This is a genomic window from Bradyrhizobium diversitatis (assembly GCF_016031635.1).
Classification (GTDB): Bacteria; Pseudomonadota; Alphaproteobacteria; order Rhizobiales; family Xanthobacteraceae; genus Bradyrhizobium; species Bradyrhizobium diversitatis.
Window position 1 is genome coordinate 1 of record NZ_JACEGD010000030.1, and the last position, 57,671, is coordinate 57,671.

General features: G+C 64.8%; 47 protein-coding genes and 3 pseudogenes (1 of these 50 running past the window's edge). 17 read left to right on the plus strand and 33 right to left on the minus strand.

What is annotated here, in order from left to right; translation table 11 throughout:
- The 5 genes from H1B27_RS28265 to H1B27_RS28285 all read right to left on the minus strand — a co-directional run.
- A partial coding sequence (locus tag H1B27_RS28265) for an ABC transporter ATP-binding protein (RefSeq protein ID WP_197968339.1) occupies positions 1 to 760 on the minus strand: 760 nt, incomplete at its 3' end.
- Positions 757 to 1,629: an ABC transporter permease gene (locus H1B27_RS28270; protein ID WP_197968340.1), complete on the minus strand. Its 873-nt coding sequence runs from the start codon at positions 1,627 to 1,629 to the stop codon at positions 757 to 759. The genes H1B27_RS28270 and H1B27_RS28265, both read right to left, overlap by 4 nt.
- Entirely contained in the window at positions 1,616 to 2,566 is a 951-nt protein-coding gene (locus tag H1B27_RS28275; RefSeq protein ID WP_197968341.1) for an ABC transporter permease, read from the minus strand. Before H1B27_RS28275 ends, H1B27_RS28270 begins: the two co-directional genes overlap by 14 nt.
- 7 nt (positions 2,567 to 2,573) lie before the next feature.
- On the minus strand, positions 2,574 to 4,109 hold the full coding sequence (locus H1B27_RS28280; RefSeq protein WP_197968342.1) for an ABC transporter substrate-binding protein: 1,536 nt from the start codon (positions 4,107 to 4,109) through the stop codon (positions 2,574 to 2,576).
- A gap of 131 nt (positions 4,110 to 4,240) precedes the next feature.
- Complete coding sequence (locus H1B27_RS28285) at positions 4,241 to 5,437, minus strand: CaiB/BaiF CoA transferase family protein (protein WP_197968343.1); 1,197 nt, start codon at positions 5,435 to 5,437, stop codon at positions 4,241 to 4,243.
- 192 nt (positions 5,438 to 5,629) lie between these two features.
- Between H1B27_RS28285 and glgA the strand changes: the two genes are divergently transcribed.
- Positions 5,630 to 7,045, plus strand: a complete 1,416-nt coding sequence (gene glgA, locus H1B27_RS28290; RefSeq protein ID WP_061878261.1) for a glycogen synthase GlgA — start codon at positions 5,630 to 5,632, stop codon at positions 7,043 to 7,045.
- Between the two features lie 152 nt (positions 7,046 to 7,197).
- Here glgA and H1B27_RS28295 read toward each other — a convergent pair whose 3' ends face one another.
- The 3 genes and pseudogenes from H1B27_RS28295 to H1B27_RS28305 all read right to left on the minus strand — a co-directional run bounded on the left by H1B27_RS28295 (position 7,198) and on the right by H1B27_RS28305 (position 10,274).
- Positions 7,198 to 8,145, minus strand: coding sequence for an oxygenase MpaB family protein (locus tag H1B27_RS28295; RefSeq protein WP_197968432.1), 948 nt, complete (start codon positions 8,143 to 8,145; stop codon positions 7,198 to 7,200).
- A 90-nt stretch (positions 8,146 to 8,235) separates the two neighbouring features.
- On the minus strand, positions 8,236 to 9,378 hold the full coding sequence (locus tag H1B27_RS28300; RefSeq protein ID WP_061878262.1) for a patatin-like phospholipase family protein: 1,143 nt from the start codon (positions 9,376 to 9,378) through the stop codon (positions 8,236 to 8,238).
- A gap of 70 nt (positions 9,379 to 9,448) precedes the next feature.
- Positions 9,449 to 10,274, minus strand: a pseudogene (locus H1B27_RS28305) (3-hydroxybutyrate dehydrogenase).
- Between the two features lie 177 nt (positions 10,275 to 10,451).
- Here H1B27_RS28305 and H1B27_RS28310 point away from each other — a divergent pair.
- Positions 10,452 to 11,339 (plus strand): LysR family transcriptional regulator, encoded by an 888-nt coding sequence (locus H1B27_RS28310; RefSeq protein ID WP_061878668.1) that lies wholly within the window; start codon positions 10,452 to 10,454, stop codon positions 11,337 to 11,339.
- Between the two features lie 387 nt (positions 11,340 to 11,726).
- Here H1B27_RS28310 and H1B27_RS28315 read toward each other — a convergent pair whose 3' ends face one another.
- Both H1B27_RS28315 and H1B27_RS28320 read right to left on the minus strand, forming a co-directional pair.
- Positions 11,727 to 12,443: a peroxiredoxin-like family protein gene (locus tag H1B27_RS28315; RefSeq protein ID WP_197968344.1), complete on the minus strand. Its 717-nt coding sequence runs from the start codon at positions 12,441 to 12,443 to the stop codon at positions 11,727 to 11,729.
- 85 nt (positions 12,444 to 12,528) lie between these two features.
- Positions 12,529 to 12,813 (minus strand): hypothetical protein, encoded by a 285-nt coding sequence (locus H1B27_RS28320; protein ID WP_197968345.1) that lies wholly within the window; start codon positions 12,811 to 12,813, stop codon positions 12,529 to 12,531.
- A gap of 238 nt (positions 12,814 to 13,051) precedes the next feature.
- Between H1B27_RS28320 and H1B27_RS28325 the strand changes: the two genes are divergently transcribed.
- On the plus strand, positions 13,052 to 13,534 hold the full coding sequence (locus H1B27_RS28325) for a cupin domain-containing protein (RefSeq protein ID WP_197968346.1): 483 nt from the start codon (positions 13,052 to 13,054) through the stop codon (positions 13,532 to 13,534).
- Positions 13,535 to 13,634: 100 nt separating this feature from the next.
- Positions 13,635 to 14,837 (plus strand): MFS transporter, encoded by a 1,203-nt coding sequence (locus H1B27_RS28330; protein WP_197968347.1) that lies wholly within the window; start codon positions 13,635 to 13,637, stop codon positions 14,835 to 14,837.
- Between the two features lie 92 nt (positions 14,838 to 14,929).
- Here the strand turns inward: H1B27_RS28330 and ccoS are convergent, their stop codons facing one another.
- The 10 genes from ccoS to H1B27_RS28380 all read right to left on the minus strand — a co-directional run bounded on the left by ccoS (position 14,930) and on the right by H1B27_RS28380 (position 24,440).
- On the minus strand, positions 14,930 to 15,097 hold the full coding sequence (ccoS, locus tag H1B27_RS28335; protein WP_061878267.1) for a cbb3-type cytochrome oxidase assembly protein CcoS: 168 nt from the start codon (positions 15,095 to 15,097) through the stop codon (positions 14,930 to 14,932).
- Positions 15,097 to 17,286 carry a cation-translocating P-type ATPase gene (locus H1B27_RS28340; RefSeq protein WP_061878268.1) on the minus strand — a complete coding sequence of 730 codons (2,190 nt, stop codon included), beginning with the start codon at positions 17,284 to 17,286 and terminating at the stop codon, positions 15,097 to 15,099. The genes ccoS and H1B27_RS28340 overlap by 1 nt, the downstream gene beginning before the upstream one ends.
- An 11-nt stretch (positions 17,287 to 17,297) precedes the next feature.
- Positions 17,298 to 17,783 carry a FixH family protein gene (locus tag H1B27_RS28345; protein ID WP_197968348.1) on the minus strand — a complete coding sequence of 162 codons (486 nt, stop codon included), beginning with the start codon at positions 17,781 to 17,783 and terminating at the stop codon, positions 17,298 to 17,300.
- 16 nt (positions 17,784 to 17,799) lie between these two features.
- A complete protein-coding gene (gene ccoG / locus H1B27_RS28350; protein WP_061878270.1) occupies positions 17,800 to 19,266 on the minus strand; it encodes a cytochrome c oxidase accessory protein CcoG in 1,467 nt (488 codons plus the stop codon).
- Between the two features lie 118 nt (positions 19,267 to 19,384).
- Positions 19,385 to 20,260, minus strand: coding sequence for a cytochrome-c oxidase, cbb3-type subunit III (gene ccoP / locus H1B27_RS28355; protein WP_061878271.1), 876 nt, complete (start codon positions 20,258 to 20,260; stop codon positions 19,385 to 19,387).
- Between the two features lie 6 nt (positions 20,261 to 20,266).
- The gene (locus H1B27_RS28360; RefSeq protein WP_028179361.1) at positions 20,267 to 20,431 is read right to left on the minus strand and encodes a cbb3-type cytochrome oxidase subunit 3; all 165 of its coding nucleotides are present in this window, start codon (positions 20,429 to 20,431) and stop codon (positions 20,267 to 20,269) included.
- Positions 20,432 to 20,444: 13 nt separating this feature from the next.
- Positions 20,445 to 21,179, minus strand: a complete 735-nt coding sequence (gene ccoO / locus H1B27_RS28365; RefSeq protein WP_061878272.1) for a cytochrome-c oxidase, cbb3-type subunit II — start codon at positions 21,177 to 21,179, stop codon at positions 20,445 to 20,447.
- A 12-nt stretch (positions 21,180 to 21,191) separates the two neighbouring features.
- Positions 21,192 to 22,841 carry a cytochrome-c oxidase, cbb3-type subunit I gene (ccoN, locus tag H1B27_RS28370; protein WP_061878273.1) on the minus strand — a complete coding sequence of 550 codons (1,650 nt, stop codon included), beginning with the start codon at positions 22,839 to 22,841 and terminating at the stop codon, positions 21,192 to 21,194.
- Positions 22,842 to 23,142: 301 nt separating this feature from the next.
- Positions 23,143 to 23,568 carry a CBS domain-containing protein gene (locus tag H1B27_RS28375; RefSeq protein ID WP_028179364.1) on the minus strand — a complete coding sequence of 142 codons (426 nt, stop codon included), beginning with the start codon at positions 23,566 to 23,568 and terminating at the stop codon, positions 23,143 to 23,145.
- Positions 23,569 to 23,606: 38 nt separating this feature from the next.
- Entirely contained in the window at positions 23,607 to 24,440 is an 834-nt protein-coding gene (locus H1B27_RS28380) for a universal stress protein (RefSeq protein ID WP_061878274.1), read from the minus strand.
- Positions 24,441 to 24,656: 216 nt separating this feature from the next.
- On the opposite strand from H1B27_RS28380, the gene fixL reads away from it, so the two are divergent.
- The 4 genes from fixL to H1B27_RS28400 all read left to right on the plus strand — a co-directional run bounded on the left by fixL (position 24,657) and on the right by H1B27_RS28400 (position 28,157).
- The gene (gene fixL, locus H1B27_RS28385) at positions 24,657 to 26,174 is read left to right on the plus strand and encodes a sensor protein FixL (RefSeq protein WP_082821969.1); all 1,518 of its coding nucleotides are present in this window, start codon (positions 24,657 to 24,659) and stop codon (positions 26,172 to 26,174) included.
- Positions 26,175 to 26,177: 3 nt separating this feature from the next.
- A complete protein-coding gene (gene fixJ / locus H1B27_RS28390) occupies positions 26,178 to 26,795 on the plus strand; it encodes a response regulator FixJ (RefSeq protein ID WP_197968349.1) in 618 nt (205 codons plus the stop codon).
- Positions 26,796 to 26,838: 43 nt separating this feature from the next.
- A complete protein-coding gene (locus H1B27_RS28395) occupies positions 26,839 to 27,255 on the plus strand; it encodes a response regulator transcription factor (protein ID WP_061878276.1) in 417 nt (138 codons plus the stop codon).
- Positions 27,256 to 27,458: 203 nt separating this feature from the next.
- On the plus strand, positions 27,459 to 28,157 hold the full coding sequence (locus H1B27_RS28400) for a helix-turn-helix domain-containing protein (protein WP_061878671.1): 699 nt from the start codon (positions 27,459 to 27,461) through the stop codon (positions 28,155 to 28,157).
- A 65-nt stretch (positions 28,158 to 28,222) separates the two neighbouring features.
- Here the strand turns inward: H1B27_RS28400 and H1B27_RS28405 are convergent, their stop codons facing one another.
- The 4 genes and pseudogenes from H1B27_RS28405 to H1B27_RS28420 form a co-directional block, all read right to left on the minus strand.
- Complete coding sequence (locus tag H1B27_RS28405) at positions 28,223 to 29,509, minus strand: MFS transporter (RefSeq protein WP_247803370.1); 1,287 nt, start codon at positions 29,507 to 29,509, stop codon at positions 28,223 to 28,225.
- 23 nt (positions 29,510 to 29,532) lie between these two features.
- Entirely contained in the window at positions 29,533 to 30,054 is a 522-nt protein-coding gene (locus tag H1B27_RS28410; protein ID WP_061878277.1) for a PRC-barrel domain-containing protein, read from the minus strand.
- 23 nt (positions 30,055 to 30,077) lie between these two features.
- Positions 30,078 to 32,282: an amylo-alpha-1,6-glucosidase gene (locus H1B27_RS28415; RefSeq protein WP_197968351.1), complete on the minus strand. Its 2,205-nt coding sequence runs from the start codon at positions 32,280 to 32,282 to the stop codon at positions 30,078 to 30,080.
- Between the two features lie 59 nt (positions 32,283 to 32,341).
- A pseudogene (locus H1B27_RS28420) lies at positions 32,342 to 33,978 on the minus strand (ABC transporter ATP-binding protein).
- A 274-nt stretch (positions 33,979 to 34,252) separates the two neighbouring features.
- Between H1B27_RS28420 and H1B27_RS28425 the strand changes: the two are divergent.
- Positions 34,253 to 35,323 (plus strand): glycosyltransferase family 4 protein, encoded by a 1,071-nt coding sequence (locus H1B27_RS28425; RefSeq protein ID WP_061878280.1) that lies wholly within the window; start codon positions 34,253 to 34,255, stop codon positions 35,321 to 35,323.
- 183 nt (positions 35,324 to 35,506) lie between these two features.
- Here H1B27_RS28425 and H1B27_RS28430 read toward each other — a convergent pair whose 3' ends face one another.
- The 5 genes and pseudogenes from H1B27_RS28430 to H1B27_RS28445 all read right to left on the minus strand — a co-directional run bounded on the left by H1B27_RS28430 (position 35,507) and on the right by H1B27_RS28445 (position 41,743).
- Positions 35,507 to 37,435 (minus strand): alkyl/aryl-sulfatase, encoded by a 1,929-nt coding sequence (locus tag H1B27_RS28430; protein ID WP_197968352.1) that lies wholly within the window; start codon positions 37,433 to 37,435, stop codon positions 35,507 to 35,509.
- 209 nt (positions 37,436 to 37,644) lie between these two features.
- Positions 37,645 to 38,925 carry a TRAP transporter large permease gene (locus tag H1B27_RS41095; protein WP_245311984.1) on the minus strand — a complete coding sequence of 427 codons (1,281 nt, stop codon included), beginning with the start codon at positions 38,923 to 38,925 and terminating at the stop codon, positions 37,645 to 37,647.
- A gap of 216 nt (positions 38,926 to 39,141) precedes the next feature.
- Positions 39,142 to 39,702, minus strand: a pseudogene (locus H1B27_RS41100) (TRAP transporter small permease); the annotation flags it as partial.
- A gap of 68 nt (positions 39,703 to 39,770) precedes the next feature.
- Complete coding sequence (locus H1B27_RS28440) at positions 39,771 to 40,772, minus strand: DctP family TRAP transporter solute-binding subunit (RefSeq protein ID WP_061878282.1); 1,002 nt, start codon at positions 40,770 to 40,772, stop codon at positions 39,771 to 39,773.
- Positions 40,773 to 40,972: 200 nt separating this feature from the next.
- Complete coding sequence (locus tag H1B27_RS28445; RefSeq protein ID WP_197968433.1) at positions 40,973 to 41,743, minus strand: methyltransferase domain-containing protein; 771 nt, start codon at positions 41,741 to 41,743, stop codon at positions 40,973 to 40,975.
- Between the two features lie 141 nt (positions 41,744 to 41,884).
- Here H1B27_RS28445 and H1B27_RS28450 point away from each other — a divergent pair, with 141 nt between their 5' ends.
- The 6 genes from H1B27_RS28450 (at position 41,885) to H1B27_RS28475 (ending at position 48,821) form a co-directional block, all read left to right on the plus strand.
- Complete coding sequence (locus H1B27_RS28450; RefSeq protein ID WP_197968353.1) at positions 41,885 to 42,628, plus strand: SDR family NAD(P)-dependent oxidoreductase; 744 nt, start codon at positions 41,885 to 41,887, stop codon at positions 42,626 to 42,628.
- 238 nt (positions 42,629 to 42,866) lie between these two features.
- Positions 42,867 to 43,469: a TetR/AcrR family transcriptional regulator gene (locus H1B27_RS28455; RefSeq protein ID WP_061878284.1), complete on the plus strand. Its 603-nt coding sequence runs from the start codon at positions 42,867 to 42,869 to the stop codon at positions 43,467 to 43,469.
- A 240-nt stretch (positions 43,470 to 43,709) separates the two neighbouring features.
- Positions 43,710 to 45,296, plus strand: a complete 1,587-nt coding sequence (locus H1B27_RS28460) for an ABC transporter substrate-binding protein (protein ID WP_197968354.1) — start codon at positions 43,710 to 43,712, stop codon at positions 45,294 to 45,296.
- A 64-nt stretch (positions 45,297 to 45,360) separates the two neighbouring features.
- Positions 45,361 to 46,785, plus strand: coding sequence for an amidase (locus tag H1B27_RS28465; RefSeq protein WP_246515765.1), 1,425 nt, complete (start codon positions 45,361 to 45,363; stop codon positions 46,783 to 46,785).
- A gap of 30 nt (positions 46,786 to 46,815) precedes the next feature.
- Entirely contained in the window at positions 46,816 to 48,090 is a 1,275-nt protein-coding gene (locus H1B27_RS28470; protein WP_197968356.1) for an aminotransferase class III-fold pyridoxal phosphate-dependent enzyme, read from the plus strand.
- A 356-nt stretch (positions 48,091 to 48,446) separates the two neighbouring features.
- The gene (locus H1B27_RS28475) at positions 48,447 to 48,821 is read left to right on the plus strand and encodes a hypothetical protein (RefSeq protein WP_246515767.1); all 375 of its coding nucleotides are present in this window, start codon (positions 48,447 to 48,449) and stop codon (positions 48,819 to 48,821) included.
- Positions 48,822 to 48,914: 93 nt separating this feature from the next.
- Here the strand turns inward: H1B27_RS28475 and cax are convergent, their stop codons facing one another.
- Positions 48,915 to 50,015, minus strand: coding sequence for a calcium/proton exchanger (gene cax / locus H1B27_RS28480; RefSeq protein WP_061878288.1), 1,101 nt, complete (start codon positions 50,013 to 50,015; stop codon positions 48,915 to 48,917).
- Between the two features lie 323 nt (positions 50,016 to 50,338).
- Positions 50,339 to 51,400: an isocitrate/isopropylmalate dehydrogenase family protein gene (locus H1B27_RS28485; RefSeq protein WP_197968357.1), complete on the minus strand. Its 1,062-nt coding sequence runs from the start codon at positions 51,398 to 51,400 to the stop codon at positions 50,339 to 50,341.
- A 183-nt stretch (positions 51,401 to 51,583) separates the two neighbouring features.
- On the opposite strand from H1B27_RS28485, the gene H1B27_RS28490 reads away from it, so the two are divergent.
- Positions 51,584 to 52,972 carry an MFS transporter gene (locus H1B27_RS28490; RefSeq protein ID WP_197968358.1) on the plus strand — a complete coding sequence of 463 codons (1,389 nt, stop codon included), beginning with the start codon at positions 51,584 to 51,586 and terminating at the stop codon, positions 52,970 to 52,972.
- A 33-nt stretch (positions 52,973 to 53,005) separates the two neighbouring features.
- Here H1B27_RS28490 and H1B27_RS28495 read toward each other — a convergent pair whose 3' ends face one another.
- The gene (locus tag H1B27_RS28495; protein ID WP_197968359.1) at positions 53,006 to 55,201 is read right to left on the minus strand and encodes a hypothetical protein; all 2,196 of its coding nucleotides are present in this window, start codon (positions 55,199 to 55,201) and stop codon (positions 53,006 to 53,008) included.
- Between the two features lie 204 nt (positions 55,202 to 55,405).
- Positions 55,406 to 57,025, minus strand: a complete 1,620-nt coding sequence (locus H1B27_RS28500) for a B12-binding domain-containing radical SAM protein (protein WP_197968360.1) — start codon at positions 57,023 to 57,025, stop codon at positions 55,406 to 55,408.
- 340 nt (positions 57,026 to 57,365) lie between these two features.
- Here H1B27_RS28500 and H1B27_RS28505 point away from each other — a divergent pair, with 340 nt between their 5' ends.
- Positions 57,366 to 57,671, plus strand: partial view of a (2Fe-2S)-binding protein gene (locus H1B27_RS28505; protein WP_197968361.1) — the 5' portion only. It continues 144 nt past the right edge of the window; the window shows 306 of its 450 coding nt (coding positions 1-306); the start codon lies at positions 57,366 to 57,368; the stop codon falls past the right edge of the window.

The following is a 57,671-nucleotide window of genomic DNA, read 5'->3' on the forward strand; positions in this document are numbered from 1 at the left end:
GCGCCTCGGTGTAGGGCATGTGCATGCGCTTGAACAACGCCGAGGTCGGCGCGCGCTCGACCACCCTGCCCGCATACATCACCGCGACCTCGTCGGCACGGCCGGCGACGACACCGAGATCATGGGTGATGATGATCATCGCCATGTGACGGCGACGCTGCTCGCGCGCGAGCAGATCGAGGATTTGCGCCTGGATGGTGACGTCGAGCGCGGTGGTCGGCTCGTCCGCGATCAAGAGCTTGGGCTCGCAGGACAATGCGATCGCGATCGCGATGCGCTGGCGCATGCCGCCGGAGCATTGATGCGGATATTGCGCGAGCCGCTGCTCCGGCGCGGGAATGCCGACCGCGGCAAGCAGCTCGATGCTTCGCGCTTTCGCGGTGGAAGTGTCGAGCTCGAGATGTTCCTGGATCGTCTCCATCAGTTGCGTGCCGATGGTCAGGACCGGGTTGAGCGAGGTCATGGGGTCCTGGAACACGACCGCGAGATCTCGGCCGCGCAGCTGTCGCAGGCGCTCGGAATCGAGCCGCACCAGGTCCTGGCCGTCGAACATCACGCGCCCCGTCAGCTTCGCTTTCTTCGGCAGCAGCTGAAGCACGGCGCGCGACAGCATGGTCTTGCCGCAGCCGGATTCGCCGACGATGCCGAGCGTGCGACCACCCTCCAGCGAGAGGTCGATATGATCGACCGCGCGCAAGCTGCCGCGCGGGGTCGGCAGCTCGACCGCGACGTCCTCGATGGTCAGCAGCGGCGCGTTCACAGCGCCCCCTGACGCGGATCGGTCAGTGCCCGCAAGGTGTCGCCGACGAGGTTGAACGCCAGCACGGTCACAAACAGGGCTGCGGCCGGCAGGAAGGCGAGCCGCGGCGCGACGTCGAGGCTCTCGCGGCCCTCGCCGATCATGCTGCCCCAGCTCGCCATCGGCGGCGGCACGCCGAGGCCGAGGAAGGACAGCGCACCCTCGACCACGATGGTGACGGCAACGCCGAGCAGGAAAAAGGCGAGCAGTGGCAGCAGCACGTTCGGCAGCAGCTCGCGCAGCAGGATACGCGCATGGCTCGCACCGAGCGCCTCGGCCGCGATCACGAACTCGCGCCGCGCCAGGGTCAGCGTCGCAGCGCGCGCCACGCGCATGAAGGCGGGAATGCCGAGCACGCCGAGGATCAAGGTGAGATTGGGAATGGACTGGCCGAGATACGCCGTCACGGCGAGCGCGAAGATCAGCGGCGGAAAGGCGAGCAGCACGTCCATGCTGCCGACCACCAGCGTTTCGAACCGGCCGCGGAAATAGCCGGCCAGCAGGCCGAGCGCGCCGCCGACGACGAGGCCGATCATCGGCGCGATCAGCCCAACGGTCAGCGACACCCGCGCACCGAAGATCAGCCGGGCAAGCTCGTCGCGGCCGAGCCCGTCGGTGCCGAGCCAGTGCTCGGTCGAGAACGGCGCGCGGCGCTCCAGCATGTCCATGTCGACAGGGTTCTGCAGCGGCAGCAGCGGCGCAAGAATGGCGAGCGACAGGATGATCGCGACCCAGCCGCTCGCGAGCCAGAACAGTAAGCCGAGCTTGCGCCTGCCGCGGACGGGCGTGGAGACCATTTCGTCCTGAACTGACAGCTCAAGCGTGGCCATGGCGGATCCTCGGATCGAGCACGGCATAGAGCATGTCGACGATGAAGTTGACGATGACGAAGCCGCAGGCAACCAGCAGCACCACGCCTTGGAGGATGACGAGGTCGCGGGTGTAGATCGCGCCGACGAGCAGCCGGCCGATGCCGGGCAGCGCGAAGATCGATTCCACGATCAGCGTGCCGCCGAGCAGGCGGCCGATATTGATGCCTGTCACCGTCACCAGGGTCAGCGACGAAGGCTTCAGCGCATGCACGAACAGGATGCGGGATGGCTTGAGGCCTTTTGCTTTGGCGAGCGCGATATAGTCCTCCTGCAGGGTCGCGATCATGTCGGAGCGCAGCACCCGCATGATGCCCGGCCATTCCGCGAGCGCGAGCGTCAGGGCCGGCAGCACGAAGAAGCGCAGATTCGCCAGCGGCTCCTCGGTGAACGGCACATAGCCGGTCGCGGGCAGCCAGTGCAGCTCGACCGCGAACAGATAGATCAGCAGGATCGCGGTGAGAAACGAAGGCATCGACAGCATGGCGAAGGCGCTGCCGGTCATGAAGCGGTCGAAGGCGCCGCCGGCGCGCGCAGCGCAGGCGATCGCAACGGGAACGCCGATCACGAGCCCGATGAATTCGGCCATCAGCATCAGTTGCAGCGAGACCGGGATGCGCTCGGCGACCGCCTGCAACACCGTCTGACCGGTCCGGAACGAACGGCCGAGATCGCCCTGCAACACGTGGCCGAGCCAGCTCAGGTAACGCCACCACAGCGGCTGATCCAGCCCCATGTCACGCCGCAGCGCCGCGACATTCTCCGGCGTCGCCTGATCGCCGAGGATGACGAAGGCGAGATCGCCCGGCAGCAGCGAGGCGATCAGGAAGGTGAGCAGCGAGACGGCCAGCAGAACCGGCAGGATGGCAAGGAGCCGCCGAACGACGAAGTTCAGCATCGCGTGGTCATTCCAGCCAGGTGTTCGAGACGTCGATCACGCCGTTGTAGATCTTCGGAAAGCCCTTCAGCTTGGCGCTCGACAGCGCGTAATAGGTATTCTGGAAGGTCCAGAACCAGATCGCCTCCTTGTTGATCAGGCGGCTGATAGCGCAGTAATCCTCGGTACGCTGGCCGAGGTCGGCGGTGACGCGCGCGTGGTCCAGAAGCTTGTCGAGGTCGGGATTTGAGAAGCCGGAGAGCGCCAGCGGGCTGCCGCTGCGGAAGTTCGCGTACATCTGCGGATCGGGATCGGCGAGATCGACGATGCGCCACGGCGTCAGCTGGAACTGGCGGGTGAAGGCCCGCGAGGGAATGGTGGCCTGGTCGACCTGCTCGATTTCCATGTTGGCGCCGACGCGCTTCCAGAACTGCTGGAGCACCTGGCCGATCATGCGGCCGCGGGGCGTTGCCGTCACCAGCATCTTGAACTCGACCGGCTTGCCGTAATCCTTGATCAGCGCCTTGGCCTTTTCGACGTCGAACGGCAGCGCGCCGTCGTCCTTGCACTTGACCCAGGAGCCGTCGCCATAGGGGTTGGTCGCGGGCCGACTGAGGCCGTTGCTGATCGCCTGCGACATCTTCGGACGATCGATCGCCATCACCAGCGCCTGGCGCACGCGCACGTCGTCGAACGGCGCAACCTTGGTGTTGAAGGCGTAGACCTGCGCGCCCGAGCCCTTGTAGGTGTGCACGGTGAGCTTGGGATCCTTCTGCGCCTTCATGATGTTGTCGGCGTCGTTCTCATCGTCCCAGATGATGTCGGCCTCGCCCGATTGCAGCGAGGCGAAGCGCGACTGTGCGTCGGGCAGCGGCTTCAGGACGATGCGGTCGAGATAGGGGCGGCCCTTGTCCCAATAGTTGGGGTTTTTCTCCAGCACCATGCGGTCGCCGGCGGTCCAGGATTTCAGGATGTAGGGACCGGTGCCGACCGGGTTGCGATTGTAATCGTCGCCCTTGGTCTTCCATGCCGTCGGCGAGTGCACCGCATTGTTCTGGCTCTGGATGGTGATCACCGCCGGCCAGTTCACCGAAGGATCGGTGAGGTTATAGACGAGGGTGTATTCGTCCGGCGCCAGCACCTCCCTGACGTTGGTGATGTAGAAGGCGCAGCGGCACTTGTTGGCAGGGTCCTTCTGCCGGTCGAAATTCTCCTTGACGGCCTGCGCGTTGAACGGCGTGCCGTCGTGGAATTTCACGCCCTGGCGCAGCTTGAAGGTCCAGCTCTTGTAGTCGTCGGAATGGGTCCATGACACCGCCAGTTTCGGTGCGGCCTCGCCCTTGTCGTCGAGCGTGGTTAGCGTATCGAAGATCGCGGCAGCCGCGGTGAAGGTCGAGGTGTCGTAGACGCCGACCTTGAGGGGATCGAAGCCCGGGATATCCAGCTCCTGGCCGACCGTAATGCTGCCTCCCGGCTTCTGCGCCTGGGCGGGCCCGGCCAGTGCCAACGCCGCAACGAGGAGAATCGGCACGTGCTTGCGCACTGCGGCAGCAATGTTCGTCATGGTTCCTCCCGGGATCCCGCGTCCGATGTTTCGGATCGTCGAATGACTTGAGGGCGAGATTGGCGACAAATGCTCGCCACCGCAAGAGGAACGCACGGGAGTTCAAACGCCGCAAGCGGCGGCGATGTTGCTCAATATGTCGCGGCTGTTTTGCCTGGCGGAATTGGCGCATCGTCTGCGAGGCCGAGCTCCTCGCGCAGCGCATCCGTGTGCTCGCCAAGCGCGGCGACCGTCTTGCCCGATGTGGTATCGGCGCCGGACATCCGGAACGGAAGATTGAGCACCCGGAAGGAGCCACCCTCGTCCTGCACTTCGGAGAGCGCCTGCCGATGCGCGAGCTGCGGATCGGCGAGCGCCTCGGACACGGTGCGATAGGCCGAGGCCGGCACGCCGGCCGCACCGAGCGCCAGGAGGCATGCATCGGTCGTGAGCTGGCGCGACCAGACTTCGACGCCATCCATCAGGTCCGCCCAGTTCTCGCGACGCGCGGCGTAGGTGGCGAAGCGTGGATCGGAGATCCATTCGGGGCGTCCAATCACGCCCATCAATCCCTGAAACGTCTTCTCGCTGGCGACGGTGATCATGACATAGCCGTTGCCCGTCTCGGTCGGCCCGAACATCGGTCGCGGCGGCGGCTTCACCGCGAATTGCGCGTTCTGCAGTTCGATCACCGTCAAGGTCAGCATCGATTCCAGCATGGAGACGTCGATGTGCTGGCCAAGCCCGGTGGCCGTGCGCTGATAGAGCGCCGAGGCGATCGCGCCGAAGCCGTAGGTGCCGGTGACGATGTCGGCATGGTAGATGCCGCAATAATCGGGACGGCTGCGGCCCGGCTGGTAGGCCAGATGCGCCATGTCGTAGCCGGAGGCCGCATGGATCACGGGCGCGTAGGCCGGCAGCTCGGCCGAGGGGCCGGTCTGGCCGTAGCCGGAGATCGAGCAGTAGATCAGCCGCGGATTGACCTGATACAGCCTGTCGTAGTCGAGCCGTAGCCGGTGCATCACGCCCGGGCGGAAATTCTCCACCAGAATGTCGGCCGTCGCGGCCAGCCGGCGCACCGCCTCCCTGCCGTCCTCGGACTTGAGGTCGAGGACCACGCTCTTCTTGCCGACATTGAGCTGGCCGAACACGGTGCTGCACCCCTTGCGCAGCGGTGGCCGGGTCCGCATCGTCTCTCCGCCGTCGGTCTCGATCTTGATGACCTCGGCGCCCATGTCGGCGAGCATCCGCGTGCAATGGGGGCCGGCGATGGTGGTCGAGAAATCCAGGACCCGCAAACCTGCCATGACCTTTGTCAACGTCCCCTCATGCTTATCTGATAACTGCATGCCTGCTCACGCCTTGGGTCTCTTAGGAACCAACGAAGTGCTTTGTTGTTGATGCGGCGACCCTAGAGGGCGGCGGCCGAGTAGGAAAGTGGTTACCGCACGGACGCGTCGCGTGGGCGGGCTTGGAAATTCCAGGACAACTGGACCCGTTCTTGCATAGCAGCAAGCGGGATCGGAAGAGGGCAGCTGTTCTTGAGGGTCTTGTTCGTCACCACTGAGATGGATGACTTCATCCGCGTTGGCGGACTGGGCGCCGTTTCCGCCGCTCTTCCCCGTGCACTTCGCTCCTTCGCCGATATCCGGATCATGCTGCCCGGCTATCGCGACATCATCGAGCAACTCACGCATATTCAGATCGTCGGCCGCTGCCCTGCATTTGCGGAGATGCCGGCCTGCTCGCTCGGCCGGGCCGCGACCAAGGACGGGTTGCCGGTCTATGTGCTGTTGTGCTCACAGCTCTACGACAGGCCCGGCAATCCCTATGGAGACGAGGCCGGACGCGACTGGCCCGACAACGACATCCGCTTCGCGCGATTTGCCTCCGCGGCGGCTGAGCTCGCCATGGGCAAGCTGGACAAGAATTGGGCAGCGGACCTGATCCATGCCAATGACTGGCCGGCCTCGCTCGTGCCGGCGTACCTTGCCTGGCGCGGCGCCAAGCTGCCGTCGATCCTGACCATTCACAACCTCGCCTATCAGGGCCTCTTCCCGAAGGACTCGCTGCGGCGGATCGGCGCACCGGAGAGCTCCTTCCACATTGACGGCGTCGAGTTCTACGACCAGGTCTCCTTCCTCAAGGCCGGGCTGGTCTACGCCTCGCACCTCACCACCGTCAGCGGCACCTATGCGCGGGAGATCACCACGGCCGAATTCGGCTGCGGCCTCGAAGGCCTGCTTCGCCTGCGCTCGGATGCGGCCGAGCTCACCGGCATCCTCAACGGCATCGACGAGAGCTGGGACCCGCGCTCCTGCGCCCAGCTCGCCCAGCAGTTCGGCGCTGGCGACTGGGTCGGCAAGAGGGCCAATGCGGATTACGTGCGCAAGCAGTTCGGCTTAGCGGTCTCGCGCGGCCCGATGTTCGGCATCGTCGCGCGGCTCGTGCACCAGAAGGGCATCGACCTCGTGCTGTCGGCGGCCGACGAGATCGTCGACGCCGGCGGGCAGATCGTGGTCACCGGCTCCGGCGAGCCGGCGCTCGAGCAGGCCCTGATCGACGCGCACCGCCGTCGCCCGGACGCCATCGGGGTTGCGATCGGCTTCAACGACGCCCAGGCGCGCCGCATCTTCGCCGGCAGCGACTTCACCTTGATGCCGTCGCGCTTCGAGCCGTGCGGCCTCAGCCAGATGTATGCTCAGCGCTTCGGCTCGCTGCCGATCGGGCACCAGACCGGCGGGCTCGCCGAGACCATCACCGACGGCGAGACCGGATTCCTGTTTTCGAAGCCCTCGCACGAGTCCTTCCTCGGCGGCGTCCGCCGGGCCTTCTCGGCCTTCATGGCGCAAGACCAGCTCGATACCATGCGCCGCAGCGCCATGGGACGATCGTTCTCCTGGAGCATCTCGGCCGGCAGCTATAGCGCACTGTACCGCAAGCTAGCGTCGGTGTGAGGCGCTGCTGTCATTCCGGGGCGCGCCGCTTGGCGCGAGCCCGGAATCCATCGTGCCGCCGGAATGCTCTGAGAAATGGATTCCGGGCTCGCGCTGCGCGCCCCGGAATGACGGCGGGCCGTCAACTGCACGGATAACCGACTTCCAAGACTCTACTTCCCGCGCACATCCATCTGCGGCCGTCCGATCCAGGCGCGGTTGAGACAGCGGGTCATCCAATCAGGATACATCTCGCCCCGCAGCCGCGCCTGCGCCTCCTGGTAGGGGCCGACATAGCGCAGCCTGTCGGGCAATCTCGGATAGACGCGCCTGATCCATCGCAGTGCATGGTCGACCGACCGGATATCCCGCGCGTCAAGCTCGAAACCAAAGCCGGCGCGCAAGCGCTCTGGCAGCATCCTTGCCGTGAGCGCGCGATACCATCGCGGTGGCCGCAACCAGGGGCGGGCGCCGCTGAATATCTGTGCGCCGATCTCGCGCGCCGCTGGGCTGACGGTCAACGTCTCCGACTGCGCCATTGCGGTGGTGTAGGCCACGAAGCCGGACCAGTCCGCCGGCAAATCATCCCCCGTCAATCCGAACAGGGCGCCGTACAGCCTGGCTTCGCTCCAATAGCGATCGCGCTCCTCCACCGAGAGTGGCGGCAGCACCAGATCATGTGCCATGAGCGCCGTCTCGACCAGCGTCGCATGGACCCAACGCAGCGCTGGGATGTCGTTGGCGCAGTAGCGCGAGCCGGCCGCGAACGGACCCACGGTCTCGGGCATCTCGCCGACGATCATGCTGTGACGCCGATGCAGCTGCCGGGACGACAGCAGCGCCCGGTCCAGCGAGCCGAACACCATCGTGAAGACGATGTCGAAGGTGCGATGGAAGCGGCCGATCGGATCGGCCAGGGTGCGCGAATGCTCGGCGATCGCCGCCGCCACCCATGGATGGGCCAGCTGCAGCAGCAGCGCACGGCCGGCACCGAGAAAGATCACGGCCTCCCGGTCGATCTGCCAGGTCAGCGAGGCCGGACCGAACACGCCTGCGACCGGTCCCGCCGCGTTCGTACGCAGCGTATCGAGCGACTCCTCCAGATCCTTCTCAGCGACCAATTGCAGGCCTCGCGATGAAGACACGGCGACCATACTCCGGACCGCGCGCCTGCGAAATCGTCGTCGTGCAAAGCAATGACGAACAAGGCCCTACTCCGCTGCCATCGGCATCTCGTCCATGTGCTCGTGCAGCACCACGCCGGCGAGCGGATCGAATTCGCCGATCCACGGCTTGCGCGCCAGCACCGCCTTCGTGTGGGCATAGCCGGCATGCCACCGCCGCGTGATCCCGGACGGACTGAAATCGATGTCCTTGGTATGCGTCTCGCGCTCGAGCTGCGGCGCCAGCAGCCGCACCACATGCATGCGGGTCGGACAACCGTAGCTCGTCAGCTCACGCACGGCGGGGTCGTCGCGCTCGCTCTCGGGTAGCCGTGCCGCAAGCTGGTTGATCACATGGCGCAGGCGATGGGCCTGCTGCTGTCGCACGATCTGGCTCGCGATGCGGCTGGAATATTGCACGTCCTTGTGCCGGTTCAGCACCTCCGCCATCGTGCTCGGTTCGGGCCCGACGGGATTCCACAGATGCACGGAAAAAATGAGCGAATCCCTGCGGGGATTGTCGTCGAACACCGCTTCCGTCGGCGTGTTCGACAGGATGCCGCCGTCCCAATAGAGTTCGCCGTCGATGCGCACGGCCGGGAATGCCGGCGGCAGCGCGCCCGAGGCCATCACATGCTTCACCGTCAGCTCGCCGTCGCGGCTGTCGAAATAGCGCATTTCGCTGGTACCGACATGAGCCGCACCGACCGTCAGGCGCGGCGCGCAGCGATTGGCCAGGTCGAAATCAACGAGCTCGCTCAGCGTCTTCTCCAGCGGAGCCGTCGAATAATAGCCGGCGTGATCAGCCCCCAGCGGAAAGGAATCTCCGGCATGCGCCAGCGGATTGGGGCGGAAGAAGCCTGGAATGCCGTGGGTGACGGTCGACCAATAGGCCAGCTTCTCGTTGAAGCCCGGAAATCCGGCACGCCAGTCCCAGACCGGCTGCTGCTCCATCCGTTTCCAGAACTCCCTCAAGCGCGCGAGCCGTTGCTCCGGCGCGTTGCCCGCGATCAGGCTCGCATTGATGGCGCCGATCGAGGTGCCGATGACCCAGTCCGGCTCTATGCCGGCCTCGTGTAGCGCCTGGTAGACGCCCGCCTGGTACGAGCCGAGCGCGCCGCCGCCCTGGAGCACCAGCACGACCTGACCCGGGATATCCTTGCGCTGTATGTTGGTTTGCGTGCCATTCATGGGTCGCTCCTGATCAGCCTGCACTGCCCGGTTATTCGCTGTCGACTGCGGCTTGTTACGCCGGCTCATGTTAGTGCGCGGTCCAGCCGCCGTCGACAGGCAGCGCGACGCCCGTGATGGACGCGGCCGCGTCTGTCGACAGGAACACCGTGAGCGCGCCGAGCTCTTCGACTGTCGCAAAACGCTTGTTCGGCTGCTGTGCCAGCAGCACGTCGCGGATCACCCTCGTCGCGGGAGATGCCGTGCGCCTTGGCCTGCCCGTCGATCTGCGCCTCGACCAGCGGCGTATAGACGTAGCCCGGGCAGACCGCATTGCAGGTGATGCCCTCCTCCGCGGTCTCGAGCGCGGTGACTTTCGTGAGTCCGACGATGCCGTGCTTGGCCGCGACATAGGCCGCCTTGAATGGCGAGCCGACCAGACCGTGCGCGGAGGCGACATTGATGATCCGGCCAAAGCCGTTCCGCCGCATCGCCGGCAGTGCGAGCCGCGTCGTGTGGAACACCGAGCTCAGGTTGATCGCGAGGATCTGATCCCATTTCTCCACCGGGAACTGATCGAGCGGCGCGACGTGCTGGATCCCGGCATTGTTGACGAGAATGTCGAGCCGGCCCGATTGGGCGATGGTCGCCGCGATCATCTCGGCGATTGATTTGGGTTTCGTCATGTCGGCCGGCGAGAAGCTCGCCTTGATGCCGAACTCGGCGGCGATCTGCTCGCGGGTCCGGCCGATCTCGCTGGCAACGCCAAGCCCGTTCAGCACGATGTCGGCGCCGGCCGCCGCCAGGGCACGCGCGATGCCGAGACCGATTCCGCTGGTCGAGCCCGTGACCAGTGCCACCTTGCCCGCCAGCGCGCGGGCAGGTTGAGATGTCTGCGGCTTCAGCGGTATGTTCATGACGCGGTCTCCATTGGCAATGACTGGGTTTCCAGCCTGCGCAGAAGCTGGAGCATCGCCCGCCCAAACGGAAATACCGGCTGGCTTCCGAATCCATAGGCGCGCGCTATTGCGGGCGGGATGTCATTCGCCGGCCGATCCGATAAGATCGAGTTCATTCTCGCTCGGAGCCGATCCATGGAAATGCACCAGGTCCGCTATTTCCTCGCGGTGGCGCAGCTCTTGAATTTCACGCGCGCGGCCGAGGAGTGCAACGTCACGCAGCCGTCGCTGACGCGCGCGATCAAGCAGCTGGAGGCCGAGCTCGGCGGCGACCTGTTCCGCCGCGAACGGCCGGCGGCGCAATTGACCGAGCTCGGTCAACGCATGCATCCGCTTCTGAAGCAGTGCTATGACGCCGCCGCCGGCGCACGTTCGCTCGCCTCCTCGTTCAAAAGCGGGGAGATCGGTGCGCTCCGCATTGCGCTGACGCATTCGATCGACCTCGCCTTGCTCATTCCACATCTCAACGAGATCAAGCGGCAGTTCAACCGGCTCGAATTCCGCTTCCTGCGCGGCTCGAACCGGGAGGTCGGCGATTTCCTGAAGAAGGGCGAAGCCGAGCTCGGCATCGCTGCGGAGATCGACGAGGCCTGGGACCGGCTCGACGTCTGGCCGCTGTTCACCGAGAATTTCGAGCTCGTGGTCGGCGACGGACACCGGCTGGCCGGCCGCGCCAGCGTCGATCTGGACGATTTGCGATCCGAGCAGCTACTGAGCCGCACCTTCTGCGAGCACGCGCGCCGCATCTCCGCGAGCCTGCGCGAACACGGCATCGACATCGAACATGGCCATGAGGTCTCGAACGAGCGCGATCTGATCGAGCTGGTCGAGGCCGACATGGGCGTCGCCATGGTGCCGCACACCTCGCCCGTGCCGGAGCGGCTGACACGCGCCGCAGTGGCAGGGCTGGATGCCCGCCGTACCGTCAACCTTTATGGGGTCGCGGGCCGACAACGCACGGCCGTAGGCAATGCCGTGATGCGCATGCTGCGCGGCGCCGATTGGCGGGAAATCGCGGGGTAGCTGGGGAAGCATTCTCCCAGCAGGCGAGATGCGCATTGCTGCGCCCTCGCCCCTTGTGGGAGAGGGCAGCGAAGGTGCCGGAAGCGGACTCACTTGGGTGAGGGGTATATCTCCACGGACATCAGTGTATGGGACTAGATACCCCTCATCCGGCGCCTTCCTTCTCCCCTTGCGGGAGAAGGTGGCGCGAAGCGCCGGATGAGGGGTATCTCTCCACGGAAAGCTTGGAGGCATACCCCTCACCCAAGTGAGTTCGTGTCAACCGGCGTCGCTGCCCTCTCCCACAAGGGGCGAGGGCACTTCAATCTGCATCTCGCTGCTTGCAAGAGCATCATGTATCTGTTCGACAACAAGGGAAGAAAGAGGGAGCAGTCCGCCCGCGCAGACCTAGTTCTCCCGGCTCGCGCTCTCCAGCGCTTCGATCAGATCGTCGATCTCCATGCGCTTGCGAAAATCCGGATCGACGAAGCGAGCCTTCACGATGCCGTCGCGGCCGACGACGAATACGGCCGGGATCGGCAGCATCCAGCCGTCATTGCCGTGGAATTTCGCCATGTCCTGATAGGACAGCAGTTGCTGAATCTCGGTGCCGAGCCAAATCGCGAGATTGAGCGACAGCGCGTAGCCGTTGTCGAGATCGGTCAGGATCGGAAACGGCGCGCCGGACTCGGCCTTGAGCTGTCCGGTATATTCCTGCGTCTCCGGCACGATTGCGACGACCTGCGCCCCCATGGCCTCGATGCGATCGCGTGCCTGAACCACGGCGCGGACATTGAGCCTGCAATAGGGACACCAATGGCCGCGGAAGAACATCACGGCGAGCGGACCGCGCTCCAGCAGCGCAGGCATCGCGACGAGACGCCCGCCCTCGTCAGGCAGCATGAACGGCGGCATCGCATCGCCCGCGCGCGGCGCGGTCGCGCCACCGCCGTTTCCGTCCAATCGCGCCACCAGCCGATCGACCGCCTCGCCATAGGCCGGGAAGACTTCGCGGCTGGCATCCGCATAGGCGCGGAGCTGTTCGTTCAGCGTACCGTCCATGTCGCGGCAGCGCTGGAAGGCGAGTCTGAGCTGTTCGGTGTCGGCTGGCGAGAGAGACGTCATCTTTCTGCTCCGGCATTCCCTGGGGGCCAATAGTAGTTTCCCGGTTCGGCCGCCCGCAAGGGGCGGCCGCGCTGCCAGGATCGGTTCAGTTCACGTAGAAGTTGCCGGTGGGATCGAGCCGCCCCGAGGCAGAGTACAGCGTCCCGTTGTCCATGAAGAAGACCGTGTTGTCGGGTACCTTCTTCGCGTGCTTCATCATGGCCTCGTGGTTCTTCTCGGCCGGCGCCATCGCCATCGCCGACATCTTGCCAGGCCCACCATAGACATAGGCCATGCCGGCCTTGAAATCCCAGGCGGCCTCCGAGAGGGCCGATGTGGCGATGACCGCAAACGCGGCGGTGGCGATCAGGGTCTTGGACAGTCTTGTCATGGGATGCTCCTCCGAATTGACGTGAACGCCCGCCAATCGGGCGCTTCGTCATCGAACGGTGGAAGCCGCGCGAGCGGAAATGCCGATCCACAATCGGTTCAATAGCCGCCGCCTATCGGCATAGCACCGCGCTATTGCAGCGAGAGCGAAAGGGCATTTCAGGACGAGCCGCGGCTCGAAGAAACTCCTGCCACAGCCGGCGACCAGCGAGGTTGCGGCCAACACAGGAGACCTCCCCATGTCCACGAGCCATGCTCTGTCGCGCCTGACCTGGCCAGGCCTTGCAATCGTCGGCGCCCTGACCCTCTCGGCGCAGCCGGTAGTCGCCGGCGAATGTCCAGCCGGCAAGATCAAGCCGAACGCACAGCAGATGGTCGACCACAAACCCGTCGGCGTCACCGACGTCACGCTCGGCGCGATCGACCTCGGCAAGCAGCCGGCGCATATCGAGGGCCGCGAACTGCGCTTCCGCAAGCTGACCATCGCGCCCGGCGGCATCGTGCCCTGGCACAGCCATGACGACCGCCCCGCCCTGATCTTCGTGCAGCAGGGCGAGATCGTCGAATACGCCTCCAATTGCGTCGATCCGATCGTGCACAAGGCCGGCGACATCCGCCCCGAAGTCTACGGCACCTCGCATTGGTGGAAGAATCTCGGCAAGGAGACGGTCATCCTCTACGTCGGCGACGTCCGCAAGGATCCCAACGACCATCACATGTAACGAGCGCCCCAGCCCCAGCACTCGTTGCCGGGTGTGGCGCCCGGGATCCCCCATGCCGCCGGCGTGCCGGGCGCCACATTCCTCACAGGAAAATCAGGCCATGACCGATATTTCCGCTCCCATCAAACAGGACGTGATGACGAACGAGGCGCATTCCCCTGGTCTCGCGCTTCGGTCGCTCGTGATCGGCCTCACCGCCTTCCTGACCGTCGTCGACCTTTTCGCGACGCAGGCGATCCTGCCCTCGCTGACGCGGCACTACGGCGTCACACCCGCAGCGATGGGCTTTGCCGTCAATGCCAGCACCTTCGGCATGGCGGTCGCAGGTCTCGTCGTCGGCTTCTTCAGCCCGCATATCGACCGGCGAACGGGCATCCTGCTCGGCCTGGCACTTCTTGCGATTCCCACCGGCCTGCTGGCGTCCGCGCCAAATCTTGCCGTCTTCACCGTCCTGCGCGTCGCGCAGGGCCTGTGCATGGCGGCCGCCTTCGCGCTCACCCTCGCTTATCTCGGCGAGCAATGCAGTGCCAAGGACGCCGGCAGTGCGTTTGCCGCCTACATCACCGGCAATGTCGCCAGCAACCTTGTCGGCCGGCTGATCTCGGCGGCCGTGGCCGATAGCCTCGGACTCGCCTGGAACTTCTACTTCTTCGCAGCGCTGAACCTGGCCGGCGCGTTACTGGTCTATTTCACCATCCAGCGCGTGCGGCCGATGCATGCGATGATGCCGGCGGCTTCGCCGGTCTCCGCCACCATCGCGCATTGGCGCGATCGACGGCTGCGGGCCGCTTTCGGCATCGGCTTCTGCATCCTGTTCGCCTTCATCGGCATCTTCACCTTCGTCAATTTCGTGCTGGTGCGGCCACCGCTGTCGCTGGGCATGATGGATCTGGGCCTCGTCTATTTCGTCTTCCTGCCGTCGGTCGTCACGACGCTGCTGGCCGGCAAGGTGGCCGCGCGGCTGGGAACGCGCCCCACCATCTGGAGCGCGCTCGCTGTCGCCGGGCTGGGCCTGCCCTTGATGCTGGCGCCGCATCTGGGCGCGGTGCTCGCCGGCATGGTTCTGGTCGGCATCGGCACATTCTTCGCGCAGGCCGCCGCGACGGGCTTCGTCGGACAGGCCGCAACCGACAACCGCGGCATCGCCAGCGGGACCTATCTTGCGTGTTATTTCTGCGGCGGGCTCGTCGGCACGGCCGTGCTCGGCCGGCTGTTCGATGCTCTCGGCTGGCAGGCCTGCGTCGCCGGTGTGGGCGTGGCGCTCGCGCTGGCCGCCCTGCTCACCGTCGACCTGAAGCGCTAACGCGCGATGCGATTGGGATGAATCGTCATCGCGCTTTAGGTTGTTGTTTAAGCATGATCTTTTCGGAAAACCGCTGCGCTCCGGATCATGCTTTAACGCTCGACCGGGGCCTCCTGCGGCGGCTCGTCGTCGGCGATGGCGCGCCAGGCGGCACCGTCGAGATCGTCGTACTGGCCGCTGCGCAGCGACCAGAGGAAGGCGACGAGACCGGCACCTCCGAGCATCAAAGCCAGCGGGACCAGGATGACGAGGATCTCCATCACACGATCTCCCGCGAGGTGCTGCGGGCACGCAGCGAATTCAGCATGACCAGGATCGAGGATCCGCTCATGGCCGCTGCCGCGATCAGAGGCGTCACGATGCCGCTGATCGCGACCGGAACGGCAAGCACGTTGTAGCCGATCGCAAGCCAGAGGTTCTGCCGCATCAGGTGCAGCGCCTTGCGCGAAGCATCGATCGCGGCAACCACGGGGGCGAGCGGCCGGCCGAGGAAGACGAGATCGGCGGTGGCCTGGCTGAGATGCGCGGCCGAGATCGGCGACATCGACACATGGGCCGCCGCCAATGACGGCGCATCGTTCATGCCGTCACCGACCATCAGCACCTTGGCGCCGCGCTGCTTCAGCTCTTCGATCCGCGCGATCTTGTCGGCTGGCGTGACGCCGGCGCGCCACTCGGGCATAGCGAGCGCCTGCGCCGCAGCCTTCACCGCCGGCTCGCGGTCGCCGGACAGGATCTCGATGCCGATGTTGCGCGCCTTCAGGGCCGCGACCACGGCCTGCGCATCCGGACGCAGGCCCTGGCGTACCGAGAGGACGAATTTCTCGCTGCCCTTGCTGAAAGCGACGACGGAGGCTTCGGGATCGAGCGTGGCGCCGCCGACCAGCGTCTCGGCACCGCAGTAGGACGGACGGCCGAGGCGAAGCTCGACGCCGTCCACGGTCGCGCGGACGCCCTGCCCGGGTTCTTCGACCGCGCCGACGATCGGAGACTTCGCATCGGCAGCCTGAGCGACGGCGGCGGCGACCGGATGATGGCTCGACAGCGCGAGCCGGCCGGCGAGCTCGAAGACGTCGGCGGGGATGTCGGCCGCATTCATCACTTCGAGATCAGGCAGCGTCAGCGTGCCGGTCTTGTCGAAGATGACATGGTCGGCTTCCGCCATCCGCTCGATCGCGTCCCCAGAATTCAGCAACACCCCGGACTTGAACATCGCGCCGGAGGCGATCGTCTGCACGGTCGGAATGGCAAGGCCCAGCGCACAGGGGCAGGTAATGATGAGGACGGCAACGCCGGTGACGATCGCATCATGCCAGCTCGCGCCGGCGATGACCCAGCCGAGGATGGTCAGTAGCGCGGTCGCATGCACCACCGGCGCGTACAGCCGCGAGGCGCGGTCGGCGAGCCGCATGTAGCGCGAGCGCGCCTGCAGCGCATTGTCCAACAGCCGCGTGATCTCGGCGAGCAGCGTCGCCTCCGAGGCGGCCGAGACCCGCACCCGCAGCGTGCCCGAGATGTTCATCGATCCCGCATAGACCGGCGTGCCCTGCTCCGCCGTGACATAGAGCGTCTCGCCGGTGATCAGGCTCTGGTCGATCTCGGAACGTCCCTCGATCACGGTGCCGTCGACCGCGCAGCGCTCGCCCGGCCGCAGCAGCACGATGTCGCCGGGATGGATGGCAGCTACCGGCACTTGCGAGATTTCGCCGGGGCCCACGAACTTCGCAGCCGTCTCCGCTTTCAGCGCCGCGAGATTGCCGGCGACCGCGCGGGTCCGCCGCCGCATGTTCTGGTCGAGGAAGCGGCCGACCAGGAGGAAGGTCAGCAGCATGATCGCGGCGTCGAAATAGGCGTGCTCGGCGTGGTGGATGGTCTCGACCACGGACATGCCGAGCGCCAGGATCACGCCGATCGAGATCGGCACGTCCATGTTGGTGGTCTTCGCCGACAGCGCGCGCCAGGCCGAGCGGAAGAACGGCTGGCCGGCATAGGCCGCCGCCGGCAATGCGATCAGCGCCGACAGCCAGTGGAAGAAGTCGCGCTGCTCCGGCAGCATGTCCGAGACGTTGCCCGACCATACCGGGATCGACAGCATCATCACGTTCATGGTGGCGAATGCCGCGACGCCGAGGCAGCGCAGCAGGAAACGCGATTCGGCGACCTCGGCCTCCTCCGCGCTTTCGGTCTCGAACGGATAGGCCTTGTAGCCGAGCTCCTCGAGTCGATCGATGAACCGGCCGGGATCGAGCGTGCCCGCCTTCCATTCCAGCGCGACGCGGCGGTCGGTGAGATTCACGCGCGCCAGCGTGACGTCGGGGATGGCGGACAGGCCGCGTTCGATCTTGGCCATGCACCCAGCGCAGTGAACGCCTTCGACCGCGAGATCGATGTGCTGGATGCCCTCACCCGCGTTTCGGACGTAGTGCGAGAAATCCCGCGTGACGTGCATGACGAAGTCCTTCAGTTCAGGATCACGCGGTTGCGCGACAGGAACACGCGTGTTCCTCGCGCCTCGCCCTCGATCACCAGGTCCCATTGGCCCGGCGCGACGGACGCGGCACCGCCGCGATAGAGACCGATGCCGGATTCGGTCAGCTCGACGGCGAGATCGGCACGCTTGTCGGTCGGCCGCTCCAGCCGGCCGCCGAACTTGAGCCCGGAGATCGGCTGGCCGCCGGCATCGCGGGCTTCGACCTGGACCGAGGCGCCGCCGTCGTTGCGGCGCTCGATATGGGCGTTGACCTTCCATTTGCGCGCGGCCTGGTCCTGCGCCGCCGAGATCTCGCGGTCATAGACGAGGCCCGCGGCGTAGGGGCTGTCGACGTCGGTGCCGGGCAGCGTCGCGATCGCGAGCTTCATCATGGTCCCGTTGACGCCGATCACGACGCCGAAGAAAGCGACCAGCATCAGCAAGACCTTGGTTCCGGTCAGAGGCTTGGAAGCCATGGCAGTCTCCTGATCCTTAAGGCGAGACGAAATTGTCGGTGGCGGATGCGACGACGCCGAGCCCGATGTCCGTGACGTGGAAGCGGACCGGAATCGACTTCTCCGGGTTGTTGTCGGCCGGCGCGGTGACGAGAAGGCGGAGCTCGCTCGTCGAGTCGCGCGGGATCACGATCATCGGCCGATCCGGGGTCACCGAATCGACGCCGACGACGTGAACGGTCGAATTGACCGGCCCGTCAGCGTCGATCGCGATGACGCGGTCATAGCCGCTCTTGTTGAGCAGCCGCACCGTGTAGGCGTTGCGGATCGAGCCGTCGCTGAGCTTGACCGCGACCGGATTGCGGTCGTGCAGCACGTTGACGTCGAGCAGGCTGCGGGTCGCGAGCGTGTAGATCATGATGCCGCCGACCGCCGCGATGATCGCGCTGTAGACGACGGTGCGGGCGCGGACGATGCGGTAGATCGGCGCCTTGCCTTCCTGGCGGCGGTGGATGTTGATGTCGTTGTCGTAGCCGATCAGGCGCTTCGGCCGGCCGATCTTCGCCATCACGTTGTCGCAGGCGTCGATGCAGAGCCCGCACTGGATGCATTCGAGCTGCGGTCCGTTGCGGATGTCGATGCCGGTCGGGCAGACCGCGACGCATTGGTAGCAGTCGACGCAATCGCCGACCTGCTGGCCGAGCGCGCGCAGCTCGGCTGCCTTCTTCACCGAAGTGCGCTTCTCGCCGCGATCGTAGCGATAGGTGACGTTGAGCGCCCATTCATCCGTGAGCGCGGCCTGAATGCGCGGCCACGGGCACATATAGGTGCAGACCTGCTCGCGCATGAAGCCGGCGAGGAGGTAGGTCGTCGCGGTGAGGATGCCGATCCAGACATAGGCGATCATCGGCGCCTGGAAGGTGACGAGCTCCTTCACCAAGGTCGGCGCGTCGCTGAAATAGAGCACCCAGGCGCCGCCGGTCCACCACGCGATCAAGATCCAGATCGAATGCTTGAGCACGATCTCGGAGATGCGCTCGAGCTTCAGCGGATCGGACGACTTGTCCTTCTTCATCCGCTCGCGCCGGTCGCCCTCGACCAGACGTTCGACGGCGTAGAACAGGTCGGTCCACACCGTCTGCGGACAGAGATAGCCGCACCAGATGCGGCCGCCGACCGAGTTCATCAGGAACAGCGCCACCGCGGCCACGATCAGCAGGCCGGTGAAGTAGTAGACCTCCTGCGGCCACAGCTCGATGAAGAAGAAATAGAAGCGGCTGTTGGGAAGATCGATCAGCACCGCCTGGCTGGGGGCGCCGAGGCCGCGATTCCAGCGTACGAACGGCAGGAAATAGTAGACGCCGAGGCAGACCGCCATCAGGGACCATTTGATCCGCCGAAACGTGCCCGAGACGCTCTGCGGGTAGACCTTCTTGCGGGCCGCATAGAGTGGCCCGCCGTCGTCCGCTGGCTTGAGTTCGTTCGGATTGACGGCCTTGTTCATCGCTGAATCTTTCAAGAGGTGCGATCAAACCTAGACCCGGCGCCGGCAAGGCCCTTGATCCAACGCAAACGGGGGCGCTTTTCTTCGCCCCCGCCTGAAGTCGTCGGTCGCGGATCGGCTATTTGCCGCCGCCGAGCGAGTGGACATAGACCGCCATCGCCTTGATGGTGGCGGGATCGAGCCGGCCTTCCCAGGCCGGCATCACGCCGGCGCGGCCCTGGCTGATGGTCTCGATCAGGCTCGCCTCGTCGGAGCCATAGAGCCAGATCTTGTCGGTCAGGTTCGGTGCGCCGAGCTCCAGGTTGCCCTTGCCGGCATCGCCGTGACAGGCGGCGCAATTCTCCGCAAAGATCTTCTGGCCCTTGGCGGCGTCGTAGCCGTTGCGGGTGGAAAGACCCGACAGCGACCGCACGTAATTGGCGACCGTGACGATCTCGTCGCCCTTCAGCACGCCGTCCTTGCCGAAGGCGAGCATCTGGCCCTCATGCGTCTTGGCATGGCCGGACCGTGCGCCGAACTGGATGGTCTGCATGATCTGGTCGAGCGTGCCGCCCCAAAGCCAGTCGTCGTCGTTCAGATTGGGATAGCCCTTGGCACCGGCGGCACCGGAGCCGTGACACGGCGCGCAATTGTCGCCGAACACGGTTTTGCCCTTGGCGCGGGCGAGCGCCAGCAGAGCCGGGTCCTTCTCGATGTCGACGAGCGAGGCCGCACCCAGCGCCACCATCTTGTCACCGCGGATCTTCTCGAGGTTGGCGAGTTCGACTGCGACGTCGGCGCGCGAGGAGTAGCCGAACACGCCGGTGGTGTTGCTGGAGATGAGCGGCCAGGCCGGATAGACGATCCAGTAGCCGATCGCCCAGACGATGGTGAGATAGAAGGTGATCACCCACCAGCGCGGCAGCGGCGTGTTGAGCTCCTTGATGCCGTCCCACTCGTGTCCGGTCGTGGACTTGCCGGAGACGGAATCGATGTCGCTAGAATGATCGGTCATGGTTCTCTACTCCTCCCGCAACGGCAGGTGCGCCGCTTTGTCGAACACAGCCTTGTTACGGGGCCAGAATGCGTAGGCGACGATCGCGAGAAAGATCGCGACGAACACCGGTGTCCAGATCGTCGTCACGAGATCGGACGCAAGATTATGGACGGTCAGGATGGCTTTCATCGTTCATGCCTTCTCAGCGAAGATTGGCTTTCTCGTTGTAGATCTTGAAGTCGACCAGCGTGCCGAGCATCTGCAGGTACGCGATCAGCGCGTCCATCTCCGTCGGCGTGCCGGTCTTGCCGTCGAAATTGCGCACGACGGCCTTGGCGTAGCGCTTGCCGAAGGCATCGGTGCCGGCGTTGTCCGGATCGGCCTGAGCCTTCAGGTCGGCGGCGGCGTTGGCAATCTGCTCGTCGCTGTAGGGGACGCCGACCGTCCTGAGCGTGCGCATGTCGCCGGCGATCGCATCCGGGTCGACCTCGACCCTGCTGAGGAACGGATAGCCCGGCATCACCGACTGCGGCACGATCGCGCGCGGGTTGGTCAGATGGGTCACGTGCCAGTCGTCGGAATATTTGGCGCCGACGCGGGCGAGGTCCGGACCGGTGCGCTTGGAGCCCCACTGGAACGGATGGTCGAACATGCTCTCGGCGGCGAGCGAGAAGTGGCCGTAGCGCTCGACCTCGTCACGCAGCGGCCGGACCATCTGCGAATGGCAGAGATAGCAGCCCTCGCGGACGTAGACGTTGCGTCCGGCGAGCTCCAGCGGCGTGTAGGGCCTGACCCCGTCGACCTTCTCGATCGTGCTCTTGAGGTAGAACAGCGGCGTGATCTCGACGAGTCCGCCGATCGCGATCACCAGCAGGATGCCGACGACCAGGATGATCGAGTTCTTTTCGAAGATTTGGTGGCGTGTCCAGAACGACATTTCTTTAGCTCCTCATTCCGCCGGCTGAAGAGCGACGGGCATCTGGGCTTCCTGTTCGCCGACGCGAACCGTCATCCAGAGATTGTAGGCCATGATCAGCGCGCCGATCAGGAACAGCCCGCCGCCGGCGGCGCGGATGATGTAGAAGGGATGCATCGCCTCGACGGTCTCGATGAAGGAATATTCGAGGAAGCCGAGCGAGGTGTAGGCACGCCACATCAGGCCCTGGAGGATGCCGGACACCCACATCGCCGAGATGTAGAGAACGATGCCGAGGGTCGCGATCCAGAAGTGCCAGTTGACGAGCTTCAGGCTGTAGAGGCCCTTGCGATTCCAGGCCCACGGCACCAGGCAGTAGAGCGCGCCGAAGGAGACGAAGCCGACCCAGCCGAGCGCGCCGGAGTGCACGTGACCGATGGTCCAGTCGGTGTAGTGGCTGAGCGAGTTGACCACCTTGATCGACATCATCGGGCCTTCGAAGGTCGACATGCCGTAGAAGGCGACGGAGACCACGAGCATGCGCAGCACGGGATCGGTGCGCAGCTTGTCCCAGGCGCCCGACAGCGTCATCAGGCCGTTGATCATGCCGCCCCAGGAGGGCATCCACAGCATGATCGAGAAGGTCATGCCCAGCGTCTGCGTCCAGTCGGGCAGCGCCGTGTAGTGCAGATGGTGCGGGCCGGCCCAGATGTAGAGGAAGATCAGCGCCCAGAAGTGGATGATCGAGAGCCGGTAGGAATAGATCGGCCGCTCGGCCCGCTTCGGGATGAAGTAGTACATGATGGCGAGGAAGCCGGCGGTCAGGAAGAAGCCGACCGCGTTGTGGCCGTACCACCACTGGAACATGGCGTCCTGGATGCCGCCCCAGGCGACGTAGGACTTCGAGCCGAACACCGAGACCGGAAGCGCGGGGTTGTTGCCGAGATGCAGGACCGCGATCGTCACGATGAAGGCGAGATAGAACCAGTTCGCAACGAAGATGTGCGGCTCCTTGCGCTTGAAGATGGTGGCAAGGAAGACCAGCAGATAGACGACCCAGACGATGGTCAGCCACAAGTCCGCGTACCATTCCGGCTCGGCATATTCCTTCGACTGGGTGACGCCGAGCAGATAGCCCGTGCCCGCGACCAGGATGAAGAAGTTGTAGCCCAGCACGACGAACCACGGCGCGAGGTCGCCGGCGAGGCGCGCGCGGCAGGACTTCTGCACCACGTAGAAGGAGGTCGCGACCAAGACGTTGCCGCCGAAGGCGAAGATCACGGCAGAGGTGTGCAGCGGCCGCAGGCGGCCGAAGCTGATCCAGGGCAGATCGAAGTTCAGCGCGGGCCAGGCCAGCTGCGAGGCGATGATGAGGCCGACGAGGAATCCGGCAATGCCCCAGAACATCGCCATGAAGGCGGAGAACTTGATCGGCCCCATGTTGTAGTTCGGGCGGCCGTTGATTTCCTGGGGCGGCAACGCCGCCGGCCGTTCGAAGTAGCGGTTGACGATGAAGAACACCGCAGCCAGGCTCGCCGCCGCGCTGAGCGCGGCGTGAAAGGCGAAGGGTGCATCGAGCGCCTTGGCCGAGGCGATCACGCAAAGAAAAGCGGTGACTGCGAACACGACAGCCAAGCCGCTTTCACCGATGGTCATGGATTTTGAGATGGAGGGCTGGCTCATGCGGATTCTCTCTGAAAGAACACAACGTCAGAAATCACATTCACCCTCGCGGGGAATTGATTGAAATCAAGCTGGCCTTGGAGGCGAGCCGTAGCGGACAAATATTTTCTGGGTTCCTCCGTATTTTTTCGGTGCGGCTAGTTGAAATGCCCTCTCCCCTTGTGGGAGAGGGCAGCAAGGACAGCGCGGCAAACTCGCTTGGGTGAGGGGTTGGTGCAGCAGGGAACGGTGTCTGTGTGGAGAGATACCCCTCGCTTCGCGCCACCTTCTCCCACAAGGGGAGAAGGAAAAAGGCGTCACGTCAGTCCCGCGCCGTCGCCTTGAGCGCCGCGATGACGTCCTCGCGGGCGATGATGCCGACCAGCTTCTGTGCACCGTCGAGCACGATGATGCTCCTGATGCGGTGCTCGACCATGATCTGGAGCACGCGTGTCAGCCGCGTGTCGGGGCTGACATAGATGAACTCGGGAGTCATGACGTCGCCGATCTTGCGTCTCATCAGGTCATCATAGCGCGGCAACATCTGGGTCGGCGTGAAGGCGAAGCACTTCAGGATGTCGAACTTGGTGACGATGCCGACCACCTGCCCGTCGTCTTCGACCGGATAGGAGTTGAAATCGTCGGTCTCGAACATCTCGCTAAGCTGGAACAAGTCGAGGCCGCGCTGCACCGTTTTGACGTTGCGCGTCATGTAGCCGTCGACAGTCTGTTCAAGAAATTTGTACATGACGCGTCCTCCTCGATTCGATGCTGACCGGCCGGCGGTCAGTGCGACAGCAGCACGCTCCGAGCGGTTTGCGTGACTAGATACTGGGAGACGCCCCCGAGGATCAGCTCACGAAATCTCGAATGACCATAGGCGCCCGCGACGATCAGGCCGGCGCCGACGTCGCCGGCGACCTTCTCCAGATGCGCCGCGGGGCTTTCGTCTCTTGCGGCCTCCGAGACGCGTGCGGTCGCGGTGACGCCGTAACGGCCGAGCCAGGCGGCGACGTCGATGACGCCGGCCATCACGGCCGAGCGGTCGTTGCCCTGCTCTGGAATTTCAACGATGGTGATGTCCGTCGCCTTGCGCAGCATCGGCAGCGCGTCGGTCACCGCCCGCCGCGCCTCCGGCGTATCCTTCCACGCCACCAACACGTTGCGCAGGTCGAGCCAGTTGACCCGATCGGGGACGACGAGAAGCGGACGGCCGGCCTGCAGCACCAGATCCTTGGGGCTTGCGAGCGAGAAAGCATCGGAGAAGGCCGGGCTCTGCCCTCCGCTGACGACGATGTCGGCGCAACGCGCCTGCGCCAGCACGAATCGCGTCGGAAAATCCATCGCGCTGCGCCACTCGACGTGTCCGCCGCGATTCTTCGTCGCTGCGCGGAATTGTGCTTCCAGGTCGGCCAGCCGTCGCTTGACCGAAGCTTCGCCCTCGTCGATCAGCGCCTGCGCCTCGGTGCCGTCGGTGAAATAGAGCGGCGGCGCGAACTGCGCTGCGGCGACCCCGACGATGGCAGCCTCGAAGCGCTCGGCGAGATCCCCCGCGACCTGAAGACGCGCTTCGTTGGGCTGATCGAGCGCCAAGCTGACCATGACGGTCGCGTATGTCATCGGGTATCTCCAGCATCACCAAATTTTTGCAAATCGTAAGCCTGCTGCCGCGCGGCAGGATGAGATAGATCAAACAGGCGCTTTCTGGCTCTCTCGCTGTTCAATGAGAGATACGACGGCGAATTCAACGTCCGCGCTTGCCTCTGGGCGAGCCTTGGGCGAAATTGCCGTAGCGGTAAAGGCATCCTGCCTGCCCGCTGAGAACAGGAGCAGAGCTTGGCGCCGACCCGCGTGACCCATCCGGCAGACGACAGTCGGGGCGAGCATTTCCGGGGCCGCATCGAGGGATTCGGGGTGGGCACCTGGGACCTCGATCTGAAGACGCGCGAGCTTGAATGGTCGGAGATGGCCAAGCGGCTGTTTGGCCTCGAGCGGGATCGGGCCGTCAGCTACGATCTCTTTCTGTCCCTGCTGGAGCCGAGCGACCGGGACAATTTCCTGAAGGCGATCGGGCGCACCTCGGAAGGCGGCGGGGAGCTTGATCTGTCCTTCAAGCTCGGCACCGCGTCCGGAAACGGTCAATGGATCCGGGCCAGGGCCGGCGTGATCCGGGACGATTCGGGCACGCCACGTCATCTCAGCGGGATATTCCTCGACATCAACGAGGAAAAGCAGCTCGAGGAGGCCCTGCGCTCCCAGGAGAATCATCTTCGCTCGATTCTCGAAACGGTGCCCGACGCCATGATCGTCATCGATTCGCGCGGCATCATGCAGCTCTTCAGCAGCGCCGCGGAGCGGCTGTTCGGCTACAGCAAGCAGGAAGCCATCGGCCGAAACGTGAGCATTCTCATGCCGGAGCCCGATCAGTCGCGTCATGACGGCTATCTCGCGCGCTATCTCCGGACGAATGATCCGCACATTATCGGCATCGGCCGGATCGTGACGGGCAAGCGCCGCGATGGCACGACTTTCCCGATGCACCTGTCCGTCGGGCAGACGCAACGCGCGGGCGAGCCCTATTTCACCGGCTTCGTGCGCGACCTCACCGAGCACCAGCAGACCCAGGCGCGGCTCCAGGAGCTGCAAGCCGAGCTCGTGCACGTGTCGCGGTTGACCGCAATGGGCGAAATGGCTTCCGCGCTCGCCCACGAGCTCAACCAGCCGCTGGCGGCGATCAGCAACTACATGAAGGGATCGCGGCGCCTCCTCGCCGGCAGCAGCGATCCCAACTCGCCGAAGGTCGAAAGCGCGCTCGATCGGGCGGCGGAGCAGGCCTTGCGCGCCGGCCAGATCATCCGGCGCCTGCGCGACTTCGTCTCCCGCGGCGAATCGGAGAAGCGGGTCGAGAGCCTGTCGAAGCTGATCGAGGAAGCCGGCGCGCTCGGGCTCGCCGGCGCGCGCGAGCAGAACGTGCAGCTCCGCTTCAGCCTCGATCCCGGCGCCGATCTCGTCCTCGCCGACCGGGTGCAGATTCAGCAGGTGCTGGTAAACCTGTTCCGCAACGCGCTCGAGGCCATGGCGCAGTCGCCGCGGCGCGAGCTCGTCGTCGCCAACACCCGCGTCGGCGACGACATGATCGAGGTGGAGGTCTCAGACACAGGCATCGGCTTCCGGGACGACGTCATTCCAAACCTGTTCCAGACCTTCTTCACCACCAAAGACACCGGCATGGGCGTGGGACTGTCCATCAGCCGTTCGATCATCGAGGCTCACGGCGGCCGCATGTGGGCCGAGAGCAACGCGGCGGGCGGAGCGACATTCCGCTTCACCTTGCCGGCAACCGACGAGAGCTGAATCATGACGACCAAGGGACATGTCTATGTCATCGACGACGATGCAGCGATGCGGGACTCGTTGGATTTCCTGCTGGATTCCGCCGGTTTCGACGTCACCCTGTTCGACGACGCCCTCGCCTTTCTCGAAGCCCTGCCCGGCCTCGCCTCCGGCTGCGTCGTCTCCGACGTGCGCATGCCCGGGCTCGACGGGATCGAGCTGCTGAAGCGGATGAAGGCGCAGCAGAGCCCCTTCCCGATCGTGATCATGACCGGTCATGGCGACGTGCCGCTCGCGGTCGAAGCCATGAAGCTCGGGGCGGTCGATTTCCTGGAAAAGCCGTTCGATGACGACCGTCTCACCGCCATGATCGACTCGGCCATCCGCCAGGCCGAGCCTGCCGCCAAGAACGAAGCCGTCGCGCAGGACATCGCTGCCCGCGTCGCGTCCTTGAGTCCCAGGGAGCGCCAGGTCATGGAAGGGCTGATCGCGGGCCTCTCCAACAAGCTGATCGCCCGCGAATACGACATCAGCCCGCGCACCATCGAGGTCTACCGGGCCAACGTCATGACCAAGATGCAGGCGAGCAGCCTCTCCGAACTGGTCCGGCTGGCGATGCGTGCCGGCATGCTCAACGATTGAGGCAGGTCAAGGCGCCTTCCCGGGGCCGTGCTAACCAGTCAGGATGATCGAGGTCAGCTCACATGGTGCGCGGCTGCCGTCCTCCCCACAACTCACCGTCTTTGTGGTCGACGATGATGCCGCCGTGCTGGGATCGTTGCGGTTCCTGCTGGAGACCGATGGCTTTGCCGTGCGGACATTCAGGAGCGGCACGGCGCTACTCAATATCAGCGGCGCGCCCGGGCCGGACTGCTACGTCATCGACTACAAGATGCCGGACATCAACGGTATCGAGCTGACCGGCCGCTTGCGCAAATCCGACCGCGACGCGCCTGTGGTCCTGATCACCGGCTATCCCGACGAGAACATCTCGGCCCGGGCGGCGACGGCGGGCATCAAGGACGTGGTTTTGAAGCCGCTTCTCGACGAAAACCTGGTCAAGTGCATCCGCCACGCCATCCAGGACCGCCCCCGCGCCTAGAGCATGATCCGGAAAAGTGTGCAGCGGTTTTCCGAAAGGATCATGCTCAAACAATGACCTAGGCGCGATGACGATTCATCCTGATCTCATCGCGCCTAAGCCTACGGGATTCTACGTAAGGCACCCCCCTTAAGATATCGCTCGAAATTTTCGAAGCCTCCGATACCGCGTAGGAAGGCGCCATCACAACGGAGATGGCGCAGATGCTGACCCAGACAATCAACACCCAGGCGATCAACACCCAAATCGGTGGCAAGATTGCCCCTGCCCACCCCGTAACCGACCAGTTCGGCGCGATCACGGGCCATGTCGGCCTGGTCGCCACCGAGTTCTCCTACGGCAAGGACGAGGAGATCTACGGCGAGGACGAGGCGTCCGAATACGTCTATCAGGTGGTCACCGGCGCGGTGCGCAGCTACAAGCTTCTCTCCGACGGCCGCCGTCAGATCGGCGCCTTCCATCTCGCCGGCGACGTGTTCGGCCTCGAATCCGGTCCCACTCACCGCCTCGCCGCGGAAGCCATCATCGACACCACCGTCCGCCTCGTGAAGCGCGCGAGCCTCGAAAAGGCCGCCGGCACCGACGTGCAGGTTGCCCGCAAGCTCTGGACGATGACCGCCGGTGAGCTTCGTCATGCCGAGGACCACATGCTGCTCCTGGGCCGCAAGACCGCGATGGAGCGTGTTGCGACCTTCCTCCTCGAAATGGACCGCCGCCTCGCCGTTGCCGGCATGATGGCGCTGCCGATGTGCCGCCGCGACATCGGCGACTATCTCGGCCTCACGCTCGAAACCGTGTCGCGCGCGCTGTCGCAGCTTCACGCCCAGGGCATTCTCGGTTTCTCCGGCGCCCGCCAGATCGTGCTGCGCAACCGCCAGCGCCTGCACAATCTCGACGCCTGACCGATTTTCTCCCCCGTGACTTGGCCGGCCGAACCCGTTTCGGCCGGCCTTCTCTTTTGCCGCGGTCATGCCGTGCGCCGGGTTTCCGGCATCATCAGCAGGATCAGAAGGAGCCCCGTCGCGGCGACGCCGGACAGCCCGATGAATGCGGTGGCATTGCCGAACTTGTCGCTGACATAGCCGCCGAGCACCGTGCTCAGCGATGCGCCGATGCCGGTCGCCGTCCCCACGATCCCCTGCGCCAGGTTGAAATGACCGCTGCCGAAGGCGACGTCGGCCACGATCAGCGGAATCATGACTGCGAACACCGCGGCGGTGAAGCCGTCGAACACCTGCACCAGCACCAACAGGTAGGGATCGCGCACGGTCGCAAACAACAGTCCGCGAATCGTCAACGCGCCGAATCCGATCAGGAGCAGCGGACGCCGGCCCCAGAGCTGTGCCTTGCGCCCGACCGTCGGCGACAGTAGCGCCACGATCGCCTGCGGCACGATGATGCAGGCGGCGACGAGCACGGTCGCCCATTGGCTCGACCGCGCCGTCACCGCGCTCGCCATCAGCGGCATCATCGCGGCATTCGCGAGCTGCAACAACAGCACGCTGAGCGCGAAGACGATGAGCGGACGTTGCCGGATCAGGTGCCAGATGTTGGTATCGCCGCGGTCGGCGGCTTCAGGCGGCATCTCGCCGTGACAGCGCCTGATGTCGACCTCGTTCTCACGGATGCGCGAGAGCGCGATCAGGGTCGGGATCGCGAGCAGGAAAGTCACCAAGAACACCGAGCGGCTCGACAGGAGATAACCCGCGGTGCCCATCACCGCCGCAGCGACGCCATTGCCCAGCGAGGCGAAGCGCGCGTTGCGGCCGAGCCGCTCGCCGATCGCCAGCGGCCCGACGAGGCCGAGGCTGATCGCGGCGATCGCCGGCCCGAGCACGCAGCTCGCCGCCGCGTGCAAGGTGGCGGCGGCAACCACAACCGGGAAGATCGGCATGGCGGCATAGGCAAGCGCGCAGACGCCGATGGTCGCAATCGCGAGGGCGGCGACCAGGCGCTCCGACTTCGCGGCATCGATGATCGCGCCGCCCGGCATCTGCCCGATCAACGCGACGATGCCGCCGATCGACAGCACGAGGCCGATCTCGACCTGGGTCCATTTCTGCGTCGTCAGGTAGACCGCGATGAAGGGGCCGAAGCCGGTCTGCACGTCGGCGAGGAAGAAGATGAACCAGTCGAGGCCGCGCAGGCTCTGGCGCGACGGCGCCGGAATAGCCGCGGCCGACGGCGCGGCGACCTTGTCCTGCTCGCCGCGAGCGCCGCGATCCGCATGGTTCGGCTTCCTCGACAACAGCACAGGCGGTGAGCCCTCCCGGCACCTCACTGGATCGCTTGCAGCGGCTGAAGGCTGCCGGACGCGCCGAGCACGACGATCGGCGTGTCCTCCTTGTATTCCGGCGCGGCCGCGACCTGCGCCTTGGTCAATTCCAGCGTGATGCTGTCCTTCTTGTTGGCGATCTTGCCGAAGCGCAGCGCGTTCCAGTCCACCACGATCTTGCGGCTGCCGACGCCGAGAAAGCCGCCGAAATCGATCGCCGCGGCCCGCACATGGCCGGTGCGATCGACGATGACGTCGACGATGCGGCCCATATCCTCGCCGGCGGCGCTGCGAACGTCGCGGCCGAGCACGCCGTGGGCCTCGCTCGCGCCAATGATGGTCACCGACGGTGGCGGCGCGGCGTCCTTGGGCGTCACCGGAACGGTCGAGACCGGCGGCGGTGCCGTCGGCGGCACGTTGGCTTCATTCTGGCCTGCGGGCTGATCCTCCGCGGCGCGCGACGGTGCGACCGTCAGGGCAACCACGATCGCCACGCTCAGGATCAACGCTCCGATCGCACGCATGACACCCTCCTCACGATGCACCGCTAGCGCGCCAGCACGATCGAGACCTGGATCTGGCCGCGTGTGCGCAGCACCTCCAGCGCCACGTCGTCGCCGTGGCGGCTGACGCGAAGATCGACGCTGGATTCGCCGAGGCGCAGATCGCGCAGGATCACCTCGTTGAGGAACGCCGGCAGATGCGGATTGCGCAGGCGAATCTCGCCCCGCGCCACATCGAACTCGAGGCCGAGCGCCGCCTCCAGCAGCGTGAACGGCGTCGCGCTTGCCCAGGCCTGCGGCGCGCAGGCGACCGGGTAGAGCGTCGGGCCGCGCCGCTTCTCGCGCCGGAAGCCGCAGAACAATTCGGGCAACCGGCGCAGATCCATATAGGTCGCGGCATCGAACAGCCCCTTGAAGACATGCGCCACCGAATGCTTGAGGCCGTAGCGCGCGAGCCCGAGCGCAATCAGCGCATTGTCGTGCGGCCAGATCGACCCGTCATGATAGGACATCGGATTGTAGCGCACCTCGCCCTGCGCGACGGTGCGGATGCCCCAGCCCGAGAAGAAATGCGGCCCCATCAGATCGGCGGCGACGAGGCGGGCGCGATCCTCGCGGACCATGCCGCTGAACAGGACCTGCCCGGCGTTCGAGGTCCGCACCTTGCAGGGCCGCTTCTCGCCGTCCAGCGCGAGCGCATAGGTGCCGAGCTCCTCGCACCAGAACGACGTCTCGAAGCGCTCGGCGAGTGCCCTGGCATCGGCCTCGAGCTTGCGTCCCCGCTCCGGCTTGCCGAGCCGCAGCGCGCAACGCGCGGCGAGCTGCTTGGCAGCGAAGACGTAGCCCTGGACTTCCGCAAGCGCGATATTGCCCTCAGCAAGCTGGCCGTCGGCATGGAAGATCGCGTCGTAGGAATCCTTCCAGCCCTGGTTCGCCAGCCCCTTCTCGGTCGCGCGCTGATATTCGACGAACCCGTCCTGGTCAGGATCACCAGGGCCGTCGATCCAGGCCAGCCCCGCCTCGATCGCCGGCCACAGCTCGATCAGCGTGGCCTCGTCGCCGGTGCGCTCGAAATAGCTTCCTGCGAGCAGCACGAACAGCGCGGTCGAATCGACGCTGCCGTAGTAATGCGCGAACGGCACCTCCCCGAGCGCCGCCATCTCGCCGCCGCGCATCTCATGCAGGATCTTTCCGGGCGCAGCGTCCGCGAGCGGATCGCTCGCCGTGGCCTGGAAATGCGCAAGCCGGCGCAGGACGCCCTTGGCGACGCGCGGATCGACCCAGAGCATCTGGAGCGCCGTGATGAGGCCGTCGCGACCGAAGGTCGTCGAGTACCAGGGGATGCCGGCATAGGGGTAACGCCCCTGCGGCGTCTCGGTCATCAACATGTTGAGGTCGGCCATGGCCTGGCACAGCACCTCGTTGAAGATGTTGTTGGAAGTCTCGATGCTGGCAGCGCCCATGGTCGACTGCCGCATCTCGCGGCGGTGCGCCAGCAGCCCCGGGAAGAACCGCACCGGCTTTTCCGTCACCGGCCGGTTGCAGGACACGGCCACGAACAACGATTTGGCCTGGTGCGGCTCCAGGTCGAGCTCCCAGGTCGCGGCATTGACCGAGAGCCGCGTCGGACGCGGGTCGAAATGCAGCCCGGTGGCCCGTTCGGCCTCGTCGAGGCCGCGATACTCGAACATGACGTCGGTCGGCCCGAGCAGCCGGCTGGTTCCGATCCCGCGGCGCGGCCGCCGCTCGCCGCGGACCTCGAACAAATCGGCGAAGTCGTTGCCGAACAGCAGCGTCAGGTCGACGCTGGTGCGCCGGTCGCCATGGTTCTGCACGCCGATGCGCTGATAGGCCGTGCCGCGCCAAAGGAAGACCGTGCGCACGATGTGCAGCAGGTCCTTCTGCAGCACGAGGCTGCCCTGCCGGTAGATGTCCGGATTGGTGAGATCGACGGTCAACGCCGAATTGTCGTCGCGCAGATTCGAGCCGAGCAGCAGCGGCTGGAGATCGTCGAGCACGAGCTCGAGCCGCGCGAGGTAGCGCGTATCGTGATGGAACAGGCCGTCCGGCCCACCGGCGGATGCGCCGATGTCGCCATGGCTGTCGAGCACGATGAAAGTGTCGTCGTGCTTGAGCGAACGCCGTGGCCGCGCCGACGGCCCCGTCATTGGGATATAGAACGGTTGTTCCGCGACCTGTTCCGAGGTCCGCGTCACGGAGACGAATTGGGTGACGGCTTCTGCCGACATGAGCTGCTCCCCTGCGCCTGTTTCAAAACGCAACCGACTCGAGAAACGCGACTGTTGGTTTACGCGGCAGCTTGCGCGAGCCGGCTCATTTCCCGCGTGACCAGCTCACGATACGGCCCGTGGCCCTGCATCAGACGCTCGGGCGAGCCGTCCTCGATGATCTTACCATTTCTCAGCACCACCACGCGGTCGAAATTGCGCAGCGTCGCCAGCCGATGCGCGATCGCGATCACGGTGCGGCCGCGCATCAGGCGCGACAGCGCCTCGCGGATCGCCTCCTCGGACTCGCTGTCGAGCGCGGCAGTCGCCTCGTCCAGCAGCAGGATCGGCGCGTCCTTGAGGAAGGCGCGCGCGATCGCGATGCGCTGACGCTGGCCGCCGGACATCTTGACACCGCGGTCGCCGACCATGGTGTCGAGGCCGTCAGGCAGGCTCTCGACGAAGTCGCAGCGCGCAGCGATCGCCGCGCGCAGCACCTCGTCGTCGGTCGCGTTCGGCCGGCCGTAACGGATGTTCTCGCGAATGGAGCGATGAAACAAGGAAATGTCCTGGGGCACGACGGAAATCGCCTCGCGCAGGCTCAGCTGCGTCACCTTGGAGATGTCTTGGCCGTCGATGGTGACGCTGCCCTCGTCGACGTCGTAGAAGCGCTGGAGCAGCGTGAACAGCGTCGACTTGCCGCCGCCGGAATGCCCGACGAGGCCGACGCGCTGGCCCGGCTGGAGCCGCAGGCTGAACCGTTCGAAGATCTTCTCGCCGCCGGGATAGCCGAAGGTGACGTTGTTGAATGCGATTGCAGCGCCGCTCTTCACCAGCGGCTCGGCCTCGGGGTGATCGCGCAATTCGTGCGGCACCAGCAGCGTGGCGATCGCCTCGGTCAGGCGTGCGACGTGTTGGGTGACATCGACCAGCGCCACCGCGAGATCGCGCGTAGCGCTCAGGATGGAGATGCCGAGCGTACAGACCAGCACGACATCGCCGGTCGTAGCCTGGCCCTTCTGCCACAGCGTGATGGCCCAGGCCATCAGCGCGATCGTCAGAAGCACGGTGATGGCGGCATGCAACAGCCGCAGCTTCTCCAGATAACGCAGGCTGCGGCTTCGCGCGGTGAGCTCCCGGTTCACCGTCGCGTCGAACCGCTCATGCTCGTGGCCGATACCGCAGAAGGCACGGACAAGGGGCATGTTGCTGATGACGTCGATCATCTCGCCGTCGACCACCGCGGCCTTGTCGGCGAAATCGTCATGCAGCGGCTTGCCGGCGGCCAGACGAACATGTTCTCGACGGTGAACACCGCATTCGACGTCGCCGTGATGCGGCTCGTCAGCATGCCAGGCATCCGGTCCGAGAAATAGCTCGGCGCATGCCCGGTCAGATGACGAAATATGTCACGGCGCAAATCACCCGTGACACGGACGAAGGTGAAGCTCGCCGTCCAGCTCGCGATCCGCCACAGGAAGTTGTCGGCGGCGATCAGCGACATGAGCAGAATGAATGCCAGCCATACGCTGCCGCCATGCCCCGGTCCGGCGGACAGGCTGTCGACCAGGGATTTGACGCCGTACTGGGTGCCCACGGAACAGGCGACGGCCGCCACGACGGCGGCCAGGATCACCAGATGCGAGGCGAGACGACGCCGGAGATAGCGCAAGACAAAGGCAAATGGCCTGCGCGCGTATCCAGAAAGCTGATCCATATGGCTATCGCCCCGCTATGCTGATTTTCGTTTCGTTACTGGCCGAGTGAACATCGACCACTTCGCCTCGGTTCCCGGGCAACGCCATCACGACATGCGGATGCGGGCGATGTGCGAAGATCTAGTGGCAGCATCGCGACGGTCCCCCGACGTGTCGAATATGTAACGTTTGGAGTAAGGAACTTCGCAAGTGCGGGAACGTTCCCTTGGCTGGCATAGCCGGTGCCGACACGCGGGGGCTTTCAACGTTCATGATCGCAGAGGAGATGGTGAGATGCGCATCGCGCAGGTAGCTCCGTTGACGGAGGCTGTTCCACCCAAGCTGTATGGCGGCACCGAGCGGGTGGTGCATTGGTTGACGGAGGAGCTGGTAGCCCTTGGACATGACGTGACATTGTTCGCCAGCGGCGACTCGCAGACGTCGGCAAAGCTGGATGCATTGTGGCCGAAGGCGCTCCGTCTCGACGGTTCCGTGCGCGATCCCAACGCGCTGCACATGGTGCTGCTGGAGCGGGTGCGGCAGAAATGTGACGACGAGGAGTTCGATTTCCTCCATTTCCATCTCGACTACTATCCTTGGTCGCTGTTCCACCGGCAGCCGACGCCATTCGTGACCACGCTGCACGGCCGGCTCGACCTGCCGGAGCATCAGCCGGTCTTCAACACCTTCTCCAGGATGCCCGTCATCTCGATCTCCAACGCGCAGCGGCGGCCGGTGCCGCAGGCGAACTGGGTGACGACCATCCACCACGGCCTGCCGGAGACCCTGCTGACGCCGAAGCCGGCGAAACAGGAATATCTCGCCGTGCTCGGCCGCATCGCGCCGGAAAAAGGCGTCGACCGCGCCATCAAGATCGCGACCCATTGCGGCATTCCGCTCAAGATCGCGGCCAAGGTCGATCGCGCCGACCAGGATTATTACGACGAGCTGATCCGGCCGATGATCGAGAACAATCCGCTGGTCGAGTTCATCGGCGAGATCAGCGATCACGAGAAGTCTGACTTCCTGAGCGGCGCGCTCGGCCTCCTGCTGCCGATCGACTGGCCGGAGCCGTTCGGCCTCGTCATGATCGAATCCATGGCCTGTGGGACGCCGGTGGTCGCCTTTAACCGCGGCTCGGTTCCGGAGATCGTCGACGATGGGCTGACCGGCTTCATCGTCGAGGACGTCATCAGCGCTGCCGGCGTGGTGAAACGCCTGCCACAACTCGACCGCGCCGCGATCCGCAAACAGTTCGAGACGCGCTTCACGGCGCGGCGCATGGCGCTGGACTATCTAGCGGCCTATCGCAGCCTGACCGAGGCACAGGCGCCGCGGATCAAGCTGGTGAGCAGCGCGGAGTAGCTAGTCACACCCACAACTGTCGTCCCGGACAAGCGCGCCGCAAGCGCGCGCCGATCCGGGACCCATACTCCGCAGTAGTGGTGTTACGAAGACTCGAAGTTGCCAGTCTCGCCCAACACGTCTCCCTGGGGTTATGGGTCCCCGCCTTCGCGGGGACGACACTGAATGTGGGGCGACAGTAGACTATCTCACCACCGCCCGCTTCGGCTCGACGATCTCGAACATCCTTGGAAACTCGTCCATCAGTCCCATCAGCTCGGCGAGCTTCATCGGATTGCCCGCGAGCTTGACCTTGCCTGCGGCAACCGCTTCCGGAAAGCTCGTCAGCTTCGCAATCACCTCATCGAGCGTCGACCGCGCGAGCGTGAAGCTGGCGTCCGCATTTTCCGCCTGCCCGCCCTCGGTGTAAGTGAGCGCGCAGTTCTCCAGATTGAGCACGAACGTCTCGCCGGTGTCGGAAAAGCGCCAGTTCAGGACGATGTGCTTGCCTTCCGCCTTGGGACCGTTGAGGCGGATGCCGAGCACGTCCCAGAGCTGGGAGGTGCGCAGCGCCGCCAGCGTCTCCCGCGGCATCGGCGGACGCGCCGGCACCTTCGGCATGCCCTGGCGCAATTCCTGCGCGCCGAACAGATAGGCGTTGCGCCAGGTCGCGCTCTCGGCGGCATAACCGAGCTGCTCCAGCGTATCGGCCAGGAGTGCGCGCGCCGCCGCATTGTCCGGCTCGGCAAAGACGAGATGGCCGAGCACCTGCGCGACGAAGCGGAATTCCCCCTTGTCGAAATCGGTGCGCGCCCGCGCCAGAATCGCGTCCGCGCCGCCCATGTACTCGACATACTTCCTGCCCGCCTCGACCGGCGGCAGCGGATCGAGATTGACCGGATTGGCATCGTACCAGCCGAGATATTTCTGGTAGATCGCCTTCACATTGTGCCGGATGTGGCCGTAATAGCCGCGGCCGTGCCAGGCGCCTTCCAGGCTCTTCGGCAGCTGGATCGTTTCGGCGATTTCGGCCGCGGTCAGGCCGTGGTTCATCAGGCGGATGGTCTGGTCATGCGCGAACTTGTAGAGGTCGCGCTGCTGCCGGATCATCGTGCCGATGCGCTCGCGTCCCCACACCGGCCAATGGTGCTGGCCGCACATCGCCTCGGCCTTGCCGTCCCAGAGCTGAAAAGCCTCGCCCAGATATTTCGACCAGGCCAGCGCGTCACGCACGTCGGCGCCGCGGAACGGCAGCAGATTGTGGAAATTGTGCGTGCAGTTCTCGGCGAGGTTCAACAGCCCATAGCGCGGAACGAAGAAGTGCATCTCCGCCGGTGCTTCGCTGTTCGGCACCATCTGGAATTCGAATGCGACGCCGTCGATCACGCGCGTATCGCCGGTCGCCATGATCAGGTCCGTGGGGCGCAGCAGCGCAACGGAGCCCGCCGCCATCGACTTGCCGAGACCGCAATCGACCTGCCCGCGCACGCCCTTGGCGAGAAGGGGTCCGAACTGGTACTGCGCCCGGCGCAGCATCGCAGGTCCTGCGATGATGTTCTCGGAGACGGCGTGCTCCATGAACAGGTTCGGCGCGATGATCGGCACGCTGCCGGTGGCGAGTGCATCCTCCGCCAGCACGCCGCGCGCGCCGCCCCAATGGTCGGTGTGGGTGTGCGTGAAGATGACGGCCGAGACCGGCTTCAGGCCGCGATGCCTGAAATAGAGATCGAGCGCGGCGCGGGCGCCTTCGATCGAGGTCAGGGTGTCCACGACGATGACGCCGCTGTCGCCCTCGATCAGCGTCATGTTGGCGATGTCGAGCCCGCGTACCTGATAGACGCCGGGCACGACCTCGAACAGGCCGTGCTGCAGGTTGAGGCGCGACTGCCGCCACAGGCTCGGATTGACCGTGTGCGGCGCCTGCTCGGCGGACAGGAAGCCATAGGGCTCGAGGCTCCAGACCGTCCGCCCTTGCGGATTCGTGATCGTTGCATTCTCGATCGTGCCGAGGAAGCCGCGCGCGGCGTCGTCGAAGTCGCGTGTGTCGGAAAACGGCAAGGCGTTCAGCATCACCGTTTGCTGCGCGATGACGGACGACGATGCGTCCTTCGGCTCATTGCTGAGTTCGGTCATGCTCGTTCCTCCAAGACGGAGTTCTCTTCCCTTCTCCCCTTGTGGGAGAAGGTGGCGCGAAGCGCCGGATGAGGGGTTCTTTCCATTCGCAATACTGTTCGTGAGGAGAGAGACCCCTCACCCGGCTCGCCGCTTCGTTGCGATGTACCCTCTCCCACAGGGGGTGTTCCGACCGGGGAGAGGGTGCACCGTTCGTGCCGCTCGCGCCACTACATCCCCAGCAAGCGAGGCAGCCAGAGCGACAGGCCGGGCCAGTACGTCACCACGACGAGGAATCCCAGCATCGTCAGCAGCCACGGCCACACCGCGACCGTCAGTTCGGTGATTCCCATCTTGGCGATGCCGGAGGCGACGTAGAGGTTGAGGCCGACGGGCGGATGGCACAGCCCGACCTCCATGTTGACCGTCATCAGGATGCCGAAATGGATGGGGTCGATGCCGAGCTTGATCGCGACCGGAAACAGGATCGGCGCCATGATCAGGATGATGGAGGACGGCTCCATCACGTTGCCCGCTATCAGCAGCAGCAGGTTGACGAGCAGGAGGAAGCCGATCCACCCCAGGCCCTGGTCGATCATCCATTGCGCCAGCGCCTGCGGCACGTTCTCGTAGGTCATCAGGAACGAGAACAGCACGGCGTTGGTGATGATGTAGAGCAGCATCGCGGAGAGATTCGCCGATGACAGCAGCACGCGCGGCACGTCGCGCAGCCTCAGGTCCTTGTAGATGAACACGGCGACGATGAAGGCGTAGACCGCGCTCACAGCGGCAGCTTCGGTCGGCGTGAACAGGCCGCTATAGATGCCGCCGATCACGATCACGATCAGCAGGATGCCCCAGATCGATTTGCGGAACGCATCGAAACGCTCGCGGAAGGTGGCTTTCGGCATCCGCGGATAGTCGTTGCGCCAGGCCCGATAGAACGTCGTTGCGCCGAGCAGCGAGGCGAGCGCAAGCCCCGGCACGATGCCGGCGATGAACAGCTTGCCGACCGAGCTGTTGGTGGACACGGCGTAGAGCACCATCGGGATCGACGGCGGAATGAGAATGCCGAGCGAGCCCGACGTCGTGATCACGCCCGCGCCGAACCGCTTCGGAAAGCCTTGCGCGACCATCGCGGGAAGGATCACCGAGCCGATCGCCACGACGGTCGCCGGCGATGAGCCGGAGATGGCGGCAAACAGCGCGCAGGCGACCACGCCCGACAGCGCCAGACCGCCGTACCAATGGCCGACCAGCGAGGTCGCGAAGTTGATCATCCGCCGCGCCACGCCGCCATGGGTCAGGAAGTTGCCGGCGAGGATGAAGAACGGGATCGCCATGATCTCGAAATTCTCGATGCCGGTGAACAGCTTCAGCGCCACCGATTCCGTTCGCACGTCGGTCAGCGTGAACATGAAGCTGAGCACGGTCAGACCCAGGGCGATCGAGATCGGCATGCCCGTCAGCATCAGCGAGAGCAGCAGCGCGAAGACGATGGCGACGCGCACGCCCTGCGGCAGCGTGACGAGATGGCCTGCATGGGCGAAGCAGATCGCGACGATCAGGACCGGCAGCAGCATCAGGATCCAGCCGAGCGGGCTGCGCTCGTCGCGGACGACCTGGCTCGGCGTGACCGGCGCCGGATGCACCGGATCCGCCTCGACACCCTCGACGCCCGCCATGTCGTGATGCGGCAGCTCGCCGGTGCGGTAGAACGACCAGGCGACCTGCAGGAAGCGGAAGCACATCAGGCCGGAGCCGAGCGGGATCGTGAGATAGACCATCCACATCGGCGCTTCGAGATCGTTGGATTGCTGGCCGCTCTGCCACATGTGGGTGACGAAGGCGGCCCCGAAATAGCCGACGATGGCGGTGAAAAGCGCGCCGCACAGAAGGCCGAAGGTGATCACGCGCCGGCGCGACCCGCCAGGCAGGATGTTGACCAGCACGTCGACGCCGACATGGATGCCGGTCCGCACGCCATAGGCGGCGCCGAACTTCGCCATCCAGATGAACATGTAGATGCAGAGTTCCTGCGCCCAGGACAGGTCGAGCGCGGCAAGCCACACGAACACCGCTCGCGCCGGCACGGCGAGGAAGGCGAGATTTCGCGCTTCCGCCCATTTCGCGATGTCGATCGACAGCCCGGCACCGTAGCGGTGCAGCACGGCGACGAAGATGAGCGATGTCGCAGCCGCGATCATCGTCGCGATCAGCCACTCCTCGAGATGATCGAGAAAACGATTCAGCGCGCGCAACAACTTGGTCCCCCCGGATTGGATCATTCAAGCGCAACGGCCGGGAGTGCGATCACCCCCGACCGTTGGTATTGTTCTTATTAGGGCGCAGCCCGTCAGTTCATCTTGACGTCGAGTTCCTTGGCGAGGAGATCGAGCACCTCCTGCCCGACCCGCCCCTTTGCCCATTTATACGTCGGCTGCATCGCCTCCTGCCAGGCCTTGCGGTCGGCGTCGGTGAGATAATGCAGATTGGTCTTCCCCGTCTTCTTGATCTCGGCCAGCGCGTCCTCGTTCTCCTGGCGCGCGATCGAGTTGGTGTAGTCGGTCGCCTCCGCCATCGCCTTGTCCAGCTTGGTGCGGATATCGGGCGGAAGACCTGACCAGAACTTCGAGTTGACGATGACAGCATATTGCAGATGCGCGTGATAGGATACGGTGATGTCCTTCTGCACCTCGTAGAACTTCTGCGTGAGGTAGTTTGACGCCGTGTTCTCGCAGCCGTCAACCACGCCGGTCTGCAAGGCCTGGTAAACTTCCGAGAACGCCATGATCTGCGGGATCGAGCCCATGATGCGGAGATACTGGTCGGCGACCTTCGATCCGGAGATGCGGAATTTCAGCCCCTGGAAATCAGTCGGCTTCAGCAAGGGACGGTTGGCGGACAGCATGTGGAAGCCGTTGTCCCAATAGGCGAGCCCGGTGATGCCCTTGGCCTCGAGCTTCTGAAACAGCCACTTGCCGATCGTGCCCTTCATCGCGCCGGCATAGGTCTGGTCGTCCCTGAACAGCCAGGGCAGGTCGAGCGCCTCGAACTCCTTGATGCCGAGCGGCGCGAATTTCGCCGTCGACGGCGCAAGCATCTGCACCGAGCCGAGCTGCAGCGCCTCGATCTCCTCCTTGTCCTTGTAGAGCGTGGAGTTCGGGTAGACTTCGACCTTGACCTTGCCGTCGGTGTATTTCTCGGCGAGCTCCTTGAATTTCAGCGCGCCCTTGCCCTTCGGAGTGTCGTTGGCGACCACGTGGCTGAACTTGATGACGATGGGACTCTGGGCTTGGGCGATGGCGGGAGCCAAGAAAACAGCCGCGGCGGCGACCGCGGCAAGCAGCTTGCGCATGAACGTACCTCCCAACAACTCGGAAACCGGGTTCTTCTTGCTTTTCAGGTCAGTCCTGGCAGCAATCCGCTACCCGAACAACTGGACCCCAAGCCCTGTTTGCCGCAGCCAAGCTAACTTGAGGACCGCTGCATGCGCAACCCGGTGTCCGCGCGAGTCCAAAGGGAACGTGCGCTTTATGCCGCAATGCGGCACTTCAATCAGCCTTTGCGCTGGGCGACCATGAAGAGGCGCCGGAACGGGAACAGCGTCTGCCCCGCAGCATTCTTCGGATAGGCCTTTGCAACGCGCATCCCGTAGGCGGCTTCGAACGCGATCTTCTCTTCGCCTTGCAGGACGTCGAGATAGCGCGTGAGCCAGGTCCCCTTGGTCCATTCCTTCACGGGGTTCTCGCCCTCGAGCACCTGGAGATACTCGGTCTCCCATATGTCGATGTTGGCCGACATCGGCGCAAGCAGATCGTGATAGAAGGCAGGTCCCTCGACCGGCGGCGGGGTGACGAGATGCTCCACCTTGGACCGCCACGGACCGTCCAGTGCGGTCTCGCCGATCAGCACATGCGAAGGCGCGGTGAAGTTGCGCGGCATCTGCACTGCTAAGATGCCCCCACGCGCCACCTTCTCCATCAGCGACGGAAACAGTGCCGCATGATCGGGCAGCCAGTGCAGTGCGGCATTGGAATAAATCAGATCGAACCGCCCGGCGGGACTCCAATGGCCGAGATCCTCGTGCGACCATTCCACGTCCGGCGCCGCCTTCCGCCCCGCGGCGACCATTTCGGCCGAGCCCTCGACGCCGGTCACGCGCGCATCCGGCCAGCGCTCCCTGATCAGCTTCGTCACGTTGCCGGCGCCGGCGCCGAGATCGGCGATCGTGCGCGGGGCAAAATCCGGAATCCGCATCAGGAGGTCGACGGCGGGCCGGAGCCGATGGCCGGAGAACTTCAGATATTGCTGCGGATCCCAGACCATCATTTGAGCCTTTTCTTTTTCGTGTTTCCTTCGCCGAGGCTCCTGGTTACCACTGCTCGTCTCGGTTCGGCAAATCGCCGCACGCGGGGCGGGGCAGGAAACGAACGGCAAAACGCAAAGCAACCAAGAGAGCATGCGACCATGGACCTCGGGCTCAAATCGAAAACCGCTGTCGTCACCGGCGCGAGCATCGGCATCGGCCGCGCCATCGCCAGGGGCCTCGCGGCCGAAGGCGTGCGCGTCATCGGCGTGGCGCGCCGCACCGACCTGCTGGCCGAACTGGCGAAAGACGTCGGCGGCGGATTGATCACGCCGTTCGAGCAGGATGTGATGGCCAAGGATGCCGCCGAGAACATTGCGGCCTTCGCGCTGAAGGAGGTCGGCCATGTCGACATTCTCGTCAACAATGCCGGCGGCAGCCGTCCCCTCCCCGTCGATGCGCCCGACAGCAAATGGGACGAGGCGATCGCGCTGAACTTCACCAGCTATCGCCGCATCGCGCATGCGCTGCTGCCGCAGATGATCGAACGCAAATGGGGCCGCATCGTCAACATTACCGGCAAGTCCGAGCCGGAAGGCCTCAACGCCGCCTTCGCCGCCAAGGCCGCCGTGCACGCCTGGGCCAAGGGCCTGTCGCGCGAGATCGGCGCGCACGGCATCACCGTCAACTGCATCCCGCCCGGCCGCATCATGAGCGAACAGATCCGCCGCAACTACGCGCCGGATTATCGCGAGCGTTTTGCCGAGGAAGAAATTCCGGTGGGCTATTGGGGCGAACCGGAAGATCTCGCGGCCCTCGCGGTGTTTCTGGCCTCACCGGTGGCGCGCTACATCACGGGCACGGTGATCCCGGTGGATGGGGGATTGCGGAGATATCAGTTTTAGGGTGGGTGACAGACGACCGCGACGCCCCGCGGCCGACGCGATGCGACGGCTTCACGTCGGCAGCGCCGGTTGATCTGGCCAAGGGGTTGGTGATAATTACGATGACCGGTACACGCCCGGCTGTCGAAGAGCGCAGTGCATTTCAGTATTTCGCGCCGTGCTTCGTCTGAATCTCTGTGCGTGATGGCGAAACAGTTTGGGGAACGGCAAAGAATTGGGTGCTGGACGTCGTTCGCCGATGCGCAAGCGCGGTCGCGAGCGGCTTCAGCTTCTGCTCGATGCCACCGCAGACCTGCTCGCCGAACGGCTGGACGAGGATATCAGTCTCGCTCAAATCGCCGAGAGAGCAGATGTGCCTCTCGCCTCGGTCTATCACTTCTTTCCGAACCGAGGCGCCGCCTTTGTAGCCCTGGCGCAACGCTACCACGCCGAGATCGCGGCACGCGCCGCGGGCCCGGTTCATCCTCGTCCCCAGACTTGGCAGCACTACATCGCCAACAGCCAGAAGGCCGGCGCAGCGCATCTGAACCGCAATCCTGCAGCGCTGCGTCTTTTCATGGGCGCAGGCGTCAGCGTCGAGGTGAGAAACACGGATCTCAGCGGCAACGCCCATCTCGCGAAGCAGCGTACCGCCTATCTGCGTGCGACGTTCGACATGCCCAAGGTACCGGATCTGGAGAAATGGGTCGCGGTGTCGATCGCGCTCGTGGATGGCATCTGGGCGCTCTCCTACAGCCTCCATCGATCCATCACCCCGGAATATCTCGAGGAATCGATCAGATGCTCCATCGCATATTTGCGATGCTACCTGCCGGAAGTCGTCGATCGGCGCGCCCCCTGACGCTCCTCTAATCATATAAAATTCCACTATCTCCCGGGACATCGAAGGCTCCCGCTTCCGCCGTGGGCGGCGCGGTGACCACTTTTTGCTCATATTTCCGTATGATCGTGAAAATGCAGGGATTCTTTCCCTGGAGGGACGCGCCCAAAGACTCCGCTTTATAATCGAAATTTATATCAGTATCATCCCGCACGTGGTGAGGTCCGCCGCCTGATCTCCGTTTCCCCTGAAAGGAGTGCCATGAACCGCCGAGACTTCTTGAAAGCCGCAACCGCCACGGCAACGGCCACAGTTGCAGCGCCTCGCCTCGCCTCGGCGGCGGGTGAGAAGGTCCTGACCTTCGTTCCTCAATCCGATCTCACTTTGCTCGATCCAGTGCAGACGACGGGGCTTGTGACCCGCAACCATGCACTGCTGGTGTTCGACACGCTCTACGGCGTCGACGAACGCTTCGAAGCACAGCCGCAGATGGTGGCTGGTCACGAGATCGATCGCGACGGCCTGCGCTGGACCTTGACGCTGCGAGAGGGATTGAAGTTTCACGACGGCGAACAGGTCCTGGCGCGGGATGCCGTGGCCAGCATCAAGCGCTGGTGGAGCCGAGACGTCTTCGGTGGAGATCTTCGCAACGCCACCGCTGAACTCTCCGCAACGTCCGACAATACGATTGTCTTCGACCTGAAGAAGCCTTTTCCTTTGCTGGCCTATGCGCTGGGCAAGCCATCGAGCGTGTGCCCCGTCATGCCCGAGCACCTTGCGCTCACGCCGGGCACGGAGCAGGTCAAGGAGATGATCGGCAGCGGACCGTTCCAGTTCGTGCCGGACGAACGCATCGTCGGATCCCAGGTCGTCTACAAGCGGTTTGACGGTTACGTCCCGCGAGCGTCAGGCACCGCCAGCTTCATGGCCGGCCCCAAGACCGTCCACCTCGACCGCGTGATCTGGCGCGTTCTGCCGGATGCTGCGACGGCCGCGGCCGCCCTTCAGGTCGGCGAAGTCGACTGGTGGGAGCAACCGACTCCGGACTTGTTGCCGCTGCTCGCCAAGCGAGGCAACATCAAGGTCGAGGTCAAGGACACCGGCGGCTATCTCGCGATGATCAGGCTCAATCATCTCGTTCCCCCCTTTGACAATCCCGCAATCCGTCGCGCCATCCTGTCGGCCATCAGCCAGACGGAATTCATGACGGCCGTCATGGGCATCAATGGCAATTTCTGGAAGGACAATGTCGGCTTCTTCCTGCCCGCCTCCCCCTTCGCAAACGATGCCGGCATGGACGTCTTCGCGGGGGCGCCGGACTACGCCAAGGCCAAGCGCGATCTGCAGGCGGCGGGCTACAAGGGCGAGCGTATCGTCTTCGTCGTCCCGACCGACCTCCACGCCCTCAACTCCATGAGCCTGGTCGCCGCCGACATGTTCCGCAAGATCGGCCTCGAGGTCGACTACCAGGTGTCCGACTGGGGCACCGTGTTGCAGCGTATTGCGTCGCAGCGCCCGCTCGACCAGGGCGGCTGGAGCGCATGGTGCAATTACGTCCCCGGCGCGTCCGCGATCAATCCCGCCGCTCACTCCTATCTCCGGGGCATCGGCAAGGCCGGCACCTTCGGCTGGCCGAGCAGCGAGAAGATCGAGGCCCTGCGCCTCGCATTTCTGTCGGCCGAGGACGACAAGGAAAGACAGCGGTTGGTTCGGGAAATCCAGGCGCAGGCCATGCGGGACACCCCCTATCTGCCGCTCGGCTACTTTGCGCAGCCGGCCGCGTACTCCCAGAAGCTCAGCGGCATTCCCTTGGGCTTCTCCCAGTTTTACGGTGTGAAGAAGGCCTGATCCCCAGGGCCCGTCGATCACACGTCGACCCATGCAACCAACACCTCGGTGGATGGCCGAAAACATGAACGACTTGCACGCCGAATTGGGTTACGCAACCGCGCTGGAACTGAAGGCGCGCTTTGAACGCCGCGAGCTCTCGCCGGTAGAGGCCGTATCGGGCATTCTCGACCGGATCGCGGCGCTCGAGCCGGCGATCAACGCGTTCTCCGTGGTGATGCGAGACGACGCATTGGCGGCAGCACGGGATTCCGAGCGGCGCCTGCGCAGCGGAGAGGCTCGGCCTCTCGAAGGAATTCCCGTCACGATCAAAGACGCGTTCGGTGTTGCCGGCTACGAAACGGCGACCTGCACGCATGCGCTGAAGGGCCCTGTTGCCCGCGAGGATAACATCGTCGTGGCGCGACTGCGCGATGCCGGCGCGATCATCCTCGGCAAGACCACGATGTCCGAATTCGGCTGGTCCGGCATCAGCCGCAATCCGGTGACGGGCGTGACGCACAACCCATGGAAGCGCGGCTTCAATGCCGGCGCCTCGTCTGCAGGCGCAGGCGCAGGTGCAGCAGCCGGCTACGGACCGCTGCACCTCGGCTCGGATGGAGCCGGCTCGATCCGGATGCCGTCCCATTTCTGCGGCGTCTTCGGCTTGAAGCCGACCTTTGGCCGGGTCCCCTACGCGCCGGTCTCCAACAACGACTACGCCACCTATATCGGCCCGATGACGCGAACCGTCGCCGATGCCGCGCTGATGCTGGAGACAATGGCCGGCCCGCATCCGCTCGACCACACATCCTGCGAAGCGGCGCCCGATGCCTACCTCGCGAAGCTGAAGGCCTCGATGAAGGGCAAGCGCATCGCTTTCAGCCCGGACCTCGGTCACGCCCGTGTCGATGACGAGATCGCAGGAATCGTTGCATCGGCGGCCAAGGTCTTTGCCGGAGAGCTTCAGGCCGAAGTGGAGATCGTGACGCCGCAATGGGGGCCGCAGGGACCGGAGCTCGGGCGCTTCTTCTGGGCGGCTCTCTGGGGGCGCCGGGCTGGACTGCTGCCGGAATGGGAAGGCAGCATGGGCAGCGACCTCGTCGCCTGCATTCGCGAGGGAGCCAACTATTCCGCGACCGAGTACATGAACATGCGCGAGCGCAAATTCGCGTACGTCGCGCAGATATCGAGCTTTCTCGAGGATTGGGATTATCTCGTCACGCCGGTCGCCTCGGTTGCGGCCTTTCCCGTCGAGCGGGTCAGGCCGGAACACTGGCCCGAGCACGATTGGGATTGGCTTGAATGGTCGGAATTCCTCTACCCCTTCAACATGTCGAGCCACCCGGCGGCGAGCGTGCCTTGCGGCATGACCCGCGCCGGCCTGCCCGTGGGCCTGCAGATCGTCAGCCGTCGCTTCGCCGATCTTGGCGTCCTGCAGGCAGCCGCCGCCTTCGAGGCTGCAATGCCGTGGAGACAGCGTCGTCCCGACATCGCGATGCCGAGCTGACGCGCGGCCCCAAATCCGACAGGACACTCCATGATGAGAAATTCGAAGGACTCCGAACTGTGCGAACGCGCACGGCAGGTGATCCCGAAGGGCATGTATGGTCACGAATCGGTCGCCCTTCTTTCAGAGGACTTTCCGCAATTCTTCTCGCGAGCCGAGGGAGCCTATCTCTGGGACTGCGATCACAACCGCTACGTCGACTACATGTGTGCGTTCGGTCCCAATCTGCTCGGCTACCGGCACCGCGGCATCGAGGAAGCCGCACGGGCTCAGGCCGCGATGGGAGACACCATGACCGGCCCCTCCGAGGCCATGGTCGTGCTTGCGGAAGACCTCGTATCGATGATCGGGCATGCGGCCTGGGCCATGTTCTGCAAGAACGGAAGCGATGCGACCTCGATGGCGATGGTGACGGCACGGGCTTATCGGGATCGCCGCAAAATTCTCGTCGCGAAGGGCGCCTATCACGGCGCCGCCCCCTGGAATACTCCCAACATGAAGGGCATCACCGCGGAGGACCGGGCCCACATCATCTATTTCGACTACAACGACCTCGACAGTGCGACGGAGGCGTTTCGCAAGGCCGCTGGCGACGTCGCCGGCGTCTTCGCGACGCCATTCCGTCACGAGACGTTCAACGACCAGTACGCGCCCTCGGCCGACTATGCGCTTGGACTGAGGAAGCTCTGCGATGATGCGGATGCGCTGCTGATCCTCGACGAGGTACGCACCGGCTTTCGCCTCTCGCGCGACTGCAGCTGGTCGGTGCACGGGGTTCAGCCCGATCTCAGCGCATGGGGCAAGGTGCTCGCCAACGGCTATCCGATCTCGGCCCTTCTCGGCTCGGAGAAGGCCCGCAGCGCAGCGTCGAGCATCTACGTCACGGGATCCTTCTGGTTCTCCGCCGTGCCGATGGCGGCGGCGATCGCGACCCTGCGGGAGATCCGGACGACCGATTATCTCGAACGGATCATCGCCAATTCCACGCGGCTGCGGGCGGGGATCGCGGCGCAGGCCTCCGCGCACGGCATTGCGGTTCGCCAGACCGGACCGTCGCAGATGCCGCAAATCCTGTTCGACGACGATCCGGACATGCGGAAGGGTTACTTCTGGGCCGGCTTTGCAGTTCGGTCCGGGGCCTACCTTCACCCCTATCACAACATGTTCTTCAACGCTGCCCTGACGACGGACGACATCGACAACACGCTCGACATCACGGACAGAGCCTTCGCCGAACTGAAGAGGCGGCTGCCGTCCTTGCCCGCCCAATCGAACGAGCTGGTGCTGCAACGCCTTGGACTTTGAACCTGGGCGTTGAAGACGATGGGCGCTGAAGGTTGAGCGGCGCAATCATTCGAGCATAGTTCCAGCGCGGTCAGTTATCCCGCCGGTTACAATGACCTTGACCGCCTCATTGGTCATGTGAGCAGTTCAAGCGGCAAGGTCGTCTTCTGTTCACAGGCTGCAATGTGGAGCTGCAAGGCCGATGGTCCGCAAAACTGCGGCCGCGTCCACATAAAGTTGCTGCCGCGATGCGAAGGCGTGACGAGCGCGGCGGCGACTCTGCTCATCCTACGGACTGTGTCACGCTTGATCTAGATCAAGCCAGCCACGGCAGCGCCATCCCGGAAAGGCGTGGCCGCGCTTCGACGATGAAATCGATGGTCGATCGGAACACCACTGAAGTGCGATGGGTTGGCGGCTGGCGCGGCGGCGGCTACGGCTATCGCGGCGTCGGATCGGGCTACCGCGGTCGTGGTTGGGGCTATCGGGGCAGCTGGGGTTATCGCGGCTACGATTATCGCGGGCTCGGTTATGGTGCGGTTGCCGGCGCCGTCGGCGGCGGCGCGATTGCGCGGAGCGCTTATTACCGCGGCTATGGCGGGTACTACGGTGGCGGTGGCTACTATGGCGGTTATCCGGCCTACGGCTACAGCTCCCCGGCCGCATCGTATTACGGTTATGGCGGCGGCAACTACGGCTATGGCTATGGCGGCGACAATTGCTCGCCCTCCGGCAGCTACTGGGCCTATTAGCGGGAACGCATTCGCCTCTTCGGAGGATGGCTTGCCGCGCGCCGCCATTCCCCGACAGGCCAATTCACGCCCGTGCCGACAAGCAGCAGCACCTCATTCCTGACCCGCCGGCGGGACGACATACAGGGTCAGGGCAAACACGGCGTAGATGAAGATCATCAAGGCGCCGACGAACCATGCCGAGCGACCGCTTGTGGTGATGAAGGTCGCCGTAACAGTTGCAATCATCACCATTGTGACGGCGCCCGGCCAGAACTGAAGGTTCATCGGCGTCGGTCCCACGACGTAGCTCAGCAGCACCAGTGCAGGTGCAACGAATAGCGCGATCTGCGAGGCGCTGCCGAGCGCAATGCTGACGACCATGTCGAGCCGGTCCTTGCGCGCCGCGGCAAACGCCACCGCGAATTCGGCGGCCGCACCGACCAGCGAAACGATGATGAAGCCGACGAAGGCCGGACTCATTCCGAAGGTTTCCGCCGCCTTCTGCACCGATTCCACGAAGATCTCGCTCACCAGCGCGACCAGCACGGTGACGACCAGCAGCGTTCCGACGGCAACCCCGATCGGCCAGTGCGCTTCCTCGTGCTCGCCGTGATCGGCGCTTGCGAACAATTCCTTGTGTGTCCCGAGCGAGAACCACAGGCCCAGCGCGTAAGCGACGATGAGGAGCATCGAAATGCCGACGCTCAGCTTGTGAAGGACGCCTCCGCCCTGCGGCAGATGTTCGAGGTCGGCGACGGCCGAAGGCGCCAGCAGCGCGACCGTTGCCATCAACAACAAGCCGGACGAGAGCCGCGCGCCGGCGCGGTTATACTCCTGCACATGGTAGCGCATGCCGCCGATCAGCAGGCAGGCGCCGAGCATGAATATCGCGTTGGTCACGATCGCGCCCGCAATCGAGGCCTTCACCAGCATGTACTGGCCCGCCCGCAGTGCCGTGATGGCGATGATCAACTCCGTCAGATTGCCGAGCGTTGCATTGAGCAGTCCGCCCACGGCATCGCCGGTCTTGGCAGCGACCGTTTCTGTGGCGTGGCTGAGCAGCGCCGCCAGCGGCACGATCGCAAGCACGGCCAGCACGAAGAGCAGCGTGTGGGAGTGCGGCGCAGCCGCATCGGCCACCAGCACGATGGGTACAAAGACCAGCATCCAGAGCAAAGGGGTGTCCCGGATTTCCCTGAGCAAAGCTCCCATATCGACTCCGCCTTCCATCGATGCGTTGATGGATGGTCTGGCGGCCCTGCGGGGTGAGTATTGATCTGCCTCAAGGCGAGACGGCGCGCCGCCAAATGGCGTGAGGCCGGACATCACGCATCGTGAGAATGCGCCCTCGTTCACGACCGCCGGCACGATAGCATCATGCCAGTGTTTTGCCCGACGGGTCAACGTGATCGAGGTCACGGATGTCGTCACGAGGCTCCTCGAAAAATCCCTTGTCGATCAGGGGGCCTTCTACTGTGCATGGGGTTGTTTTCGCGATTTTGTCTTGAGCCCACCAAAAAAATCGCGAGACCTCCTCACCCTCCCTGCAGGATCTCCGCAATCGCGGCCCCCGCTGCGATGGTGCCGAGCTTGCCGCCGACGTCGCGCGTGGTCCTGCCCTCGCCGATCGCCTTCGCCACCGCTGCCTCGATCGCGCGCGCAGCCTCCTCATAGCGCACGGCGCCGCTGTTCTCGCCATGCCAGGCCAGCAGCAAGGCCGACGACAGGATCAACGACACCGGATTGGCGACGTCCTGCCCCGCAATGTCGGGCGCCGAACCGTGCGCGGCCTGCGCCATGGCATAGCGGTCGCCGACATTGAGCGAGCCGCCGAGGCCCAGGCTGCCGGAGAGTTCCGCCGTGAGATCCGACAGGATGTCGCCGAACATGTTGGTCGCGACGATGACGTCGAAGCGGTCAGGATTGCGCACCACATGCGCCATCATGGCATCGACCAGGATGTCGTCGACATCGAGGTCGGGATACGTCCTTGCCGCCGCGCGGCAGATGTCCAGGAACATGCCGTCCCCGATCTTGAGCACATTGGCCTTGTGCACGATGGTCAGATGCTTGCGCCGCTTCATCGCGAGCCGGCAGGCGGCGTGCGCGATGCGCTCGCAGCACGCCCGCGTGATCCTTCGCAGCGAGATCACGACGTCAGGCGTGACCAGCATCTCGCCATTGCCCTGCTCCATGTTGCGGTCGGCGTAGAATCCTTCGGTGTTCTCGCGCACCACGACGAGGTCGAACTCGCCGAGGCGGCCGGGCCGCCCGGCATAGGTGCGCGCGGGCCTGACATTGGCGTAGAGATCGAGGCTCTTGCGGAAGTGCCGCGACGGATTGATCTCGCCATGCGCCTCGTCCTTGAAGTCGAAGGTCGCGGTCGGCCCCAGGATCAGCCCATCGGCCGTGCGGGCGATGTCGAGCAGCTCGGGGCGGACGGTGGTGCCTGATAGCCTCAAGCTCACGTGACCGACCGCGTGCTCCTCCAGGCGCAGATTGAGCTGGAAGCGCTCGGAGGCTGCCCGCAGCACGCCCGTTGTCGCGGTCGTGATCTCCGGTCCGATGCCGTCGCCGGGCAACACGACGATATGCATGGCGCTCTCCTAAGATTGCAACAGCCGCCGTGATCATACGCCGGTGGATGGCATCAGCGCCCAACCTTCGCGCATACACAGCATGCGCGCTTGTGCCTGTGGCAGGCGGCCCGGCCGTAGTACATGCCGAGAGGCCCCAGCTCCGCCGCCGGAGCAACGCGCGAACGCAATGACAACGAGGCAATGACAATCACGTTACCGGCCGCCACGCGCGAGCCCGATCACACCATGTCCGATGGCCTGCCGGCCGGCCAGCGGCGCTGGGCCATCGCTGCGATCTTCACCGCGCTGGCGATGGCCTCGCTCGACACCGCGATCGCCAACATCGCCCTGCCCGCCATCGCCGCCGATCTGCATGTGAGCCCGGAGCAGTCGGTCTGGGTCGTCAACGTCTACCAGATCGCGCTGGTCGCGACGCTGCTGCCGCTGGGCGCGCTCGGCGAGATCGTCGGACACCAGCGCATCTATCTCGGCGGCCTCATTCTGTTCACCATCGCCTCGCTGCTCTGCGCGGTGGCGTGGTCGCTGGACAGCCTGCTCGTCGCGCGCACGCTGCAGGGCCTGGGCGCGAGCGGCATCATGAGCGTCAACACCGCGCTGGTGCGCTTCGTCTATCCCGGACGGCTGCAGGGCCGCGGTTTCGGCCACAACGCGCTGGTGGTCGCGACCGCCTTCACCTTCGGTCCCTCGATCGCCTCCGCCATCCTGGCGATCGGCCCGTGGCCCTGGCTGTTCGCCGTCAACATCCCGTTCGGCCTCGTCGCCATCGGCATCGGCTTTGCGATGCTGCCGAAGACCCCGCGCGCCGATCATGGTTTCGATTTTCTCGGCGCGATCCTCGCCGTCGCCTGCCTCGGCCTGTTCATCACCGGCATCGGCAGCGCCGCGCACAATTTGTCGCCGGTGGTCGTGGGCATCGAACTGGTCTCCGCCCTCGCGCTCGGCTTCATCCTGACGCGCCGCCATGCCGGCCATCCCGCGCCGATGCTGCCGATCGATCTGTTCAGCCGGCCGATGTTCGCGCTGTCGGCGGCGACCGCGGTGTGCTCCTTCGCGGTGCAGGGGCTCGCCTTCGTCTCGCTGCCGTTCTACTTCGAGGACGTGCTCGGCCGCTCTCAGGTCGAGACCGGCTTCTTCATGACGCCCTGGCCGCTGGTGGTCGGCATCATGGCGCCGATCGCGGGACGCCTCTCCGACCGCTATGCCGTCGGCCTGCTCGGCGGCATCGGCCTCGTGCTGCTCGGCCTCGGCATGGCGCTGCTCGCCATGCTGCCGGCCAATCCTGCGATTCCCGACATCATCTGGCGCATGGTGATCTGCGGCATGGGGTTCGGCTTCTTCCAGGCGCCGAACATGAAGGCGGTGATGTCGAGCGCGCCGCCGCACCGCAGCGGCAGCGCCTCGGGCATCGTCGCCACTGCGCGCCTGACGGGACAGACGACCGGCGCGGCGCTCGCCGCCGCCTGCTTCGCGCTCGCGGGTCACGACGGCGCGACACTGGCGCTCGCGCTTGGCGCAGGCTTTGCCGCGCTCGGCAGCGTGATGAGCTTCCTGCGGCTCGCCGTGAAGTAGACCGGACGCGTTGGCGCGCTTTTCAGGCGACCCTCACGGCGCCTTCTGCGCGATCGGACGGCTCACGACTGCCGCCGTATCGAGCGGCTCGCATGTGACCGTCCGTGTCAGCCTTGGCGGCCCTGTCCAACCCGCGGTCTCGTTCACGGGCACAAACGTGCTTCCTTGCGGCGCCAGAATGATCGGCTCTGATTTCAGGCAGAGATCGGGAAATGCGATGCCATGGCCGCCGGCTCGGGTGAACCGCCCGACCAGCATCTGGGAGGCCTGCATCCGCGTCGCCGGCGACGCCCGCATCGTACGTTCGGGATCGAACGCGCGGTAGCACGGCCAGTCGGTGTGGTTCGGTGCGAACTCGTATACGACCCGGCACGCCGCTCCGGCCGATTTCACGAAGGGCATATTCGAAGGCGCCGCGGCATCGCGTTCGAAAACCAATGTCTGCAGCGTCAACGCTTCCGTCGTCGCGTCGGACGTGACGGGCTTGTCCGCCTGGACCGCGACTTCTCCGCGCGAGAACACCAGCTTGGTTCTGGGTCGCGCGTCCCTGGTCTCCAGCACCAGCATGGGCCTCTCTGCCCAGGAGCGATCCAGTTCCACCTCGCCGTTGCCCATCATCAGTTGCACATTGCCGACGGAGGGCTTGTCCTTGGCGAAATCGATCATGCGAAGGTGCACGTTCGACTTCGTCGCCCCGAGGCTCAGGAAGCGCAGGTCGTCCACCTTGCGCGTGATCGGCATCATCGGATCGAAGCGATCGTCGATGTCGAACCGCACGATCTTCTTCAGCCTGGCCGAGAGGGGTCCTTTTGCGGCGAGCGGCGGTGCAACGTCGATCACGAGCAGGGCGCCTTCGGGCGAAAAGCTATTGCCGAAGGCGCGCTGCCGGGCGGCGGTCAGCAGCGAGTCCGCCTGCTGTGCGATGTCCCGCGCGAAATAGATCTGCTGCCCGGGGCGAACCAGCGGAAAGTTCTGAAATGCGCCGAGCGCCGCGCCGTTGCGGACCTCCGTTTCGGGGAAGGTGACGCATTTGGACCGATCGTCATGGTCGGTCTCCTCGACCTTCCGGGACGCAGAGCGCGAACAGAAGCTCAGATGGTGCTCTGTCGTCTTCTGTGGGCTCGCCGAGGTCGCATAGATGAGATCCGAACTTCCGGGTACCTCCATCGGAAGCGGAGAGGTCGCGAACATGTCGACTTCCACGCGGGTCAGCGATGGGCCCGCATCGACCGAGCAGAGATCCCGGGTCGGCAAGGTATTGGTGAGGAGTCGCGCCGCATCGGCGCTGACGACACAGGATATGCTGTTCTCCGAGTTGTTCCGGCTCATCCAGATCAGATGGTTCTTGCCCGCTCCATCGACCAGGAGATGCGGCGCCGCGTGCCGCCGGCGTGGCGGCAACCAGACCGGCATGGTTTCGGTCAGCATGGGCACGCGCTTGAGCAGCACGTCCGGCAACCGCGTCACCCCGACCGAGCGCAGTTCGGCGCTGACGGCGTTGGGATCGGTGGTCCACTCGAGAACGGGAACAGTCGCGCAGGTGATGCAGGTCACGGCCAGATTGGAGCGAAGGTTCTCGAACATGAGAATGACCTGATCGGGGTCATCTGCGTATTTGGCAGGTAGCGTCGCCTTGAATGGATGATCGACCACGCGACTGACCTGAAACCCGTTCGATCGCGACGGATCCGAGTCGAATTCGAAATAGGTCGACCGGTCCCAACCGCGATAGGCGTCGTACCCTCCGAGACTCACGCCGGCCAGAACCATCTTGGAATCGGTCTGACAGCGCGCCGCGCCGCTCTCCTGACTGCTGTTTCGTATGTACACGCACAGCCGAAAAGCCGCGTTTTGCAGAATGCGATCGCAGTCGTTCTGGTTATAGCCGTAGGTCGCAAGGCCGTGGCGATAGCACAGGTCGTGAAAGACGCAGGCCTGCCTGAAGCGCTGCAGGACGAGATGGCGCTTCTGGTTGGAATCCGTCCCGCCGTCGAACAAGATGTTGGCCCAGGGCGGCAGGCTGCAGTTCAAACCCTCGCCGCTGCCGCCGATGGTACTGACGACGTCCGGCCCCGATTGAAAGGCGGTGACCGTGGCGGGCATCTCGCCGTCGGTGATGTCGTCGACGTTCTTGTAGATGGAATCGGCGATGAAGGAAGGCAGATACGCAAAGGCCAGAACCGCCACGGCAATCAATGCAATCGACCAGCGGATCACCTTCCTGAACATGGCTCAACCCCGTTAAAGCCAATCTGGCAATGACGCAGCGGCGCACCGAAATCATGGCAGGCCCGGTGTCGTCCGGATGACGATCAGCTTGAGGTTGTTCGGCTGTCAAGCCGGGATCTCACACATGACAGCCGCTTTGATTGCCAGAAGGCCTGCCCGGCGGCGCATCGAAGCGCCCCGCGGCCCCCGTAGGCCTTCCGGATCTCAGGCCAGATGTCGAATCTCGGTCGCGTCCATTTCCACGACGGGATTGGGCATGTGCTCGTCCAGCGCGGCCAGACGCTCGTCGATAGCCGCGATCACCTTGCGCGAGAACGGTCCGAGATGCGCATAGGCCGCGATCATCTGCACGGCGATGCGTGCGGACGAGGTGTCACGCTTGGCGCAATTCATGAAGGTCTGCCACAGCGGCCCCCGTGCCTCGGGAAGGGCGGAGACCACCTTGTGCACCGTCTCCATCGCCCCCAGTCTGGCGCGGATATCTCCTTCGGCGAGTTCGGGGCGCTGCCTGGATCGGTCGAGCAGCGTCATCAGGCGGTCGACGCGTCCTGCATAGGCCGCCGGGCTGTAGGTGTGCTCCAGCACCCGCCTGTAGTCCAACAGGATGTCGCGCAACGGGCGGACGGGATCGAAATTGATGCCGGCCGTGCACTGATCGGCGCCGATGGTCGGCGCCACATCATGGCCCGGATGCAGCCGGCCTTCGCGCTCGAGGCGGCGCGTGAGCTGCGTGTTCGGCAAGGCATAGAGCAGGCCGACCATGGCGACGGGAATCGCGGCCTCCTCGATGAATTCGATCATGGCCTCCGCCATCGAGACCTTCTCGTTGTCGAAGCCGACGATGAAGCCCGCGGTGACCAGCATGCCCGCGGCGTAGATCTTGTGGATGCTCTCGGCGATGTTGCGCCGCGTGTTCTGCTTCTTCCGCATCGCGACCAGCGTCGCCGGGTCCGGACTTTCGATGCCGACGAAGATACCGAAGAAATTGGCCGCCCCCATCAGCTCCAGCAGCTCCGGATCGTCGGCGAGGTTGACCGAGGCTTCCGTGGAGAATTCGAAGGGATAGCCGTGCGTGCGCTGCCATTCGGCGAGCCTCGGCAGGAATTGCCGCAGCGACTTCTTGTTGCCGATGAAATTGTCGTCGACGAAGTCGAGATGGCCGCGATAGCCCATCCGGTAGAGCGTCTCGAGCTCGACGAACATCTGCTCGACCGTCTTGGTCCGCGGCACCCGGCCATAGAGCTCGATGATGTCGCAGAATTCGCAGGTGAAGGGACAGCCGCGCGAATACTGCACACCGAGATAGAGATAGTCCTCGAACTTGAGCAGGTCGAAGCGCGGCACCGGCGTCTTGGTGACGTCGGCCTGGAACTTCGGCGCGGTGAAGGTGCCGGAACGTGCGCCGCTCTCCCAGGCTGCGATGAATTCGTCGATGACGCTCTCGGCCTCGCCGAGCACCCGGAAGTCGGCCCGCTCATAGAGGTGGGGGCTCGAGGTGGGATCCGGACCGCCGACCACGACCGGCTTGCCGGCGGCGCGACACATCTCGATCAGGCGCAGCGTGTCGGCCTGCTGCGGCATCATTCCGCCGGTGAACACGACGTCGGCCCAGGCGAGATCATCGTCGCCGAGCGGCGCAGTGTTGCAATCGATCAGCCGGACCGTCCAGCTCTCGGGCAGCATCGCGGCAACGGTGATCAGGCCCAAGGGGGCGGCAGGGCGCTTGACGCCCATCACTTTGCAGGATTCGCCAAAGCTCCAGAAGGACTCTGCCGAGAACAGCGGGTAGAGCATCAGCACGTTGCAGGGACTCGGCACGTTCATGGAACTCCTTTTGCTTCGGCCCAGTGTACCAGAGCGCAGGCGTCTTGCATCCCGGCAAAAGGGACAAACTGTCGCCGCTGTGCGGGGCGCGACCCGGGCCTGGAACCGGCCTTGACGGCCGGTCGTCGCCTGAAGCCACGGATTGGCGCCCATGGAGCAGACGTCAACCCGAATCGATCGACGAAGGGATGAGGCAAAACAGCGCCGCGGTCCATACTCTCGCGGGCCGGGCAATGCCTCCCGGCTAGCCCTCGGACTGTTGATTTGAACAGTTCCAGTTTGCCGGACAGATTGCGCCCCTGAGTTCAATCGGTGGATTGGGCCAATCAGGGGACTTGCGATGGCAAACCTAACAATCAACGGAAAAACCTTCACTCTCGACGTCGAGCCGGATACGCCGCTGCTTTGGGCGATCCGCGAGAACGCCGGCCTGACCGGGACCAAATATGGTTGCGGCATTGCACAATGCGGCGCCTGCACGGTCCACATGGATGGGGTGGCGATGCGCTCCTGCGGGATCTCGGTCAGCGAGGCCGAGGGCAAGAAGATCACCACGATCGAGGGGCTCTCATCCGCCGATTCCCTGCACAAGGTTCAGGAAGCCTGGATCGCCCAGGACGTGCCGCAATGCGGCTATTGCCAGAGC

Coding starts and splice junctions, on each gene's coding strand:
- ccoG (WP_061878270.1), bottom strand. CDS start 19,266: ATGAACAAGGCCGTCAATCCGAACGAACTCAAGCCAGCGGACGACGGC.
- H1B27_RS28425 (WP_061878280.1), top strand. CDS start 34,253: ATGCGCATCGCGCAGGTAGCTCCGTTGACGGAGGCTGTTCCACCCAAG.
- H1B27_RS28470 (WP_197968356.1), top strand. CDS start 46,816: ATGATGAGAAATTCGAAGGACTCCGAACTGTGCGAACGCGCACGGCAG.
- H1B27_RS28300 (WP_061878262.1), bottom strand. CDS start 9,378: ATGAATGGCACGCAAACCAACATACAGCGCAAGGATATCCCGGGTCAG.
- H1B27_RS28450 (WP_197968353.1), top strand. CDS start 41,885: ATGGACCTCGGGCTCAAATCGAAAACCGCTGTCGTCACCGGCGCGAGC.
- H1B27_RS28270 (WP_197968340.1), bottom strand. CDS start 1,629: ATGGCCACGCTTGAGCTGTCAGTTCAGGACGAAATGGTCTCCACGCCC.
- H1B27_RS28465 (WP_246515765.1), top strand. CDS start 45,361: ATGAACGACTTGCACGCCGAATTGGGTTACGCAACCGCGCTGGAACTG.
- H1B27_RS28380 (WP_061878274.1), bottom strand. CDS start 24,440: ATGACATACGCGACCGTCATGGTCAGCTTGGCGCTCGATCAGCCCAAC.
- H1B27_RS28485 (WP_197968357.1), bottom strand. CDS start 51,400: ATGCATATCGTCGTGTTGCCCGGCGACGGCATCGGACCGGAGATCACG.
- fixJ (WP_197968349.1), top strand. CDS start 26,178: ATGACGACCAAGGGACATGTCTATGTCATCGACGACGATGCAGCGATG.
- H1B27_RS28395 (WP_061878276.1), top strand. CDS start 26,839: ATGATCGAGGTCAGCTCACATGGTGCGCGGCTGCCGTCCTCCCCACAA.
- H1B27_RS28430 (WP_197968352.1), bottom strand. CDS start 37,435: ATGACCGAACTCAGCAATGAGCCGAAGGACGCATCGTCGTCCGTCATC.
- H1B27_RS28275 (WP_197968341.1), bottom strand. CDS start 2,566: ATGCTGAACTTCGTCGTTCGGCGGCTCCTTGCCATCCTGCCGGTTCTG.
- H1B27_RS28375 (WP_028179364.1), bottom strand. CDS start 23,568: ATGTACAAATTTCTTGAACAGACTGTCGACGGCTACATGACGCGCAAC.
- H1B27_RS28460 (WP_197968354.1), top strand. CDS start 43,710: ATGAACCGCCGAGACTTCTTGAAAGCCGCAACCGCCACGGCAACGGCC.
- H1B27_RS28495 (WP_197968359.1), bottom strand. CDS start 55,201: ATGTTCAGGAAGGTGATCCGCTGGTCGATTGCATTGATTGCCGTGGCG.
- H1B27_RS28440 (WP_061878282.1), bottom strand. CDS start 40,772: ATGCGCAAGCTGCTTGCCGCGGTCGCCGCCGCGGCTGTTTTCTTGGCT.
- H1B27_RS28310 (WP_061878668.1), top strand. CDS start 10,452: ATGGAAATGCACCAGGTCCGCTATTTCCTCGCGGTGGCGCAGCTCTTG.
- ccoS (WP_061878267.1), bottom strand. CDS start 15,097: ATGGAGATCCTCGTCATCCTGGTCCCGCTGGCTTTGATGCTCGGAGGT.
- ccoP (WP_061878271.1), bottom strand. CDS start 20,260: ATGACCGATCATTCTAGCGACATCGATTCCGTCTCCGGCAAGTCCACG.
- H1B27_RS28360 (WP_028179361.1), bottom strand. CDS start 20,431: ATGAAAGCCATCCTGACCGTCCATAATCTTGCGTCCGATCTCGTGACG.
- H1B27_RS28345 (WP_197968348.1), bottom strand. CDS start 17,783: ATGGCTTCCAAGCCTCTGACCGGAACCAAGGTCTTGCTGATGCTGGTC.
- H1B27_RS28410 (WP_061878277.1), bottom strand. CDS start 30,054: ATGCGTGCGATCGGAGCGTTGATCCTGAGCGTGGCGATCGTGGTTGCC.
- H1B27_RS28325 (WP_197968346.1), top strand. CDS start 13,052: ATGTCCACGAGCCATGCTCTGTCGCGCCTGACCTGGCCAGGCCTTGCA.
- H1B27_RS28445 (WP_197968433.1), bottom strand. CDS start 41,743: ATGGTCTGGGATCCGCAGCAATATCTGAAGTTCTCCGGCCATCGGCTC.
- cax (WP_061878288.1), bottom strand. CDS start 50,015: ATGGGAGCTTTGCTCAGGGAAATCCGGGACACCCCTTTGCTCTGGATG.
- H1B27_RS28490 (WP_197968358.1), top strand. CDS start 51,584: ATGACAATCACGTTACCGGCCGCCACGCGCGAGCCCGATCACACCATG.
- H1B27_RS28340 (WP_061878268.1), bottom strand. CDS start 17,286: ATGCACGTCACGCGGGATTTCTCGCACTACGTCCGAAACGCGGGTGAG.
- H1B27_RS28415 (WP_197968351.1), bottom strand. CDS start 32,282: ATGTCGGCAGAAGCCGTCACCCAATTCGTCTCCGTGACGCGGACCTCG.
- H1B27_RS28400 (WP_061878671.1), top strand. CDS start 27,459: ATGCTGACCCAGACAATCAACACCCAGGCGATCAACACCCAAATCGGT.
- H1B27_RS28500 (WP_197968360.1), bottom strand. CDS start 57,025: ATGAACGTGCCGAGTCCCTGCAACGTGCTGATGCTCTACCCGCTGTTC.
- H1B27_RS28280 (WP_197968342.1), bottom strand. CDS start 4,109: ATGACGAACATTGCTGCCGCAGTGCGCAAGCACGTGCCGATTCTCCTC.
- ccoO (WP_061878272.1), bottom strand. CDS start 21,179: ATGTCGTTCTGGACACGCCACCAAATCTTCGAAAAGAACTCGATCATC.
- H1B27_RS28475 (WP_246515767.1), top strand. CDS start 48,447: ATGGTCGATCGGAACACCACTGAAGTGCGATGGGTTGGCGGCTGGCGC.
- H1B27_RS28330 (WP_197968347.1), top strand. CDS start 13,635: ATGACCGATATTTCCGCTCCCATCAAACAGGACGTGATGACGAACGAG.
- H1B27_RS28320 (WP_197968345.1), bottom strand. CDS start 12,813: ATGACAAGACTGTCCAAGACCCTGATCGCCACCGCCGCGTTTGCGGTC.
- H1B27_RS28455 (WP_061878284.1), top strand. CDS start 42,867: ATGCGCAAGCGCGGTCGCGAGCGGCTTCAGCTTCTGCTCGATGCCACC.
- H1B27_RS28315 (WP_197968344.1), bottom strand. CDS start 12,443: ATGACGTCTCTCTCGCCAGCCGACACCGAACAGCTCAGACTCGCCTTC.
- H1B27_RS28285 (WP_197968343.1), bottom strand. CDS start 5,437: ATGCAGTTATCAGATAAGCATGAGGGGACGTTGACAAAGGTCATGGCA.
- ccoN (WP_061878273.1), bottom strand. CDS start 22,841: ATGAGCCAGCCCTCCATCTCAAAATCCATGACCATCGGTGAAAGCGGC.